The organism is Streptomyces abyssomicinicus (assembly GCF_008974245.1).
GTDB lineage: Bacteria > Actinomycetota > Actinomycetes > Streptomycetales > Streptomycetaceae > Streptomyces > Streptomyces abyssomicinicus.
The window spans coordinates 986,040-1,043,710 of sequence record NZ_BBZI01000005.1 but is presented as its reverse complement, the minus strand read 5'-3'; the positions used below and the strand labels follow the sequence as shown (position 1 = coordinate 1,043,710).

Annotated in this window: 40 protein-coding genes, 1 tRNA gene and 4 pseudogenes; 15 read left to right on the top strand and 30 right to left on the bottom strand. The window is 71.9% G+C overall.

What is annotated here, in order from left to right:
* Positions 1 to 319: 319 nt before the first annotated feature.
* Together GBN72_RS04240 and GBN72_RS04235 are read right to left on the bottom strand one after the other, a co-directional pair.
* On the bottom strand, positions 320 to 757 hold the full coding sequence (locus GBN72_RS04240) for a hypothetical protein (protein ID WP_218042017.1): 438 nt from the start codon (positions 755 to 757) through the stop codon (positions 320 to 322).
* A gap of 511 nt (positions 758 to 1,268) precedes the next feature.
* Positions 1,269 to 2,072, bottom strand: a pseudogene (locus GBN72_RS04235) (IS5 family transposase).
* A 100-nt stretch (positions 2,073 to 2,172) separates the two neighbouring features.
* On the opposite strand from GBN72_RS04235, the pseudogene GBN72_RS04230 reads away from it, so the two are divergent.
* Positions 2,173 to 2,603, top strand: a pseudogene (locus GBN72_RS04230) (transposase family protein); the annotation flags it as partial.
* Here GBN72_RS04230 and GBN72_RS04225 read toward each other — a convergent pair.
* Both GBN72_RS04225 and GBN72_RS04220 read right to left on the bottom strand, forming a co-directional pair.
* The gene (locus GBN72_RS04225) at positions 2,597 to 4,147 is read right to left on the bottom strand and encodes a CATRA conflict system CASPASE/TPR repeat-associated protein (RefSeq protein ID WP_151770243.1); all 1,551 of its coding nucleotides are present in this window, start codon (positions 4,145 to 4,147) and stop codon (positions 2,597 to 2,599) included. The pseudogene GBN72_RS04230 and the gene GBN72_RS04225 sit on opposite strands and share 7 nt — an antisense overlap.
* Entirely contained in the window at positions 4,137 to 4,466 is a 330-nt protein-coding gene (locus GBN72_RS04220; protein ID WP_246212240.1) for a CATRA system-associated protein, read from the bottom strand. The genes GBN72_RS04225 and GBN72_RS04220 overlap by 11 nt, the downstream gene beginning before the upstream one ends.
* 95 nt (positions 4,467 to 4,561) lie before the next feature.
* Here GBN72_RS04220 and GBN72_RS04215 point away from each other — a divergent pair, with 95 nt between their 5' ends.
* Together GBN72_RS04215 and GBN72_RS04210 are read left to right on the top strand one after the other, a co-directional pair.
* Complete coding sequence (locus GBN72_RS04215; protein WP_151770242.1) at positions 4,562 to 8,488, top strand: CHAT domain-containing tetratricopeptide repeat protein; 3,927 nt, start codon at positions 4,562 to 4,564, stop codon at positions 8,486 to 8,488.
* 260 nt (positions 8,489 to 8,748) lie between these two features.
* Positions 8,749 to 9,697: pseudogene (locus GBN72_RS04210) on the top strand (integrase core domain-containing protein).
* A gap of 168 nt (positions 9,698 to 9,865) precedes the next feature.
* On the opposite strand, the gene GBN72_RS04205 reads toward GBN72_RS04210, so the two are convergent.
* From GBN72_RS04205 to sucC, 5 genes are all read right to left on the bottom strand, one after another.
* Positions 9,866 to 9,950 (bottom strand) — tRNA-Leu (locus tag GBN72_RS04205).
* A gap of 208 nt (positions 9,951 to 10,158) precedes the next feature.
* Positions 10,159 to 11,373 (bottom strand): cellulose-binding domain-containing protein, encoded by a 1,215-nt coding sequence (locus GBN72_RS04200; protein WP_151770241.1) that lies wholly within the window; start codon positions 11,371 to 11,373, stop codon positions 10,159 to 10,161.
* 300 nt (positions 11,374 to 11,673) lie between these two features.
* On the bottom strand, positions 11,674 to 13,242 hold the full coding sequence (locus tag GBN72_RS04195) for an aldehyde dehydrogenase family protein (protein WP_151770240.1): 1,569 nt from the start codon (positions 13,240 to 13,242) through the stop codon (positions 11,674 to 11,676).
* A gap of 928 nt (positions 13,243 to 14,170) precedes the next feature.
* On the bottom strand, positions 14,171 to 15,049 hold the full coding sequence (sucD, locus tag GBN72_RS04190; RefSeq protein WP_151770239.1) for a succinate--CoA ligase subunit alpha: 879 nt from the start codon (positions 15,047 to 15,049) through the stop codon (positions 14,171 to 14,173).
* Between the two features lie 11 nt (positions 15,050 to 15,060).
* On the bottom strand, positions 15,061 to 16,191 hold the full coding sequence (sucC, locus tag GBN72_RS04185) for an ADP-forming succinate--CoA ligase subunit beta (protein WP_151770238.1): 1,131 nt from the start codon (positions 16,189 to 16,191) through the stop codon (positions 15,061 to 15,063).
* 160 nt (positions 16,192 to 16,351) lie between these two features.
* Between sucC and frc the strand changes: the two genes are divergently transcribed.
* From frc to GBN72_RS04170, 3 genes are all read left to right on the top strand, one after another.
* Positions 16,352 to 17,596 carry a formyl-CoA transferase gene (frc, locus tag GBN72_RS04180; protein WP_151770237.1) on the top strand — a complete coding sequence of 415 codons (1,245 nt, stop codon included), beginning with the start codon at positions 16,352 to 16,354 and terminating at the stop codon, positions 17,594 to 17,596.
* Positions 17,597 to 17,601: 5 nt separating this feature from the next.
* Positions 17,602 to 19,734 carry an acetate--CoA ligase family protein gene (locus GBN72_RS04175; RefSeq protein WP_151770236.1) on the top strand — a complete coding sequence of 711 codons (2,133 nt, stop codon included), beginning with the start codon at positions 17,602 to 17,604 and terminating at the stop codon, positions 19,732 to 19,734.
* Between the two features lie 179 nt (positions 19,735 to 19,913).
* Positions 19,914 to 21,275 (top strand): OFA family MFS transporter, encoded by a 1,362-nt coding sequence (locus tag GBN72_RS04170; protein WP_151770235.1) that lies wholly within the window; start codon positions 19,914 to 19,916, stop codon positions 21,273 to 21,275.
* A 1,144-nt stretch (positions 21,276 to 22,419) separates the two neighbouring features.
* On the opposite strand, the pseudogene GBN72_RS36160 reads toward GBN72_RS04170, so the two are convergent.
* Positions 22,420 to 23,436: pseudogene (locus GBN72_RS36160) on the bottom strand (LacI family DNA-binding transcriptional regulator); the annotation flags it as partial.
* Positions 23,437 to 23,657: 221 nt separating this feature from the next.
* Between GBN72_RS36160 and GBN72_RS04160 the strand changes: the two are divergent.
* The 5 genes from GBN72_RS04160 to GBN72_RS04140 all read left to right on the top strand — a co-directional run bounded on the left by GBN72_RS04160 (position 23,658) and on the right by GBN72_RS04140 (position 29,339).
* On the top strand, positions 23,658 to 25,385 hold the full coding sequence (locus GBN72_RS04160) for an ABC transporter substrate-binding protein (RefSeq protein WP_151770234.1): 1,728 nt from the start codon (positions 23,658 to 23,660) through the stop codon (positions 25,383 to 25,385).
* Between the two features lie 139 nt (positions 25,386 to 25,524).
* Entirely contained in the window at positions 25,525 to 26,517 is a 993-nt protein-coding gene (locus GBN72_RS04155) for an ABC transporter permease (protein ID WP_151770233.1), read from the top strand.
* Positions 26,517 to 27,506: an ABC transporter permease gene (locus GBN72_RS04150; protein ID WP_246212239.1), complete on the top strand. Its 990-nt coding sequence runs from the start codon at positions 26,517 to 26,519 to the stop codon at positions 27,504 to 27,506. The genes GBN72_RS04155 and GBN72_RS04150 overlap by 1 nt, the downstream gene beginning before the upstream one ends.
* 4 nt (positions 27,507 to 27,510) lie before the next feature.
* Positions 27,511 to 28,452, top strand: coding sequence for an ABC transporter ATP-binding protein (locus GBN72_RS04145; protein WP_151770232.1), 942 nt, complete (start codon positions 27,511 to 27,513; stop codon positions 28,450 to 28,452).
* Complete coding sequence (locus tag GBN72_RS04140) at positions 28,452 to 29,339, top strand: ATP-binding cassette domain-containing protein (RefSeq protein ID WP_151770231.1); 888 nt, start codon at positions 28,452 to 28,454, stop codon at positions 29,337 to 29,339. Before GBN72_RS04145 ends, GBN72_RS04140 begins: the two co-directional genes overlap by 1 nt.
* Before the next feature lie 62 nt (positions 29,340 to 29,401).
* On the opposite strand, the gene GBN72_RS04135 is transcribed toward GBN72_RS04140, so the two are convergent.
* The 15 genes from GBN72_RS04135 to GBN72_RS04065 form a co-directional block, all read right to left on the bottom strand.
* Positions 29,402 to 30,574, bottom strand: a complete 1,173-nt coding sequence (locus GBN72_RS04135) for a sugar phosphate isomerase/epimerase family protein (RefSeq protein ID WP_151770230.1) — start codon at positions 30,572 to 30,574, stop codon at positions 29,402 to 29,404.
* 210 nt (positions 30,575 to 30,784) lie between these two features.
* Positions 30,785 to 32,167 (bottom strand): alkaline phosphatase family protein, encoded by a 1,383-nt coding sequence (locus GBN72_RS04130; protein ID WP_151770229.1) that lies wholly within the window; start codon positions 32,165 to 32,167, stop codon positions 30,785 to 30,787.
* Complete coding sequence (gene eboE, locus GBN72_RS04125; protein ID WP_151770228.1) at positions 32,164 to 33,336, bottom strand: metabolite traffic protein EboE; 1,173 nt, start codon at positions 33,334 to 33,336, stop codon at positions 32,164 to 32,166. Before eboE ends, GBN72_RS04130 begins: the two co-directional genes overlap by 4 nt.
* A 2-nt stretch (positions 33,337 to 33,338) precedes the next feature.
* Positions 33,339 to 34,187 carry a TatD family hydrolase gene (locus GBN72_RS04120; protein WP_151770227.1) on the bottom strand — a complete coding sequence of 283 codons (849 nt, stop codon included), beginning with the start codon at positions 34,185 to 34,187 and terminating at the stop codon, positions 33,339 to 33,341.
* Positions 34,187 to 34,870, bottom strand: a complete 684-nt coding sequence (locus tag GBN72_RS04115) for an EboA domain-containing protein (RefSeq protein ID WP_170315349.1) — start codon at positions 34,868 to 34,870, stop codon at positions 34,187 to 34,189. Before GBN72_RS04115 ends, GBN72_RS04120 begins: the two co-directional genes overlap by 1 nt.
* On the bottom strand, positions 34,867 to 35,844 hold the full coding sequence (locus GBN72_RS04110; protein ID WP_151770226.1) for a sugar phosphate isomerase/epimerase family protein: 978 nt from the start codon (positions 35,842 to 35,844) through the stop codon (positions 34,867 to 34,869). The genes GBN72_RS04115 and GBN72_RS04110 overlap by 4 nt, the downstream gene beginning before the upstream one ends.
* On the bottom strand, positions 35,841 to 36,830 hold the full coding sequence (locus GBN72_RS04105; RefSeq protein ID WP_151770225.1) for an SCO3242 family prenyltransferase: 990 nt from the start codon (positions 36,828 to 36,830) through the stop codon (positions 35,841 to 35,843). Before GBN72_RS04105 ends, GBN72_RS04110 begins: the two co-directional genes overlap by 4 nt.
* Positions 36,827 to 37,933: an inositol-3-phosphate synthase gene (locus GBN72_RS04100; RefSeq protein ID WP_151770224.1), complete on the bottom strand. Its 1,107-nt coding sequence runs from the start codon at positions 37,931 to 37,933 to the stop codon at positions 36,827 to 36,829. The genes GBN72_RS04105 and GBN72_RS04100 overlap by 4 nt, the downstream gene beginning before the upstream one ends.
* Before the next feature lie 287 nt (positions 37,934 to 38,220).
* Positions 38,221 to 40,689, bottom strand: coding sequence for a PQQ-dependent sugar dehydrogenase (locus GBN72_RS04095; RefSeq protein ID WP_151770223.1), 2,469 nt, complete (start codon positions 40,687 to 40,689; stop codon positions 38,221 to 38,223).
* A 99-nt stretch (positions 40,690 to 40,788) separates the two neighbouring features.
* Entirely contained in the window at positions 40,789 to 41,790 is a 1,002-nt protein-coding gene (locus GBN72_RS04090; protein ID WP_151770222.1) for a sugar phosphate isomerase/epimerase family protein, read from the bottom strand.
* A gap of 138 nt (positions 41,791 to 41,928) precedes the next feature.
* Positions 41,929 to 43,122 carry a Gfo/Idh/MocA family protein gene (locus GBN72_RS04085; protein WP_151770221.1) on the bottom strand — a complete coding sequence of 398 codons (1,194 nt, stop codon included), beginning with the start codon at positions 43,120 to 43,122 and terminating at the stop codon, positions 41,929 to 41,931.
* A gap of 137 nt (positions 43,123 to 43,259) precedes the next feature.
* Positions 43,260 to 44,303, bottom strand: a complete 1,044-nt coding sequence (locus GBN72_RS04080) for a substrate-binding domain-containing protein (RefSeq protein ID WP_151770220.1) — start codon at positions 44,301 to 44,303, stop codon at positions 43,260 to 43,262.
* Positions 44,304 to 44,333: 30 nt separating this feature from the next.
* Positions 44,334 to 45,365 (bottom strand): ABC transporter permease, encoded by a 1,032-nt coding sequence (locus GBN72_RS04075; RefSeq protein WP_151770219.1) that lies wholly within the window; start codon positions 45,363 to 45,365, stop codon positions 44,334 to 44,336.
* The gene (locus GBN72_RS04070; protein ID WP_151770932.1) at positions 45,362 to 46,870 is read right to left on the bottom strand and encodes a sugar ABC transporter ATP-binding protein; all 1,509 of its coding nucleotides are present in this window, start codon (positions 46,868 to 46,870) and stop codon (positions 45,362 to 45,364) included. The genes GBN72_RS04075 and GBN72_RS04070 overlap by 4 nt, the downstream gene beginning before the upstream one ends.
* Before the next feature lie 294 nt (positions 46,871 to 47,164).
* On the bottom strand, positions 47,165 to 48,346 hold the full coding sequence (locus tag GBN72_RS04065) for an ROK family transcriptional regulator (protein WP_151770218.1): 1,182 nt from the start codon (positions 48,344 to 48,346) through the stop codon (positions 47,165 to 47,167).
* Between the two features lie 304 nt (positions 48,347 to 48,650).
* Between GBN72_RS04065 and GBN72_RS04060 the strand changes: the two genes are divergently transcribed.
* Positions 48,651 to 49,076, top strand: coding sequence for an OsmC family protein (locus tag GBN72_RS04060; protein WP_151770217.1), 426 nt, complete (start codon positions 48,651 to 48,653; stop codon positions 49,074 to 49,076).
* 56 nt (positions 49,077 to 49,132) lie between these two features.
* Here the strand turns inward: GBN72_RS04060 and GBN72_RS04055 are convergent, their stop codons facing one another.
* Entirely contained in the window at positions 49,133 to 49,999 is an 867-nt protein-coding gene (locus GBN72_RS04055; RefSeq protein WP_151770216.1) for a Sco1979 family transcriptional regulator, read from the bottom strand.
* Positions 50,000 to 50,193: 194 nt separating this feature from the next.
* Between GBN72_RS04055 and GBN72_RS04050 the strand changes: the two genes are divergently transcribed.
* Together GBN72_RS04050 and GBN72_RS04045 are read left to right on the top strand one after the other, a co-directional pair.
* Complete coding sequence (locus tag GBN72_RS04050; RefSeq protein WP_151770215.1) at positions 50,194 to 50,499, top strand: 4a-hydroxytetrahydrobiopterin dehydratase; 306 nt, start codon at positions 50,194 to 50,196, stop codon at positions 50,497 to 50,499.
* A 55-nt stretch (positions 50,500 to 50,554) separates the two neighbouring features.
* Entirely contained in the window at positions 50,555 to 50,923 is a 369-nt protein-coding gene (locus tag GBN72_RS04045; protein ID WP_151770214.1) for a hypothetical protein, read from the top strand.
* Between the two features lie 73 nt (positions 50,924 to 50,996).
* Here GBN72_RS04045 and GBN72_RS04040 read toward each other — a convergent pair whose 3' ends face one another.
* The 4 genes from GBN72_RS04040 to GBN72_RS04025 form a co-directional block, all read right to left on the bottom strand.
* Positions 50,997 to 51,740: a glycoside hydrolase family 75 protein gene (locus GBN72_RS04040; protein ID WP_151770213.1), complete on the bottom strand. Its 744-nt coding sequence runs from the start codon at positions 51,738 to 51,740 to the stop codon at positions 50,997 to 50,999.
* Positions 51,741 to 51,883: 143 nt separating this feature from the next.
* Positions 51,884 to 52,720 (bottom strand): aldo/keto reductase, encoded by an 837-nt coding sequence (locus tag GBN72_RS04035; protein WP_151770212.1) that lies wholly within the window; start codon positions 52,718 to 52,720, stop codon positions 51,884 to 51,886.
* Between the two features lie 126 nt (positions 52,721 to 52,846).
* Complete coding sequence (locus GBN72_RS04030) at positions 52,847 to 54,673, bottom strand: AMP-dependent synthetase/ligase (protein WP_151770211.1); 1,827 nt, start codon at positions 54,671 to 54,673, stop codon at positions 52,847 to 52,849.
* A gap of 325 nt (positions 54,674 to 54,998) precedes the next feature.
* Entirely contained in the window at positions 54,999 to 55,868 is an 870-nt protein-coding gene (locus GBN72_RS04025; RefSeq protein WP_151770210.1) for a LysR substrate-binding domain-containing protein, read from the bottom strand.
* Between the two features lie 179 nt (positions 55,869 to 56,047).
* On the opposite strand from GBN72_RS04025, the gene GBN72_RS04020 reads away from it, so the two are divergent.
* The gene (locus tag GBN72_RS04020; protein WP_151770209.1) at positions 56,048 to 57,070 is read left to right on the top strand and encodes a bile acid:sodium symporter family protein; all 1,023 of its coding nucleotides are present in this window, start codon (positions 56,048 to 56,050) and stop codon (positions 57,068 to 57,070) included.
* Positions 57,071 to 57,671: the final 601 nt, after the last annotated feature.

The following is a 57,671-nucleotide window of genomic DNA, read 5'->3' as shown; positions in this document are numbered from 1 at the left end:
GGTGTAATTCGGGCATGTTACTCCTTCCCCGAAGCCCGCATCCGACGCCGACAAGCCGTGGCCTGACTCATCAACGAGTACCGGCGAGCAACCTGACCGCTCACAGAAACCCCAGGTCACAGCCAGTGAAGCCGTTTCGAAGCACTACGGGCTCGAGGTCAAGGGACCAGCCCCCCCCCCGCAAGAAAAAGGCCGTCGAGCTGGGCAAGGCCCGCGCCTGCCGCTGCGACGGCCCCCGCACCTGGCTCGACTACCGCCGCACGACACTCTATCCAAGGGGAATTTTTGTTGCGAAGAACGTTGAATCGGGCGGCCCAAACTAGGAGCGCTTCCACAGAGTGGCAGTGAACTCAATCTGACTCGGAGGACCCGTATAAGAATCTTTTTCGCCACCAATAAATTCGGTGATCTCCGCACTGGCGACGTTCCCCTGATCCGTCAGGAAGCAGAATCGATCGTGTAGCTTAAGCGGCCACTCAGACATCTTCGCAGAGGTAAACCCCCCTAGGTTCGCACTTAGAGCGCATTCCTCCGGCGAGGTTGGGGCACTTTCAATTTGAGCCACATTACGCCCATCTCGAACCCTCAAGTACCCCCAAAGATCATTGAAATAACTCAAATCAGCAGCGATAGGCTGCCCCGTCTTCTCGGCCCCTTCAACCAGTTCATCAAACTGCTCTTCACCCACAATTCGCACAGCAGGCGCATCAAAATCAAGAGTGCCATACTTCGGGAACTCAGGAAGCCCAAGCTGCATTTCCTGTCCTTCGTAAATCAACTCGTACGTTACGGAGGAAGGAGACGCTGACGCTTGCACAGGAGCCGACGGCTGAGCATCTTCAGCGCCCGACGATCCACCATTGTTCGATGGGACCACAGAGGTTGGCGATGCTACCGATACAGGCTTCTCATCACTAGAGCCACCAATGGCCTTCTCGATAAAGGGAATACTCAATGGAACCAAGACAAGAGCAACCAGCCACCCTAGCCCGCTCTTGTGGGTACCGATCCACGAGCGGACGCGCCGCGACGACCCTCCTGTAGGTGACGGAGGAGTTCCAGTCCCAGGGCCCCCCGACATCGCACTCATTCCGCTCATCCTCCTACAGTCTCAGCCGAGTGGTTAACTCCCGGCGAACGCTACTGACAGAGCATCAGAAACTCAAACACCCACGTCACACACACGACTTGCGCTTGCCCCCGCAGGCGAGCGATGGTACGGACGGTCATCGCGGCGGCCAGTGAGGATTTCAGAGCTCGTAACACGATCATGTACGGGCCTTCTTGAAGCGTCTCCAGCAGATGAGGCCGCAGGTGAGGGAGATGAAGGCGTCGTGGTCGGTACGGCGTTCCCTGCGGACGGCGAGGCGTTTGAACTGGTGTAGGAGGGCGAAGGCCTGCTCGACGACGTAACGGAGCTGGCCAGGCCCTCGAAGTCCGGGGCGCCCCTGCGGGAGATCATCGGCAGGATCCGGCGCTTGCACAGTTCGCGGCGGTTGGGGTCGGAGTCGTAGCCCTTGTCGCCGAGCAGGGCATCAGGATGTCGTCGCGGTCGGGCCGGCTGGCCGGCGACAGGCGGGATGCCGTCGACCAGGGCGAGAGTCTGGGTGACGCCATTGACGTTGGCCACGGTGGCGTTGACCTTGAACGGGGTACCGCGTCCGTCGCAGATCAGATGGTGCTGGTTGCCCGCCTTCCGCCGGGCAACCAGCGACGGGCCGGTGTCGGCTCCCCCTTTTTTCGCGCGGACATGGGAACCGTCCACGCACGCCCTGGACCAGTCCAGCTGCCGGCCGCGTTCAGCTCGGCAAGCAGGATCCGGTGCAGTCGGTCGAAGACCCCGGCCTGCTGCCACCGCTCCAGCCGCCGCCAGCAGGTCTGACCCGAACCGAACCCCAGCTCCAACGGCAGCAGTTGCCAGGCGATGTCGTTGTGCAGCACGTACAAAATGCCCCGCAGATACAACCGGTCCAGCACAGGACGCGGGCCGGGAGCCTTCTCGGGCCAGGGCGGCAGCAGCGGCTCGATCAGCGCCACAGGTCATCGTCCACGATCCACGACCGGGTACTCACACCATCCCGAACGGCCGAATCATCGCACCGGTCACTGTGACCAGGGCCATTCAACAAGATCGTGTTACGAGCTCTGAAGGCCGTGCTCGTTCCCCGAGGGCACGCCTACGTCACCACCGTCGTCGACCACTTGTCCCGGCGAGCGCCCGGACTGCTACAAGTCCTGCGGGAACGGATCCCGATCACGTCCTGCTCGACGGCACGCTCGCCGAGTGCGACCGGGTCGGTGACAGCCGGGCCGACTTCTCCCAGAGGCACCGCCGCCACGGCGTGAACGTGCAGGTCATCGCCGATCCTGCGGACAAGCTGCTGTGGATTTCGACCGCACTGCCCGGACGCACCCACGACCTCACCGCGACCCAGCGGACGATCAACCGGGCCCTGTCAGCGGCACGAGCACTGGTCGAACGAAGCGTCGCGAGACTGAAGTCCTGGCGCATCTTCCGCAGAGCTCGCTGCCGCCCCAACCGCATGACCGTCATCGCCGCTGCCGTCCTCACCCTGAGCGTCAACGCTGAAGACGCTCAATGACCCGGTCTGCGTGTCAGCCAGAGGCCCGCGGCGACGAGGAGAACCGTGCCGGTCAGAACGCCGACCGTCGTGTGGCCGGTGATGCTGCCAGCGAGCCATCCAGCGGCCGCGCCAATGGCGGTGAGGGAGACGAGTTCCAGCGTGCCGCTCATGCGCCCCCCGGTGCCGGCGCGCCAGCGGCGGAGGACCATCAGAGGAAGGCCGAGGCCGAGGGAACCCAGTAGCGCAATCAGCGGGGCGTGCAGTCGGCCCGGCAGGGGCAGTTTGTACTCCAGGGCCTGGACGGCGGTGAGCGTCATCAGCAGGGCGCCGATCACTGTGGTCTGGATCAGGGTGAGGTACTGCTGGTGGCTCTGCAGGCGCTGGGCAGAGGACTCGGTGGCGACCCGAGCGGCCTCGGTGACCTGTTCCCTGGCAATCGCCAGGTAGGTCAGGTCGTCGTCGAGCACCTCGGGCAGTCGCGTGCGGAACTCCTCGTCCGAGTCCAGCGTTCTCGGCCGCCCATCCGCGTCCGTACCCAGCGCACGCATCTTGGCCGCCGCAATTTCGACGGTGCGGGCCATGGCGCGCAGGTCGGTGGTGGTCGCGCCCGCCAGCCGCTCCTCGGCGAGGACCGCCTGGGCCTGTGTGGCAATGCTCTCCCAGCGCGCCAGGTCACGTCGGCTGGTGTGCGGGCGGGTCGCCGTATCTGCCGTCAACCGCTGCCAGTCCCGGGTCAGTTCCTCACCGTGCTGTCGTAGACGGCGCAGCCGGTCGTTCAGGCGTGCGCCGTTTTCGGCGCGTACCCGGTACTGGTCACGTATGAGGGTGGCGTTGATGAGGTAACGGGTCAGCGGTACCAGGCCGTCATGGGCAGCTGACCAGGACCAGTCGTCCAGCTGGCCTTCCTGCTCGTCGGTGGATTCTGTGGTGAGGAGCAGCACGCGGTCGGTGTGGAAGCCTGCGCCCGGTTCGATGATTTCCCACAGGGCGATCCCGTTCTCCGTCTCCACGGGACGGGAGAGACGGGATGCTGGTGAGAGCTCCTGCCGGAGCGCCTCGCCGGCCAAGGCGAATTCGGCCGGCAGCGCGGCCGTACCGGGGCGGATGAGTGACCGGTGCACGCGGACCGTACCGAGCAACGACAGGTCGCCCGAGCCGTCCTGCCCGAGGGTTGCGGCAGCCCGTGACCGGGATCGATCCCATGACTGGCCGAGAGCGTGCAGCACCTGTGCGCTCTCTGCGGCGGTGCGGCCCGGGCCCTCGTCGGCCGCCAGCATGACGGTCAGTCCGATGGTGTCGTGCAGGCGGTACAGCATGGCCTGCCTCGTGCCGGCGGGGTCGGTGCGCTGCCGGAGGGAGAGGAATCCGGGACCTTCGGCCAGGTCGAGGGGGAGGGAGAGGTCTCCGCCGGGCTGCGGTGTGGCGTTCATGCCCGCCTGAGCGCAGCTCTCCCACAGCAGCGAGAGCAGCGGGCCGCCGTTTCCGCGGCCTCCGAGCCGCTGGACAGCGAAGAAGTAGTGCAGCTGCAGGGCCTCGCGTGCGAAGCGCGGATCACTGCTCATCGCTCTCCTGGGCTTGCTCCTCCTCCGGCTGCTCCCCGCTGCCCAGCTTGTCCTGGAGCAGTGCCCGCCGTTCGAGGAGCGTCTCCGGGGCGCTGGTCGTGCCGGGCAGCCTCCTCGGCGCACGCTGAACCGCCACCAGGTCCTCCAGCCGGTGGAGTTCGCGACGGACTCCGGCCCAGTCGCCCTCGTCCAGCAGGCGGGCCATCGTGGCCATCGCGGCCTCCGCCTGCTGCCACTGGGCCGGCGTGAGTCGGCTAGCTGCGACAGCCTCCAGAACCTCCTCAGCGTCATCGCGCAGAGCGGTCAAACCGGCTTGCATACGTTCCTCCTTGCTACGCTCCGAACTCCCGCACAGGCTAGGACATTCACCGAAGGCACAGCGGTCCGCAGGCAGGAACAGGGGGACACGGAACGATGAATCACGGGCGTGGTCTGAGTACATTCGAGCGCATTACGGGCATCCTGACGCGTGTCCCCAAGGGTTCGCTCGACGGGACCGACCTGGGTCGGCGGGCCTACGCGGCATGGCAGAAGTGGTTGGCGGACACCAGCGACAAATCCTCTCTCGAGAAGGCGACGAGCCTCTACGAGGAAGCGCTGCAGGGCATCTCCGAGTTGCATGCTCAATACCGCGATCTTGTGGATCAGGTGGCGGGCTGTCACCGGAACCTCTGGCTGATCGGAGGAGATCCGCACCACCTCCGGGTGGCGCTGGACCTGTGGAACAAGAATGTGGTGAGTACGCCGGCGCACGAGGTACACAGGTGGGCGGAAATCTGTTTGGCAATCATGCAGGTCCATGTTCTGCGGTTCGGCGCGACCAGCGACATGACCGACGCACGTCTGGCCGAGGAGTGCCACCGGTCGCTGTCCGCCGTGCTCGGCCATCAGCCATGGGCGCCTGGCCTGCGCGCCTCTGCATTCCTCACCGCAGCCCAACTTGCCGCCGTGCAGGGCGACAGGAACAGGTGCGACCAGTTGCTCAAGCAGGCCCGGCAGGCGTTCGGCGGCCCCCTCGTCCCCGCTTCGGAACCGGAGCTCGAGACCTGGTTCCGGTGCCTCGACCTCCGCAGCCGTTTCCTGCGCAAGCTCTACCAGAGCACATACGACGACGTGCGGTGTCAGGAGGCCCTGGCCCTGATTTCCTGCGGCATCAGTGCGTTCGGTGAACAGCCGGGGGATTCACAGGCCCTGATCATGCGCCGGGGCGACGTCCGGCTCACCCGCTACCGGCTCCTCGGACAGGAGAAGGATGCCGCGGGCGCACGCCAGGACCTGGAGACAGCGTTGCATCTCTGCCCCACCGAGCAGGTGAAGCAGCGCTCCGATCTGAAGCGTGCCCTGACCGTGCTGTCGGTGCTGATGTCCCGGGACACTCAGCTCGCCGTGGCAGACCAGGAGGCGGCACTCCGCCTTGCCGAAGAGAGCCTGGCCTCGACGCAAGCCGAAGCCGGTTCGGTGGACCACGCACTGCACGTACTGGTGCTGGCCGAGGCCCGCCAACAGTTCGCGCGGCACCCCGGTATCGCCTCGTTGCGGGAGACCGCCGACCTGTACGAGCAGGCCCTCTCCGCTCTGCACGGCACCGAGCACGCCTGGGAAGCCCACTCTGGGGTCTGCAGTCTCCGCAAGGCGCTCTACGAGGCGGAGGGGCATTTTGAGCATCTGACGGCCGCGATCAGCCACGCGGAACAGGCGTTGGCACTGTGCCCGGCGCGCGACGTGCAGCGAGAAGGTCCCGTCCTGCGTTCCGAGCTCGGTCACCTTCTCCTGCTGCGCTACGAAAGGGACGACTGCCGGGAGGACTACGAGCTGGCGCTGCAGCGCACCCGCGAGGGTGTCGAGCGCGTCGAGCTGGCGCGTTACCCGGGCGCGGCACCCCTGTGGGCGAACCGCGTCTCCAACCATGCCGTGGCACTCGCCGCGCCGGGACCCCACAGAGACGTGGCCGCCGCCGAGCGGCTCCTGCGCGACGCCCTCGACAGCGAGAGCCTTCCGCTGTACGACCAGGCCACTCTGCACCACAACCTCGGAACCGTGCAGCGGGAGGCAGGCGAGGCTCGGCAGGACGGCAGCCAGCTGCGCTCAGCCATCGCGCAACTGAGAATGGCCGTCGCCCTCGCACAGACGGACAGCCGCATTCGTCGGCTCGCCCAACGCAACCTGGCCCTGGCCCAGTACGCCTGCTGGCGGCTCGAGGGGCACTCCGAACTGCTCGACCAGGCAGTCGAGACCGTCGATGCCGCGCTCGAGGAAGCCTCGGAAACCGGTGAGACTTACGTCCGGACCCCTCAGTACCCGCTTCTGTTGGCCGACCTCGGTGCGTTTCTGGTGGCCCGGGGGGAGCACCATGCCGAGATGGAGGAAGGCGCTGCCCGAGGTCTCGCCAGCCGGGACCTGGAGCGAGCCGTCGTGGTGCTTGAAACGGCGCTGCGGTTCCTGCCCTCCAGTCATCGCCTCTGGGCGACCGCCCGAGCCCAGTACGGCCAGGCTCTGAAGTCACTCGGGCTGCTCGCCGGTGATCGGAACAGGGAACGAGAACTGACCGTGCAGCGGCAGGCCATGGACGCGCTGCACGAGGACGACCCGGTCTGGGCAGATCATGCACTGCTCCTGGCCCGCGACCTGGCCGACACCGAGCATCCGACGCCCGAGGAGGCCGACGAGGCCTGGGACCTTCTTCTGCGGGCCGCCCGGCATACCTTGAGCCCTCCTCTCAGCAGGTGGCACGCAGCCTTGAGCGCAGCTTCGCTCCGCGGCGGGCAAGGAGACTGGTCGGCAGCCCTGGACGCGTGTGTCGAGGCGATCGCCGTACTGCCGCAGCTTGCCTGGGGCGGCCTGGCCTTCGACGACAAGCTGCGCGTGCTCGGCAACACCTCGCAGTCCGTCTCCGACCTGGCGGCCATCGCCCTCAACGCCGGGGCTCCGGAGCAGGCTTTGGAATTCCTCGAACATGGTCGCGGCCAACTGCTTTCACAGGCCCTCGACCTTCGGTCCGACCTTCAGGCCGTCGACGTCCAAGACCCCGCGTTGGCAGCGCGGCTCGCCCTGATCCGAGACGATCACGACCCTCGCGCAGGCGACGGGGACGGAGCGGGAATGTTCCGCAGACGGCGCCAGCACGACTGGGACGACTTGGTCCAGCAGGTGCGCCGACTGCCCGGCCTGGACGGCTTCCTCAAGCCCATGCCCTGCCACGACCTCGTCGCCACCGCCGAGCACGGTCCCGTTGTGGTCCTCAACTCCAGCGAGCTGCGGTCCGACGCGCTGGTCCTCCGCGACGGCTCCCTCACGGTTGTACCACTGCGTCTGTTCCAGCACGACAAGGCTGTGCTACGTACGCGGAAGCTACTCCAGATGCTGCATCCGGCGGAGGACGAAACGGGCGAGCTCCACGAACTGCGGGAGTACCTGACGGACCTCATTGACTGGCTGTGGGTGACGGTGGCCGAGCCGGTGCTGAGTGCCCTGGACCCGGTGGGCGAGGCGGGTGGTGTGGCACATCCGCTTCCGCGCATCTGGTGGTGCCCCACCGGTGTGTTCAATCACCTGCCGGTGCACGCGGCGACGCAGGGCCCAGACGTGAGAGATCCGGATGGCCCGGCGCGGGATAGCCTCGCCAACCGGTTCGTTTCCAGTCACACACCGACGCTGCGCGCTCTCAAGGCGGCACGCGAGGCCGAGAAGCATCGAGTGTCGGCGACGACGTCCCCCGTCCTCCTCGTCGGGGTAAGCAGGGTGCCCTCCGACCCAGGGCTGGAACCGCTCACCAACGTCACCAAGGAGATCGACGCGGTATCCCAGCTCTTCCCACGGGCCCTCCCCCCACTGTGCGACGAGGAGGCCACCCGGGACGCCGTCATCCAACGGCTGCGGGCCGGCGGATGGTTTCACTTCGCCGGACACGGTGACCAGAAACCCGAGGAACCGGACGGGCTCCTCTATCTGTGGGACCACGAGACCAGCGGCTCCCTCCGCATCAAGGACATCGCCCACCTGCGCCTCGAACGCGCCGAACTCGCCTACCTGTCGGCCTGCAACACCCACCTGGCACCGAGGGCCCACACCGACGAACCCGTCAGCCTCGCAGGGGCCCTTCAGCTCGCCGGATTCCGGCACGTGGTCGCCGCCCAGTGGCCATTGCAGACCATCCGGGCCAAACGGATCGCCACCCTCTTCTACAGGGAGCTTCTCGAGCCGGTGGCCGGTGGGGGCGGCCGGGCAACCCCAGCCGCAGCCTCCAATGCGGCATACGCCCTGCACCGTGCGATGTGGGAACAGCGCCACGACCGTCCTGAGATGGTCGAGGTGTGGGCCGCGTACGTGCACCTCGGACCGTGACCTGGCACGCCTAAAGACTGGGGACTCTGCTGCGCAATTCGCTGCGGGGGTGAGGGCCGGTCCGCGGTGATCGTTTCTGAGGTCGCTTCTTCGCCGTGTGCGGCCGTGGAGGCGGTAGGGCATGTCGATGCGGCCGGTGGGGCTGCCGGAGATCCCGTAACAGACCGTGGCGGTGGCGCGGGCGGCTTTCCCTGTGGGGCTCGTAAAGTCATCGCCGCAGGTCAGGACGTAGAGCGTTCTCGGCTGGGAGCATGTCCGCCGTGATCCTCTCGATGCTGTACAAGGTGACCCGCGGGCTGCTGTCCGTCCCCGGTGTGCTGCTCCGCCGCAACACCGCCAGGGACGCAGAGTTGCTCGTGCTCCGCCACGAGAACGCGGTGCTGCGCCGTCAGATCGCCGGCGCAGTTCGCTACGAGTCCGCAGACCGGTTCTGGCTGGCTTCACTCTCCAGCCTGATACCCCGGCACCGCTGGCGCGACGTCTTCCCAGTCACGCCCGGGACCCTGCTGGCATGGCACCGCAGGTTCATCGCCGCGAAGTGGGACTACAGCGCCCGGCGCGCCCGCACGGGACGACCGCCGACCAAGGCAGCACTCAAGAAGCTGATCCTCCAGCTCGCTCGCGAGAACGCACAGTGGGGTCACCGGCGGATCCAGGGCGAGCTGGTCCGACTCGGGCACCCCATCGCCGCCTCCACAGTTTGGGAGATTCTCCACGCGGCCGGCATCGATCCAGCCCCGCGCCGTACCGGCCCGACCTGGAAAGAGTTCCTCACCAACCAGGCCCAGGGCATCATCGCCGCCGACTTCTTTCACCTCGACACCGCCCTCGGACGCAGGCTGTACGCAATGGCGTTCATCGAACATGCCACCCGACGCCTGCACATCACCGGAGTCACCGCCAACCCCACCCGCGACTGGGCGGTACAACAGGCCGCGGGCTCCTCGGATGAACGCCCACTGTGAACGGGTGATCGGCACCATGCGGCGCGAGGCCCTCGACCATGTCCTCATCATGAACGAGGCCCACGCCCGGCACGTCCTGGCCGCGTATGAGCAGCACTACAACGAGCACCGCCCCCACCGGGCCCGTAACCAAGTACCGCCAGACGCAGGCCAACAACCCGTCGCCGCGCACGAACCCGAAGGCAAACTCCTACGCACCCGAATCCTCGGCGGCGCCATCAACCAGTACCGATACGCGGCTTGACCTGCAGCGACGACTTTCCGAGCCCCACAGGCGCAGCGGCTACAGAGCGCCGAAGCCGAGGCCAAAGCGGCTCTCTACGAAGCCCTGGGCATCACTGTCCGCTACGAAAACGCGACGAGGACCGCGACCGTCAGGTCGAGGCCCTCGCATGCGTATCGTTGGAGTGTGTGTCCGAGGGGGGACTTGAACCCCCACGCCCGATAAAGGGCACTAGCACCTCAAGCTAGCGCGTCTGCCATTCCGCCACCCGGACTAGGTGTTTCGCCGCGTTCGGGGCGTTCCCCTCGGCGACGTGGATAACCATACCAAGGATCGGGGGTGGGTTTCACCTGCATATCCGCTGGTGGGCGGCATGCAGCGGGGAGCGCACGGAGAGTGATGGCGGAGGGAGGCTGGGGCCGGGCGGCGCAGGTCGGTGCCGCTGCGCCGCCCGGAGCTGTGAGGTGTCGTGCCGGCGCCTCTCAGCAGGGGATGTCGGAGCTGCTGACGGCCACGTCGTCGAACCACAGGGTGTCGTCGCCGACGCCGTAGCTCTCCCAGCCGAGCCGCAGGCCGGTGGGCCGCGGGGCGGTGGTGCGGGACAGCCACTGCTGGTCGATGTCACCCGTGGGGACGCCGTCGGCGTGCAGACCCGGGACCTGCTGGTCGTTGAGCCAGGTGTCGAGGTTGCCGTTCGAGGTGTCGATCTTGAACTTCAGGCACTGCCAGCTGCCGGTCGGCAGGGGCTTGCTCTGCGCGACGCCGTTCGGGCTCTGGGCGGGCAGGGTGGCGTCGTCGATCTCGCGGTTCCACTGCAGGGCGCTGTTCTGGCCGCCGATGCGCAGCGTCTTGCCGCCCTGGGAACTGTCGGGCATGGAGACGAAGGAGACGTGGGCGGCGGGCAGCGCGGTGGTGTGGCGGACCCACATCTTGATGTACATCTGCGGGCCGACCGTGGAGAGGTCCTTGGTGTAGGAGAGGAAGGCGTGGTTGCAGTAGCCGGCCTTGCCGTCGACCCGGATCGACTTGCTGCCGGCGTGCGCGACCGAGCTGTCGACGGCGACCGTGCCGGTGCCCTGGCAGTCGGGGGCCTCGAACTTCCAGTCCCCGGAGGGCGCGGTGCCGCTCTGGGTCTCGAAGCCGTCACAGAGCTTGGCGCCGCCGCATCCGCCGCCCGGCGGGGGTGTGGTGGGCGGGGGTGTGGTGGGCGGAGGCGTGGTGGGCGGCGGGGTCGTCGGCGTGCCCGGATCGGTCGGGGTCACGGCGCCGTTGCAGGCCACGCCGTTGAGCGTGAAGGCGGTCGGCGTGGGGTTGGCGGACTGGTAGCTGCCCTGGAGCCCGAACTCGGCGGAGGCGCCGGTGCCCAGGTTCGCGTTCCAGCCGGAGCCGGTGGCGGTCACGGTCCGGTCGTTCTGGGTGACGGTGGCGTTCCAGGAGGAGGTCACCTTCTGGTCACCGGCGTAGCTCCAGGCCAGGCGCCAGCCGGAGATGGCGTCGCCAAGGTTGGTGACCTTGATGGCGGCGGTATATCCGCCCGTCCACTGGTTCACGGTGTAGTCCACCCGGCAGCCCGCTGCGGCGGCGCTGCTGGCGGGCGCCGCTACGAGGGCGGACAGGAGGAGGCCGACGGCGGAGAAGGCCGCCAGGAACGCCGCCGTCCAGGGACGGTGGCGTAATCGTGGGAGAACGGTGCGCACGGGGACCTCCGGTGTAGGGGGTGGCAGAGCGGTGGGAGCGCTCCCACAACATCACAGCGACTCCCGCGGTGCCCTGTCAACGCATGCACCGAGCTTTTTGGACCGTCATTACACAGGGCGGGGCACGAGGCGGCGGATACGGGCTGAGGCGGGGCAGGTCCGGACGGTTCGGGAGAGGAGCGGAGGGCGGCCGGCCTCCCCAGCACCCCCGGGAGGCGGGAGAGGGGCGGGCGCGGCGGCGGCCGGCGTCCCCCGCGCCCCGGGAGACGCCGGGCGGTGGTCAGAGGTGCGGGGGGCCGGTCACGGCATCAGGTGGTGGTCGGGGAAGTTGCCCGGCAGGCGTTCACCCGCGGGGCCCTGGGTGACGGCGCGGACCAGGAGGTCGCCGCCGATGAAGGCTCCGCGCCAGGAGTGGCCGAAGCCGCCGAAGAGTTCGTCGCGGTCCCCACGGGACCGGGGGCGGTTGTGGCCGGTCTTGAACGCGCGGATCTGTGGGGCCAGGCGCTCGTGGACGGACGGGTCGTCGGTGGAGAGGGTGGCGACCAGGGCGCCGTTGGAGGCGTTCATGGCGGCGAGGAGTTCGGCCTCGGTGTCGACGAGGACGATGGTGTCGACGGGGCCGAAGGGTTCGGCGTGGTGGAGCGGGGAGGACGGGGGCGGGTTGAGGAGGGTGACCGGCTGGACGTAGGCGGAGGTGTCCTGACCGGGCAGGAAGCGGGCGGGGTCGTGGCTGCCGCGGTGGAGCGGGACGGCTCCGCGGTCGATGGCCTCGGCGACCTGGTCGTGGAGGTCCTTCGCCTTCGCGGCGTTGATGACGGGACCGAAGTCGAGGTCGGGGTAGGGGTCGTCGGGGCGCTCCACGGCCAGTGGGTGGCCGACGCGCAGGGACCGGACGGCGGGGAGGTAGGCGGCGAGGAACTCGTCGAAGAGGGTGCGCTGGACGACGAAGCGAGGGTAGGCGGTGCAGCGCTGCTTGCCGTAGTCGAAGAGGGTGGGGATCACGGCGGACAGGGTGTCCCAGTCGCTGTAGTTCCAGACGCCCCAGGTGTTGAGGCCCTCCTGTTCGAGGATGTGCCGTTTGCCGAGGTCGGCGACGGCGGTGGCGACGGCGGCCCCGGTGTCGCGGCCTCCCACGAAGGAGACGCAGCCGATCTCCGGGGCGCGGACCAGCGCGCGGGAGAGTTCGCCTCCGCTGCCGCTGACCAGGGTGACCGGGACTCCTTCGCGTGCGGCGAGCGCACAGGCCAAGGTGAGGCAGGCGACGCCGCCGTCGGTGGGCGTCTTGGCGATCACCGCGTTGCCGGCCAAGGCCTGCACCAGCATGGCGTGGACCAGGACGCTCATCGGGTAGTTCCAGCTGGCGATGTTGGAGACCGGGCCGTCCAGCGGTGCCCGGCCGTCGAGCATGCGGTCGATGTTCTCGGTGTACCAGCGCACGCCGTCGATGGCCCGGTCGACGTCCGCGGTGGCCAGCCGCCAGGGCTTGCCGATCTCCCGGACGAGGAGGAGGGAGAGCAGGTCGCGGTGGTGGGCGAGGGCGTCGAGGGTGGCCGCGACCCTCGCCCGGCGTTCGGGCAGCGGCACGTGGCGCCAGGCCCGGTGCCGGTCGGCCGCGGCGCGGACGGCGGCGTGCGCGGTGGCGGCGTCCAGGCGCGGGGCTCCGGCGACGGGTGTGCCGTCGACGGGGCTGGTCGCGGGCAGCGGGTGGCCGTCGGGGTGCCAGGCGTCGTTCCAGAGGTTGAGGACGCGGTCGTCACGGAAAGCCTCGGGGGCGGCGGTGAGGGCGCGCTGCCACGCGTCGGTCCAGGAGGTGTGGGCCTTGAGCGTCAAGGGCGACGGGTGCGTCGAGGACGTGGTGGGGAACGGCATGGGGTCTCCGGTTTTGGTCGAGGTGGCCCGACGGTGACGGCCCGGCGTGCGGTCCGGTGGGGCGGGCCGGGGTGTGTTGTGGGAGTGCTGCCGCGCGGCTGCCGGGGGACGTCGCGGAACTGTCCTGGCGCTGCCGCGCGGCGGCGCGGGGGCTGGGCCGGAACGCACCGCGGCCGCAGGACTGCCGCGGCACAGCCGCCGGGGGCGTGGGTCGCCGCCGCGGCCGCCGGGTGCCGCAGCGGATTCCGCAGCTCGGCCGCACCCGCCCCACGGCGGAGCGGCCGAGTGGCGACCGGGCGGTGACCGACCGGCAACCGGGCGGGCGCGCCACGCCGAGGACCGATGGGCTGGGAGGGAGCGCCCCGCCCAAGCCCGGCGGCCGAGGCTGGCACCACCCCGGGAGCCGGTCGCCCAGGCGGGCACCCGGCCGACAGCCGCTACCCCGGGCTGGTGCCCGCCAGGAGCCGGCGCCCACGACGGGCACCACGCCGCACCGCGCCACAAGCAACGGACAGACGAGCGCCACACCGACGCCCAACGGCCGAACGAGCGCCGCGCCCCACCCAAGCCCGGCAGCCGAGCCGAGGCTGGCACCACCCCGGGAGCCGGTCGCCCGGGCGGGCACCCGGCCGAGAGCCGCTACCCCGGGCAGGCACCCGGCCGAGAGCCGCTACCCCGGACGGGTGCGCGCCAGGAGCCGGCGCCCACGACGGGCACCACGCCGCACCGCGCCACAAGCAACGGACAGACGAGCGCCACACCGACGCCCAACGGCCGAGCGAGCGCCGTGCCGCGCCCAAGCCCGGCGGCCGGGGCGGGCACCACCCCGGGAGCCGGCGGCCCGGGCGGGCGCACCCTGGAGCCGGTGCCCCGGCGGGCACCACGCCACGGGGCAGCCCCCGGCACCCAGGCCTCAGCCCCCGCGAGGTCAGCCGCCCAGGAGGGTGGTGGCCAGGCGGGCGGTCTCGGTGGGGGTGGAGCCGACGCGGACGCCGACAGCCTCCAGCGCGGCCTTCTTGGCGGCGGCGGTGCCCGCCGAGCCGGAGACGATGGCGCCGGCGTGGCCCATGGTCCTGCCCTCCGGCGCGGTGAACCCGGCGATGTAGCCGACCACCGGCTTGCTGACGTGGTCCCGGATGTACGCGGCGGCGCGTTCCTCCGCGTCGCCGCCGATCTCGCCGATGAGGACGACGAGCCGGGTCTCGGGGTCGTCCTCGAAGGCCCCCAGGCAGTCGATTTGGGAGGTGCCGACGACCGGGTCGCCGCCGATGCCGATGCAGGTGGAGAAGCCGAAGTCGCGCAGCTCGTACATGAGTTGGTAGGTGAGGGTACCGGACTTGGAGACCAGGCCGATGGGGCCGGGCTTGGTGATGTCGGCGGGGATGATGCCGGCGTCGGACTGGCCGGGAGTGATCAGTCCCGGGCTGTTGGGGCCGATCACACGGGTGCCGTTGCGGTGCGCGTAGGCGGTGAGGGCGACGGTGTCGTGGACGGGGACGCCCTCGGTGATGACGACGGCGAGGCCGATGCCCGCGTCGGAGGCCTCGGTGACGGCGGCGCGGACGTGGGCGGGCGGCACGAAGACGACGCTGACGTCGGCGCCGGTGGCCTCGATGCCCTCGGCGACGGTGCCGAAGACCGGGACCTCGCGGTCCCCGAAGTCGACGGTCCGGCCGGCCTTGCGCGGGTTGACGCCGCCGACGACGTCGGTTCCGGCGGTCAGCATGCGGCGGGTGTGCTTCATGCCTTCGCCGCCCGTCATGCCCTGGACGAGGACCTTGCTCTCCTTGGTGAGGAAGACAGCCATCTCCGTGCTCCTTAAGCCGCGTTGGCGAGGTCGGCGGCGCGGCGGGCGGCGCCGTCCATGGTGGCGACCTGCTCGACGAGCGGGTGCGCGCGTTCGGCGAGGACGGCCCGGCCGCGGGCGGCGTTGTTGCCGTCGAGGCGGACCACCAGCGGCCGGGTGGGACGGACGTCCTCCAGCGCGCGGACGATGCCCTCGGCGACGGCGTCGCAGGCGGTGATGCCGCCGAAGACGTTGACGAAGACGGACTTCACGGCGGGATCGGAGAGGATCACACGGAGGCCGTCGGCCATCACCTGGGCGGAGGCGCCGCCTCCGATGTCGAGGAAGTTGGCGGGGCGGGCGCCGCAGCCGGCCACCACGTCCAGGGTGGACATGACGAGACCGGCGCCGTTGCCGATGATCCCGACCTCGCCGTCGAGCTTGACGTAGTTGAGGCCGCGTTCGGCTGCGAGCGCCTCCAGCCGGTCCTCCGCCCCGGTCTCATGGTCCGCCCGACGGGAATGGCGGAAGCGGGCGTTGTCGTCGAGGGTGACCTTGCCGTCGAGGGCCATGATCTGCCCCTGGGCGGTACGCACCAGCGGGTTGACCTCGACCAGCAGGGCGTCCTCGGCGACGAGGACCTTCCACAGGCGCACCAGCACGTCCACGGTCCGCATGGGCAGGTCCGCCGCCTCGGCGATCTTGGCGGCCACCGCCGCGGTCACGCCCTCCGCCGGGTCGACGGGGACCCGGGCGACGGCGTCCGGCCGGGTGGCGGCGACCTCCTCGATGTCCATGCCTCCCTCGGCGGAGGCGATGGCGAGGAACCGCCCGGCCGCCCGGTCGAGGACGTAGGAGACGTAGAACTCGTCCTCGATGTCGACGGGTTGGGCCAGCATCACGCTGCGGACGCGGTGGCCCTTGATGTCCGTGCCGAGGATCTGGCGGGCGGTGAGCTCGGCCGCGGCGGGGTCGGCGGCGAGTTTGACCCCGCCCGCCTTGCCTCGCCCGCCGGTCTTCACCTGGGCCTTGACCACGACCCGCCCGCCGAGTCGGCGGGCGATCTCGCGTGCCTCCTTGGAGGAGTCCGTCACCTCCGCGCGCGGCGTCAACACGCCGTAGTCGTCGAAGAGTTCCCTTGCCTGGTACTCGAACAGGTCCATTCCGGCTCCTGATTGAAAGTGCCGCACGCCCCCTGGACACCACCGACCGGATGCGGGATAACAAGCTTCATACAGTATTCGTCGACTGTATGCAATGTACGAAGCGGTAGCGCACGGCGCGGCACTCCGACCGGACGATGTACAAGTGAGGTGACCGACGGTGACCACCGTTGCGACAGGAAAGGCCCTCGACGGCATCCGGGTACTGGACATGACGCATGTCCAGTCCGGACCGTCCGCCACTCAACTGCTCGCCTGGATGGGTGCGGACGTCGTGAAGCTGGAGGCGCCGTCCGGCGACATCACGCGCAAGCAGCTGCGTGACCTCCCGGACGTGGACTCGCTCTACTTCACGATGCTCAACTGCAACAAGCGCAGCATCACGCTCAACACCAAGACGGAGCGCGGCAAGGAGCTCCTCACCGAGCTGATCCGTCGTTCGGACGTGATGGTGGAGAACTTCGGCCCGGGCGCCGTGGACCGCATGGGCTTCACCTGGGAGCGCATCCAGGAGATCAACCCGCGGATCGTGTACGCCTCCATCAAGGGCTTCGGTGAGGGCCCGTACACCGACTTCAAGGCCTACGAGGTGGTCGCCCAGGCGATGGGCGGTTCGATGTCCACCACCGGGTTCGAGGAGGGGCCGCCGACCGCGACCGGGGCCCAGATCGGCGACTCCGGCACCGGCGTGCACACCGTCGCCGGCATCCTGGCCGCGCTGTACCAGCGCGAGCACACCGGGCGCGGGCAGCGGGTGAACGTCGCCATGCAGCACGCCGTGCTGAACCTGTGCCGGGTGAAGCTGCGGGACCAGCAGCGGCTGGCGCACGGGCGGCTCGCCGAGTACCCCAACGAGGACTTCGGCGACGAGGTGCCGCGCTCCGGCAACGCCTCCGGCGGCGGGCAGCCCGGGTGGGCGGTCCGGTGCGCGCCGGGCGGCCCGAACGACTACGTGTACGTGATCGTCCAGCCGGTCGGCTGGAAGCCCGTCACCGAGCTGATCGGCCGGCCGGAACTGGCCGACGACCCCGGGTGGGCGACGCCGGAGGCCCGGCTGCCGAAGATCGGCAAGATGTTCCAGCTGATCGAGGAGTGGTCCTCGCAGCTGCCCAAGTGGCAGGTGCTGGAGCAGCTCAACCGGCACAACATCCCCTGCGGGCCGGTGCTCTCCACCAGGGAGATCATCGAGGACGAGTCGCTGGCGGCCAACGGGATGGTGGTGCGCGTCCCGCACAAGGAGCGCGGTGAGTTCGTCACCGTCGGCAGCCCCATCAAGCTCTCCGACTCTCCGGTCGAGGTGCAGAGCTCCCCGCTGCTCGGCGAGCACAACGAAGAGGTCTACGTCGGCGAACTCGGTCTCGGTGACGAGGAGTTGCGCCGTCTCAAGTCGAACGGAGTGATCTGAGGGTGATGGCCGACGACAGGCTGCAGCGGGTGCGTGAACTGCTGGACGCGGTGCGCGCCGAGGGCCGCACGGCGCTGACCGCGCCGGAGGGCAAGGTGGTCGCCGACGCGTACGGCATCGCCGTGCCGGGCGAGGCGCTCGCCCGGGACGTGGAGGAGGCGGTGTGCGCCGCGGCGCGCTTCGGCGGGCCCGTGGTGATGAAGATCGTCTCTCCGGACATCCTGCACAAGACCGACGCCGGCGGTGTGGTGGTGGGGGTCGAGGGTTCGTCCGCGGTGCGTGCGGCGTTCCTGCGGATCGTGGAGAACGCCAGGGCCTACGACCGCGAGGCCCGGATCGAGGGCGTGCAGGTGCAGGAGCTGCTGCCGTCCGGCCAGGAGGTGATCGTCGGGGCGGTGACCGACCCGACGTTCGGCAAGGTGGTGGCCTTCGGGCTCGGCGGTGTGCTGGTGGAGGTGCTCAAGGACGTCACCTTCCGGCTGGCGCCGGTGGACGCCGACGAGGCGCTGGGCATGCTGGACTCCATCCGGGCGGCCGAGGTGCTGCGCGGGGTGCGCGGCGCGCCGGCGGTCGACCGGTGGGCGGTGGCCGAACAGATCCGCCGGGTGTCCCAACTGGTCACGGACTTCCCGGAGATCGCCGAGGTGGACCTCAATCCGGTGATCGCCACACCGGACGGGGCGACGGCCGCGGACATCCGGGTGATCCTCGCCGGGTCCACGCCCCGCCCCCGCCGCACGTACGGCAGGGAAGAGATCCTGGCGTCGATGCGCCGGCTGATGCAGCCGTCCTCGGTGGCGGTCGTCGGGGCCTCCAACGAGCCGGGGAAGATCGGCAATTCGGTGATGCGGAACCTGGTCGACGGCGGCTTCTCCGGCGAGATCCATCCGGTGAACCCGAAGGCCGACGACATCCTGGGCCGCAAGGCGTACAAGAGCGTCACGGACGTCCCCGGCGAGGTCGACGTGGCGGTGTTCGCCATCCCGGCGCGGTTCGTCGGGGCGGCGCTGGAGGAGGTGGGCCGCAAGGGGATCCCCAACGCGGTGCTCATCCCCTCGGGCTTCGCGGAGACCGGGGAGCACGAGCTCCAGGAGGAGATCGTCGCCATCGCCGAACGTCACGGCGTCCGGCTGCTCGGGCCGAACATCTACGGCTACTACTCCACCTGGCAGGACCTGTGCGCCACGTTCTGCACCCCGTACGACGTCAAGGGCGGTGTGGCGCTGACCTCGCAGTCCGGCGGCATCGGGATGGCGATCCTGGGCTTCGCCCGAACCACCAGGACCGGGGTGTCCGCGATCGTCGGACTCGGCAACAAGTCCGACATCGACGAGGACGACCTGCTGACCTGGTTCGCGGAGGACCCGCACACACAGTGCATCGCGATGCACCTGGAGGACCTCAAGGACGGCCGGGCGTTCGTGGAGGCGGCCCGGGCGACGGTGCCGAAGAAGCCGGTGGTGGTCCTCAAGGCGGGCCGCACGGCGGCCGGGGCCAGGGCCGCCGGGTCGCACACGGGCGCGCTGGCCGGGGACGACGCGGTGTACGACGACATCCTGCGCCAGGCGGGGGTGATCCGGGCGCCCGGGCTGAACGACATGCTCGAGTACGCGCGGGCGCTGCCGGTGCTGCCGACACCCAAGGGCGACAACGTGGTGATCATCACCGGGGCGGGCGGCAGCGGCGTGCTGCTGTCGGACGCGGTGACCGACAACGGGCTGTCGCTGATGGAGATCCCGCCGGATCTCGACGAGGCGTTCCGGCGCTACATCCCGCCGTTCGGCGCGGCCGGCAACCCGGTCGACATCACCGGCGGCGAGCCGCCCTCCACGTACGAGGCGACGATCCGGCTGGGGCTGGAGGACGACCGGATCCACTCGCTGGTCCTCGGCTACTGGCACACCATCGTCACCCCGCCGATGGTGTTCGCGGAGCTGACCGCGCGGGTGGTGGCGGAGTACCGCGAACGCGGCGTCGAGAAGCCGGTGGTGGCGTCGCTGGCGGGTGACGTCGAGGTCGAGGAGGCGTGCCAGTACCTCTTCGAGCGCGGCGTGGTGGCCTACCCCTACACCACGGAGAAGCCGGTGGCCGTACTGGGCGCCAAGTACCGGTGGGCGCGGGCGGCGCGCCTGCTGTGACGGCGGCCGGCGCGGGCGGCATCCATGACGGCGCGACGGACGGGTGGTGGTCGATGAGGGCGTGAGGCGACGGGGCGGCCGACGGTGCGGTCGGCCGCTGCCGGGACCCGTGCGCACACGAAAGGAATTGGACAGGGGGCGCTGGCCAGGTCTTTCGAACGCGAGGGGTGCATTCCGACGTGACAGCCACCGACGATCTCGCAACACCACTTCCGTACAGGGAAGTCACGGACAGCAACGGCCGTGTGTACCGGCTGGGCGAGTCCGACATCGACATCATGGGCCGCAAGCGGATATGGATGGTCGTCCTGCCCTGGGTGGGCATGATGGGCATCTCCTCCGCCGAGTACGCGTTCGCGTCCGCGGAGGACACCCTCCACGCGGCGCACCACTGGGACAGCGGGGCCATCTACTGGATGATGACCGTCTGGGTGTTCTTCCAGGCGGCGGTGGCCTTCCCGGCGGGCAGGCTGCGGGAGAGCGGCCGGCTGCCGGCCCGCTCCGCGATGATGCTCGGCGCGCTCGGCACGCTGCTGGGGTACGTGTCCCTCGCCTACGCGCCGCACGTGATCCTCGCCTTCATCGGCTTCGGCATGTTCAGCGGTATGGGCGCGGGCATGGTGTACGCCACCTGCGTCAACATGGTGGGCAAGTGGTACCCGGAGCGCAGGGGCGGCAAGACCGGCTTCGTGAACGGCGGTTTCGCCTACGGTTCGGTGCCGTTCGTGTTCATCTTCACCGGGTTCATGGACATCGGGAACTTCCGGTGGGTGCTGATCGCGGTCGGCCTCTTCCTCTCCGCGGTCGTGGGCGTCGCGGGGTACTTCTTCAAGGACCCGCCGAAGAACTGGTGGCCCGCCGAGGTCGACCCGCTCAACCCGCCCGAGGACCCGCGTGCCCGCCGCTCGCTGGAGAAGAACCCGCCGGCCGTCAAGCAGTACAGCCCCCTGGAGGCGTGGAAGACCGGCCGGGTGGCGCTGATGTGGTTCTGTCTCGCCTGTACGTCGGGCGTGAACATCTTCGGCATCGCCTTCCAGGTCGACATCGGCCAGGAGGCGGGGTTCGCCGCGGGGATCGTGGCCACGGCCATGTCGCTGAAGGCGATCGTCAACGGCACCGGACGCGGTGTCATCGGCTGGCTCTCCGACCGCTACGGCCGCAAGCAGTGCCTGATCGCCGTCTGCGTCATCCTGGGGCTCGCCCAGTTCGGCATCATCTGGTCGGCGGACATCGGGAACCTGCCGCTGTTCCTGGTCTTCTCCGCCATCTCCGGATTCGGCGGCGGAGCCATCTTCCCGATGTTCGCCGCGTTGACCGCCGACTACTTCGGTGAGAACAACAACGCCACCAACTACGGCATGGTCTACAGCTCCAAGCTCGTCTCCGGTCTGGGCGCGGGCATGGGGTTCATGGTCGTCGACGCGTGGGGGCTCGACGGTGCCTTCACCCTGGCGGGCTGCATCTCGTTCTTCGCCTGCGTCGTGGCGTTGTTCCTCTCGCCGCCGGGGCGTGAACGGCGCGGTCTGATCAGTTTCCGGTGACTTCGGGAGCGGCCCGGCCGGTGCCGGCCGGTCCTCCCCCGCGTCGCCGCACGGAAGGGCCCTGCCGGGTGCGGCGGGGCCCTTCCGTGCGGTGACGCGGCTGCCGTCACCGCCCTTGGCCTCCGCCTGCCGTGGGGCGGCCCGCAGGGGCGGAACGTCGTCCCCGCCGCGCCGGGCGGGGTCGCCGAGGCGGGGCCGCGTCCTCGGGCTCCAGCGGGCGGACCGCTCGCCGCGGACGCACCGCCCGCGCCCACCCGTGCCGCCCTCGGCGGCACGATGGCCCGCAGCACGCGAACGGCTCCGCCGACGGTGCCCGTCCGCACGCGGCGCGGCCAGGGGCTGCCTCCCCGCACGCGAAGCGGCGATACGGCGCGTCGCGCGGAGACGGTCAGACGTCCGCCGGGCCGTGCGAGCGGCCACGTTCCGCCGCCGCGGCACGATCCGGCCCCCCGGCCGACGCGGAGGCACCGGCGGGCCCTGGCGTACACGCGGGAATCGGGGCAACGCCGGACACGGGCGCCTCAGCGGCCGTCGGGGCCACGGCAGACGCGGCGGTCTCGGCGGACGCGGGAGCCTCGGCGGGCGCCGGGGCAACGGCGGACGCAACGTCCCCGGCCGGCCCGGGTACCCCGGCAAGGGGCAGGGCACCCGCGGACACCGCCCCCACGGCGGAGCCCGGAGCCGCGGCTGAAGCGGCGGCCCCGGCGGACGCTGAGGCCCCGGCGGGCGCCGGGGCAGGGGCCGGGGCAACGTCCCCGGCCGGCCCGGGTGCCCCGGCAAGGGGCGGGGCACCCGCGGACACGGCCCCCACGGCGGAGCCCGGAGCCGCGACCGAAGCGGAGGCCCCGGCGGACACGGAGGCCCCGTGTGGCGCGGGTGCACCGGCGGACGCGGGAGCCTCGGCGGGCGCCGGGGCAACGGCGGACGCAACGTCCCCGGCCGGCCCGGGTGCCCCGGCAAGGGGCGGGGCACCCGCGGACACGGCCCCCACGGCGGAGCCCGGAGCCGCGACCGAAGCGGAGGCCCCGCCGGACACGGAGGCCCCATGTGGCGCGGGTGCACCGGCGGGCGTGGGCACCCCGGCGGGTGTCGGGGCAGCGGTGGACGCGGAGGCCCCGGTGTGCGCGGGCTGCGGGGTGGGGGTCGGGGCGACGGCGGTGCTGCCGCGGGGGAGCAGGCGGGCCGGTTCGTCCTCCAGGCCCTCCGCCCACCCCTCCTCCACCAGCGTGAGCAACGCCCGGACGGCGTGCCGCCCGTACGCGGGGATGTCCCGGTTCAGCGCGGTGATCCCCGGCCGCACCACCCGGGTCAGCTGGGAGTCGTCCCAGGCGACCAGCGACAGCTCTCCCGGGACCCGCAGCCCGAGTTCGTCGGCGACCGACAGCCCGGCCACCGCCATGATGTCGTTGTCGAACACGATCGCCGTGGGCCTGCCGGGTCCGATCAGCAGCGACCGCGCCGCCCGCGCGCCCTCCTCCCCCGAGTAGTCGGTGTGGACGATGGCGGGCTCCGCCATGCCCAGTTCCGCGCAGACCGCGCGGTGGGCGCGGTCGCGGCGCTCCGTGTGGTCGAGGGAGCGCAGCCCGGCGACCCGGGCGACCGAGCGGTGCCCCAGCGCGTGCAGGTAGCGCAGCGTCTGGGCCAGCGCCGCCGCGTCGTCGGACCACACCGCGGGCAGCCCGGCCGCGGCCTCCGGGTGGCCGATCGCCACCGCCGGCAGGCCCAGTTCCCGCACCAGCGCGATCCGCGGGTCGTCGGCGCGCAGATCGGTCAGCAACACGCCGTCGACGCGGCCCTCGCCCCACCAGCGCCGGTGGACCTCCATCTCCTGACCGGCGTCCGCGACGAACTGGAGCGTCAACGCCTTCCCCTGGACGGCCAGTTCGTCCTGCATGCCGCTGATCAGGCCCATGAAGAACGGTTCCGCGCCGAGCAGCTGGGCCGGCCGGGAGGAGACCAGCCCCACGGCGTCGGCCCGGGCCCGGGTCAGCGCCCGTGCGGCGCTGTTGGGCCGCCATCCGATCTCCCGGGCGATCCGCTTGATCTCGGCGCGGGTCCCGGGCGACACGCCGGGCCGGTCGTTGAGCGCGTACGAGACCGCGACCTTGGAGACACCCGCTCGACGCGCGATGTCCTCCATGGTGGGGCGCCGCCTGGACATGTGACCTCGCTTAACCGCTTCACTTAAGTGGAATCATCGTAGCGGCTCAGCCGCATGTCGAGGTCTGCCCTCTCGGAGCACTGGCGTAACAACTCCCTTATAACGAAGCCACGGGAGCGCTCCCGCAACCCCTTGACACGACCGCCCGGCAGGTTGAGACTTCCGCCACTTACCCGGTTCAGTTGGCTCCGCCCAAAGACGGGCGGGGAGGGAGTAGACCGATGCGCGTCCGAGCGCGGTTGTTCGCTCTGTTGGCCGTCGGCGGCATGGTCGTCACGGCGTGCACGGGCGGGGGGTCCTCGACGACCTCGAACGGCAAGGGCTCCGTGGGCGAGGGGGGCCTGCCGAGGAGCGAGACGCTGTACACCAGCGGCACCATGTGGGGTCCGCCCGCCAACTACAACCCCCTGCACAACTGGGACCACGCCACGGGGACCAAGGGACTGGCGTACGAGACGCTGTTCCACTTCGACCCGCAGGCCGGCGAGCTCAAGCCCTGGCTGGCCGAGGGCGGGGAGTGGACGGACGACAAGACCTACGAGGTGAAGCTCCGCTCCGGGATCACCTGGTCCGACGGCAAGCCGCTGACCGCGAAGGACGTCGTCTTCTCCTACGAGATAGGCAAGCTGGAGGCCTCCTCGTTCCACACGCTGTGGGACTGGCTCTCCAAGGCCGAGGCAGTCGACGAGCAGACCGTGCGCTTCACCTTCAAGGAGTCGCGTTACCAGGAGTGGGACTTCACCCTCTACGGGCAGCCCGTCGTGCCGGAGCACGTGTGGAGCGCGCTGTCCGACGAGGAGGTCCTCAACGGCGTCAACGACAAGCCGGTGGTCTCCGGCGCCTACAAGCTCAAGAGCCACGGCCAGGACCGGGTGGTCTGGGAGCGGCGCGACGACTGGTGGGGTGTGAAGGCACTCGGTCTGAAGCCCGCGCCGAAGTACATCGTCGACATCTCCAACCCCAGCAACGAGGTGGTCATCGGCCAGATCGGGCAGGGGCAGCTGGACCTCAGCAACAACTTCCTCCCGGGCGCCGCCTCGATGATCAAGACGGGCAAGGCCGTCTCGTACTACGAGGGACCGCCCTACATGCTGTCCGCCAACACCGCCTGGCTGGTGCCCAACACCACCCGCAAGCCGATGGACGACGCCGCCTTCCGCAAGGCGCTGGCGTACTCGGTGGACATCAACAAGATCGTCAAGGGTGTGTACGGCGACCTGGTGCGGCCCGCCGACCCGACCGGCCTGCTGCCGCAGTGGGACAAGTTCATCGACAAGGAGCTGACCGCGAAGAGCGGCTTCAGCTTCGACACCGCCAAGGCCAAGACCCTGCTGGAGGACGCGGGTTACAAGGACACCGACGGTGACGGCCTGGTGGAGAACAAGAACGGCAAGAAGCTGCAGCTGAAGCTGATGGTGCCGTCCGGCTGGACCGACTGGATGGAGGCCGCCAAGGTCATCTCGGAGAGCGCCAAGAGCGCGGGAATCGACGTGAGCACCGAGTTCCCCGACCAGAACGCGCTCAACGACCTGCGCTCCAAGGGTGAGTTCGACCTGGTGATCAACAACGAGCGGCAGCTGTCCAACACCCCGTGGACGTACTACGAGTACATGTTCCAGCTGCCGGTACGTGAGCAGCAGAACACCGTGAACTTCGGCCGCTACGAGAACGAGGAGGCCTGGAAGCTCGTCAACGAACTCGGCGGCGTCAAGACCGACGACGAGGCGGGCATGAAGGAGGCGACCTCCAGGATCCAGGAGATCCAGCTGGAGGAGATGCCGGTCATCCCGCTCTGGTACAACGGCCTGTGGTCCCAGTCGACGACCGGCACCTGGACCAACTGGCCCTCGGAGAAGGGCGACAACCACCACGCGCCGACGCTGTGGCGCAACTGGCTGGAGCTGGGTGGCTTCGAGGCGCTGACCGGACTCAAGCCCGCCAAGAAGTAGGCGAGCCCCGCGGCCGTGGCGGCCGCCGGACGCACCGCACCCGCCGGGACCCTCCGGCGGGTGCGGGGAGCCTCCGGCGGCCGCCCGGACGCCGCCCGGACGCCGCCCTCCCCCGCCACCCCAGATACTGGAGTCACCCTTGCGCCGCTATTTCGCCCGCAAGCTCCTCGTCTACGTCCTGACCTTCGTCTTCGCGGTCACGGTGAACTGGCTGATCCCGCGCTTCATGCCGGGCGACCCCGTCTCCGCGATGATCTCCCGGGCCAGGGTCTCGCAGCCCGAGGCCGTCGAGGCCATGCGGGCCTACTACAACGAACTGTTCGGCTTCGACCGGCCCGTGTGGGAGCAGTACCTGCACTTCTGGGGCTCCCTGCTCCAGGGCGACTTCGGCCTGTCGATCTGGGTCTTCCCCCAGCCGGTCAGTGAGATCATCCTGGGCGCGCTGCCCTACACGCTCGCGCTGATGATTCCCGCCATCCTGCTCAGCTGGTTCGTCGGGAACTGGCTCGGCGCGCTGGCCGCCCGCCGCAAGGTGCTGGACAACACGGTGCTGCCGGCCGGCTACCTGCTGACGGCCATGCCGTACATGTGGATCGCCGTCCTGCTGGCCTGGCTGTTCGGCGCGAAGGCCGGCTGGTTCCCCGTCTCGGGCGGGTACAGCCTGGACATCCAGCCGACCTGGACCTGGCACTTCTTCACCGACGCGCTGCACCACTGGGTGCTGCCGTTCCTCTCGCTGTTCCTGGTGGCGCTGGGCGGCTGGGCGATCGGCATGCGCAACATGATCATTTACGAGCTGGAGGCGGACCACTCCTCCTACCTGTCCGCCCTGGGCGCGCCGCAGCGGCTGATCCGCCGGTACGCCTTCCGCAACGCCGTCCTGCCGCAGATCACCGGCCTGGCACTGCAGTTGGGCGTCCTGGTGGCCGGCGCGCTGGTCACGGAGATCGTCTTCAACTATCCGGGCCTGGGCAGTCTGATCCTCGCGGCGATCCAGAACCGCGACTTCTTCCTGCTGCAGGGCACCTTCCTCTTCATCGTGATCGGCGTGCTGATCGCCAACTTCATCATCGACCTCGTCTACGTGGTCGTCGACCCCCGGACCCGCACCGGCATGGCGGGAGGCCAGTAATGAACGCGATGCCCCCACTCGGCGAACCGGCCTCCGAGCCGGCCGCGACCTCCGCGCCGGCCCAGGAGGCCGCCCGCGAAGCCGCCAAGGAAGCCCCCAAGGAGACGGCCGGGGAGACGGGACGGCCGGCCGCCCCGCTCAGTCCCGGCCGGGAGACGCTGCACTACGCGGTGCGCAACCCCAAGCTGCTCATCGGACTGGGCGTCGTGACCGTGCTCCTGCTGACCGGGCTGTTCGGCCCGTTCCTGATGGACGGCACGGACCCCAACGCCTACTCCGGATCGCAGGCGGTGCCGCCCTCCGGCGAGAACTGGTTCGGCACCACGACCTTCGGACAGGACGTCTTCGCCCAGTTCGTCCACGGCCTGCGCGCGACCTTCCTCGTCGGGGTGATCGGCGGCGGCATCGCGGCCGTGATCGCCATGCTGGTCGGCTTCTTCGCCGGCTACCGGGGCGGCGTCGTCGACGAGGTGCTGACCATGTTCACCAACATCGTGCTGGTGATCCCCTCGCTGGCGGTGCTGCTCATCGTCAACGCCTACCTGGGCGTGCGCAGCGTGCCGGTGCAGGGCCTGTTCATCGGGCTCACCTCGTGGCCGTGGGCGGCGCGGGCCATCCGCGCCCAGACGTTCAGTCTCCGCACGCGTGACTTCGTCGACCTGGCCCGGCTCAGCGGCAGCCGCACCTGGCGGATCATCTTCCGCGAGATCGCGCCCAACATGAGCTCCTACCTGTTCATGACGTTCATCCTGCTGTTCGGCGGCGCGATCCTCATCGCCTCCTCCCTCGACTTCATCGGCCTCGGCCCCACCGACGGCGTCTCGCTGGGTCTGATGCTCCAGAGCGCCCAGCAGTGGAGCGCGCTCCAGCTCGGCATGTGGTGGTGGTTCGTGCCGCCCGGGGTGGGCATCACCGCGGTCGTCGGCGCGCTGTACGTCGCCAACGTGGGTCTGGACGAGGTGTTCAACCCCAAGCTGAGGGAGTCGTAAGAGCATGACCCTGACCGTCGACGACCTCCGGGTCCACTACCGCACGCTGCGCGGCGACGTCCGCGCCCTGGACGGCGTCAGCTTCACCGTCTCCGACGGCGAGATCCTCGGCCTGGTCGGCGAGTCCGGCTGCGGCAAGACCACGCTCGGCAAGTCCCTGATCCGGATGGACGGCCGGATGCGCCACATCGGCGGCACCGTCACCCTCGACGGTGACGAGGTCCCGGTGGGCGACGACCGCGCCATGAACGCCTTCCGGTTCCACCGCATCTCGCTGGTGCCCCAGTACTCGATGAGCGCGCTCAACCCGACCCGCCGGATCGGCCGGATGATCCGCGAACTGCTCGCCTCGCGCGGGGTCTCGGTGGACACCGAGGAGCTGCACCGGCGTCTGGCGCTGGTGGGCCTCAAGCCCGAGGTGCTCGAGCGCTACCCGATCGAGCTGTCCGGCGGCATGAAGCAGCGCACGGTGATGGTCATCTCCACACTGCTCGACCCCTCGCTGCTGGTGGCCGACGAGGTGACCAGCGCGCTGGATGTCTCCAACCAGAAGGCGGTCGCCCACGCCCTGGTGGGCCTGCGCGACCAGGGCCTGGTCACCAGCATGGTGTTCATCACCCACGACCTGGCCCTGACCTCGCACATCGCCGACACCATCATGGTGATGTACGCGGGCAGGCTCGCGGAGAAGGCTCCGGCGGGCGTCCTGACCACGGCGCCGCGCCACCCGTACACCCGCCGGCTGCTCGCCGCGCTGCCCGAGGCGGGCGTGCGCCGGTCCCAGGGGCGCCTGTCGGGCATCGAGGGGAGCCCGCCGTCCCTGCTCTCCCCGCCCGCCGGCTGCCGGTTCCGCGACCGCTGCCCGCTGGCCGACGACCGCTGCGCCGAGCAGCCGCCGGTCGTCGAGGTCGCCCCCCGTCACCACGTAGCGTGCTGGAAGGCCTGATGCTGACACTCGACCGCGTCACCAAGACGTTCCGCACCGGTACCTTCTCCGGCAGCACGCTCACCGCCGTGGACCGGGTCTCCTTCTCCGTGGACCGTGGGGAGGTGGTCACGCTGCTCGGGGAGAGCGGGAGCGGCAAGTCCACCCTGGGCCGCATGATCCTCGGCCTGACCGCGGTGAACGAGGGCTCGCTCACCCTGAACGGCGAGCCGGTGCGCCCGGGGAAGGAGTACTACCGCCGGGTGCAGGGGATCTTCCAGGACCCGTTCAGCTGCTTCAACCCCGTCTTCAAGGCCGACCGGATCTTCGCCCTGGTCAAGGACGCCTACCATCCGCGGGTGTCCGCGGCCGACTGGCGGACCCGGGTGGAGGGGGCGGTGCGCGACGTGCGCCTCGATCCCGCGCAGGTGCTCGGGAAGTATCCGCACCAGCTCAGCGGCGGCCAGCTCCAGCGCCTGCTGATCGCCCGCGCGCTGCTGCTCGACGGGCTGGAGATCCTGGTGGCGGACGAGATCACCAGCATGCTGGACGCCTCGACCCGCATCGACGTGCTCAACCTCCTGGGCGACCTGCGCGAACGGGGTCTCGGGGTCCTCTACATCACCCACGACCTGTCGCTGGGCACCTACCTGGCGGAGAGCACGGTGGTCCTGCGCAACGGGCGGATCACCGAGCGCGGGGCGACGGAGAAGGTGTTCGGCAACCCGCTGCACCCGTACACCCGGCACCTGCTGGCCGCGGTGCCGCGTCTGGGGGTGGACTGGGCGGACGCCGAGCCCGTGGAGGAGTGCGTGTTCCACGCGGCGGGTGCGGAGGGCGACCTGTACGAGGCGGAGCCGGACCACTTCGTGGCGTGCGCGCGGCTCCCGGAGTGCGAGGGGCGCTGACGCCGCCGCCGTGCGCGCGGCCCGTGGCGGGGCTTCCCGCCACGGGCCGCGCCGCGTCGGGCCTACTTCGTCCGGCGCAGGGCCGCGATGTTGCGGTAGCCGATCCGCGCGTGCTCCAGGGACTGGGCGGGATCGGTGGCGCTGGGGGCGTTGTCCTGCTCGACCATCGGGTGGTGGGTGGTGCGGTGACCCACGCGGGAGAAGAAGGTCCGGTAGTCGATCACTCCGGTGCCGAACGGCACCATGCCGTAGCCGTTGCCGCTCGCCGTGTCGACGACTCCGTCCTTGGCGTGGAACAGCGGGTAGCGGCAGTCGTTGGCGACGACCAGCGCCGCCGGGTCGAAGACGTCCTGCCGGACCGAGCCGTCGTGGGCGGTGTAGGAGCGGAACTTGTACTGGGCGACGTGCGCCCAGAAGACGTCCATCTCCAGCCACACCAGGCGCGGGTCGGTGACCTTGAGGAAGTACTCCAGCTTGCGGACACCGGAGCTGCGGGTGGGGCGGCCCTGGGCGTCCTGCGGGCCGCCGTCGAGGAGGAAGCCGTAGGCGGCGTCGTGGTTGTGGGTGTACAGCTTGACGCCGAAACTCCGGGCGATCTCGCCGAGGGCGTTCCACTTGTCGGCGGCGAGGTCCCAGTCGGCCTTGACCGAGCTGTTGGTGGGGTCGCCGCCGGTGCCCATGTGGTCCATGCCGAGGGTGGCGGCGATCTCCAGGTGCCGCTTGAACTGGTCGGTGTCGGCGGTGGTGAGCGGCCAGGAGCCCGGGATGAAGCCGTGGTTGCCCTGGGCGCGCAGCCCGTACTCGTCCAGCCAGGACCGCAGCAGCCGGGCGCCCGCGAGGGACTCCAGGACCGCCCCGCCGGGTGCGTTGGCGTGCTGGCCGTAGCCGGCGAACTCGACCTGGCGGTAGCCGAATCGGGCGAGCTGTCCGAAGACGGCGCGGAAGCCGGAGGGCAGGCCGGTGGAGAGCGGGTCCCGGCCGATGGCGTCGCGGACCGTGTAGAGGATGATGCCGCGGCGGGCGGCGGGGACCAGGACGGGCCCTCTGCCTTTGGTGCGGCCGCCCGCCACCGGGCCGTCGGCGGCGTGCGCGGGCGCCGCGCCGAACACCGGGGCGGCGATCGCCCCGGCCGCGACGGCGGTGCAGGTGGACAGGAATCCGCGGCGGCCGATGCGCAGGGCGCGGCGCAGGCCCTCGTCGGGGCTGTCGGTGGTGTGTGCGGGGTGGTGGTCCACGGGTGCCTCTTCTCTCGGGAGTCCTCGGCGGTCTCGGTGAGCGGTGGTGGTCCGTAGCGGCCTGGGGCGATCCCTCCTGTCCGGGTGACGGGCGGTGGACGTCGGGCGGTGGACGTCGGGCGGCGGGCGGCGGGCTGTGGACGTCGGGCGGCGGGCGGCGGGCGGCGGGCTGTGGGCGGCGGGCTGTGGGCTGTGTGGGGAGCGGTCCGGTCAGGCGAGGCCCGCCAGGCCGAGCAGGAGGTTCTTCACCTCGGTGGCCTCGACGCGCTCGCCGAGCGCGTGCGGGGCGGAGCACAGGAGGAGCGGGCCGTCCTCGTCGCACCCGGGCAGCCGGCCGTGGCTGCCGCGGACGGGCGACGGGTCCAGCGGGACGACGGCCATGCGGTAGCGCATGCCGAGCTTCTTGCGGCCCAGGGCTCCGGCCGCCCGCACCTTCACGTACGGGTCGAGGGGGTCCATGAAGAGCTCGGCGGGGTCGTAGCCGGGCTTGCGGTGGATCTCGACGAGCTGGGCGAAGTCCGGGGCGCGGGCGTCGTCCAGCCAGTAGTAGTAGGTGAACCAGCTGTCCGGCTCGGCGACCAGGACCAGTTCCCCGGCGCGCGGATGGTCGAGGCCGTGGGCCTTCTTGCCCTCGTCGTCCAGGACCTCGGCGACGCCCGGCACCTCCGCCAGCAGGGTGCGGACCCTCTCCAGGTCCTCGCCGCGGCGCACGTAGACGTGTGCGGTCTGGTGGTCGGCGACGGCGAAGGCGCGGGAGGCCATCGGGTCGAGGTACTCCATGCCGTCCTGGGTGTGCACCTCCAGCAGCCCGGCGCGGCGCAGCACCCGGTTGACGTCGACGGGCCGGGAGACCGGCGTGATGCCGTACTCGGAGAGGACGACCACGGTGCGGCCCTCCGCGCGGGCGTCGTCGAGCAGCGGGGCCACTGCGGCGTCGAGGTCGGCGGCGGCCCGCAGGGAGCGTGGGTCGTCGGGGCCGTAGCGCTGGAGGTCGTAGTCGAGGTGGGGCAGGTAGCTCAGGGCGAGGTCGGGCCGGCGGGTGCGCAGGACGTGGCGGGTGGCGTCGATGATCCACCGGCTGGAGACCAGGTCGGCGCCGGGGCCCCAGAAGTGGAAGAGGGGGAAGGTGCCGAGTTCCGCGGTGAGTTCGTCGTGCAGGGCGGGGGGCCGGGTGTAGCAGTCGGGTTCCTTGCGGCCGTCGGCGTAGTAGACGGGGCGGGGGGTGACGGTGATGTCGGTGTCGGCGCCCATCGCGTACCACCAGCAGATGTTGGCGACGGTGTAGTCCGGGGCGACGCGGCGGGCGGCGTCCCAGAGTTTGTCCCCGGCGACCAGCCCGTTGTGCTGGCGCCACAGCAGGACGTCGCCGAGTTCGCGGAAGTACCAGCCGTTGCCGACGATGCCGTGCTCGCGAGGGAGCGCGCCGGTGAGGAAGGTGGACTGGGCGGCGCAGGTGACGGCGGGCAGGACGGTGCCGAGCGGGGCGCTGGAGCCCTGGTCGGCCAGGGCCCGGAGGTGCGGCATGTGGGCCAGCAGCCGGGGGGTGAGTCCGACGACGTCGAGGACCAGCAGGGGGGTCACCGGGCGGTTCACGGCAGCTCCTTGAGGCCGAGGTCGGTCAACAGGTCCCCGGCGAGGGTCAGTTCGGCGGCGATGCCGTCGGCGAGGCGGCCCCGGTCGCGGGGGCGCAGCTCGGGCGGGAGGGTCTGCCAGGTGTAGGTCTCGACCTCGAGGTGGTGGGTGCGCGGGCGGGGGCCGCCGGCCAGTTTCGCCAGCGCGGCCTTGAGCACCGGCAGGGTGGAGGTGAGCGGCGGCACCGGGTCGGCGTGCAGCGGGACGTGGAAGTGGGAGCGCCAGGGCACGGTGCGCGGCAGGGTGCCGGTGGTGAGGGCCTCGGGCAGGTCGTCGACGGCGCGCAGGGAACCGTCGGGGGTGCGGGCGCGGGTCTGGTGGAGGAAGCGGGGTTCGGCGAACGCGGCCAGCGCGTCGCGTTCGGCGGGGCGTCGGGGGTCGTGGGCGTGGAGGGCGGCGGACAGTTGTGCCTTGACCACGGGCACGCCGGCCGACTCCAGGGCGTCGAGTGCGGTGTCCGGGTCCTCGAAGGACGTGGCCAGGTGGCAGGTGTCCACGCAGACGCCGATGCGGGGGTGGGCGGTGTCGGTGACCGGGGCGATGGCGTCGGCGGTCGTCTCGATCACGCAGCCGGGTTCCGGTTCCAGTCCGATCCGGACCGACCGGCCGGTCAACTCGTGCAGGGCGTCGAGCCGTTCGCCGAGGGTGCGCAGGGCGGCCAGGGCGGCCGCGGCGCGTTCGCCGTCGTGGGCGGTGCGCCAGGCGAGCGGGAGGGTGGAGATGGTTCCCTCGGCGGCGTCGTCGGGGAGGAGCTGGGCGAGGATCCGGGCCAGGGAGGTGGTGTGCTCCAGGCGCTCGGGATCGGCCCAGTCGGGCTTGTAGACGCGGTACTTGACCTCTTCGGCGCCGAAGCCCTGGTAGGGGAAGCCGTTGAGGGTGACCACCTCCAGGCCGCGGCGGTCGAGTTCGCCACGCAGCCGGCGCAGGGCGGCGGGGTCGGCGGCCAGGACGCGGGCGGCGTCGTGGGCGAGCCAGAGCCCGATGCCCAGCCGGTCGCGTCCCAGCCGCCTGCGGACGGGCTCGCAGTGGTCGCGGAGCTGGGCGAGGACGCCGTCGAGGGTTTCGGCGGGGTGGACGTTGGTGCAGTAGGCGAGGTGGACGACGGAGCCGTCCGGATGCCGGAAGCGCATGGTCACTCGCCTCCGCGGAGGATCGAGTTGCCCTCGTGGGTGGCCGCTGCCTCGGCGGGCGTCAGGTCGAGGCGGCCGCTCAGCCCGTAGAAGGCGACGGGGTTGCGCCACAGCACCAGGTCGACGTCGTCCTCGCCGAAGCCGGCCGCGAGCATGGCGTCGGCCACCTTGCGGGTCTTCAGCGGGTCGCTCCTTCCCCAGTCCGCGGCGGAGTTGACCAGGACACGTTCGGGTCCGTGGGCCCGCAGCACGGCGACCATGCGGTCCTCGTCCATCTTGGTGTCGGGGTAGACGGAGAAGCCGAGCCAGGCGCCGCTGTCCTTGGCCTCCTTGACGGTGTTCTCGTTGAGGTGGTCGATCAGGACGCGGTCGACGGGCAGCGCGGACTCGCGGACCACGTCGAGGGTGCGCCGCAGCCCGGTGAGCTTGTCGCGGTGCGGGGTGTGGACCAGTGCGGGCAGGCCGTGGTCGGCGGCGAGTTCGAGCTGGGCGGCCAGTGCGTGGTCCTCGGCCGGGGTCATGGAGTCGTAGCCGATCTCGCCCACGGCGACCACGCCGTCCTTGACCAGGTAGCGGGGCAGTTCCTCCAGGACGGGCAGGCAGCGCGGGTCGTTGGCCTCCTTGGGGTTGAGGGCGATGGTGCAGTGGTGGGCGATGCCGTACTGGGCGGCGCGGAACGGCTCCCAGCCGAGCAGGGAGTCGAAGTAGTCGTAGAAGGTGGCCGGGGAGGTGCGGGGCTGGCCGAGCCAGAAGGCGGGCTCGACGACGGCGAGGACACCGGCGGCGCGCATCGCCTCGTAGTCGTCGGTGGTGCGCGAGGTCATGTGGATGTGGGGGTCGAAGATGCGCATCAGGACTCCTCCGACGGGGCCGGCTGGGATTCGGTGAGGGCCAGGACGCGGTACAGGTCCGGTGGCACGGTGCGGCCCGCGGCGCCCCGTTCGGCGGCGAAGTCGCCGAGCATGCGGGCGAGTTCGCCGTCGCCCCGGGCGCGTTCGGCGAGCCGGGCGACGCTGTCGACGGGGACGCCGGTGAACAGGCATTTGAGGACGGCGTGCCGCCAGTCGTGGGCGGGCAGGTGGCGGGCGCCGTAGGGGCCGAGGGCGGCGGCGACCAGCCGGGTGTCGTTGGTGCGCAGGGCGTCCTCGACCAGGTCCAGCGCCTGGTCGCCGTCGACCAGGTGCGGCAGGGCGCGGAGGACCGCGCGGCGTTCGGCCGCGGTGCCCTGGCGGTACAGCAGGGCCAGCGTGGCGGGGCCGGCTCCGGCGGCGTGGAGCAGGAGGACGCGGGCGTCGTCGGCGGCGTCGGGGCCGGTGCGGCGGCCGGCCTCGGCGAAGCTGAGCCGCCAGCCGGGTTCCCCGGCCCCGGCCGGCGCGGCACCGGCGAGGGCGGTGTCGAGCCAGTCGCGGGCCGGTGCGGGCAACCGGGAGGCGAGCCGGGCGCGGAGTTCGGCCGGCGGGAGGGGGGCGTGCGGGGTGGGAGGTGCCGGGTGGGAGGTGGGAGGTGCCGGGTGGGGGGTGGCCCGGTCGGTCACGGGGTGTTCCCTTCGGTGGCCGTGGCGGCGGACGTGGTGGTGACGGCGGCGGGGGCCGCGGTGGTGGCCCCGGCCGCCGCTCGGGCTGTTGCGTCGGCCGCCGCTCCGGCCGTCGCTCCGGCCGCTGCTTCGGCTCGGCGGAGGAAGGACAGGGAGTGTTCCGCGTAGCGGGGTCCGGCGTGGGAGTGGCGGGGCAGTTCGACCACGGTGAGGCCCCGGTAGCCGGTGGCGGCCAGTGCCGCCAGCACGGGCGGGAAGTCGATCTCGCCCTCGCCGAACGACAGGTGCTCGTGGACGCCCCGGCGCATGTCCTCGATCTGCACGTGCCGCAGCCAGGGCGCGGCCTCGCGCACGCAGTCGGCGGGCGGCCGGGGTTCCAGGCACTGGCAGTGGCCGATGTCCAGGGTGAGGCCCAGCGCAGGGGGGTCGCCCAGCAGGCGGCGGAGCCGGTGGAAGCCGGCCAGGTCGGCGAGGAGGTGTCCGGGCTCCGGCTCGATCGCCAGCGGGACGCCGGAGGCCTCGGCGGCGTCGAGGACGGGTGCGAGCGTCTCGGTGAGCCGCTTCCAGGCGCTCTCCTCGTCGGCACCGCGCGGCAGGACGCCGCTGAAGCAGTGGACGGCGTGGGCGCCCAGGTCGGCGGCGACGCGGACGGCACGCAGCAGCAGGTCGACGCGGCGGCCACGGTCGTCCGGGTCGGGGTCGAGGAGGGAGGGTCCGTGTTTGCGCCGGGGGTCGAGGACGTAGCGGGCCCCGGTCTCGACGGTCACCGACAGGCCCAGGCCGGCCAGCCGGGCGGCGAGCGCGGTGGTGCGGGCGGCGAGGCCGGGGGCGAGCGGGTCGAGGTGCATGTGGTCGAGGGTCAGCCCGACGCCGTCGTAGCCGAGGTCGGCGAGCAGGGCGAGGGCGTCGTCGAGGCGGAGGTCGGCGAGGCCGTTGGTGCCGTAGCCGAGGCGGAGTGGCGCACCGGTACTCATGTCAGGCTCACTTTCCGGCCGAGGCGGCGGGCGACGGGGGCGAGGGCGGCGGTGAGGAGGGCGCTCACGGGGGCGTCGGCTCTGGCCGCGAGGGCGGCCTGGAGGGGGACGAGGGCCCTGATCCCGCCGCCGACGGCACGCTGGGTCAGCTGGGGGGACGGGTTGAGCACGGCGTGCAGCAGCGGCCGGGCGGCGGTCGCCGCGTACGCGGCCGCGGCGAGCGGAGTGAGCGCGGCGAGCGGGGTGCGGGGGACGACGGCGCGGTCGCCTCGCGTCGCGGCGGGTCCGGCGGCGTCCGCCGGGCCGAGGGGCGGGCGCGCTCCCGGTGCGGCGCCCGCTGCCCGGCCGAGGCCGGGCCCGGGACCAGGACCGCGGGTACGGCCGCGGGTGAGGGCCGCGGTGACGACGGCGGTCGCCGCGAGGGCCGTCACGGCGGGCAGGACGGCGCCGCCCCGGGTCTCGTGGCGGGAGACCGTGGTCACCGCGCAGGTGTGGGCGCCCACGGCGAGGGCGGACGGCACCGCGCCCCGTACCCGGCCGGTGGAGGCGGCGGCGCCCAGCAGCAGGTCGAGGGCCCGGGCGGCGCCCATGGCGACCGGCCCGAACGGGGTGCGCTTGAGCCACAGGTCGTAGGCCCACACGGTGGCGGCCAGCGGCGCGGCCACGGCGGTGGCGCGGCGCCCGGCCAGGGCGGCGCAGCCGAGGCCGGCCGCGGTGAGCGCCCCCGCGGCGGCCAGCGCGGCCCCGGGTGCGACCCGGCCCGAGGGCAGCGGCCGGCCGGGACGTTCGCGCGCGTCCTCCTCGCGGTCCGCCCAGTCGTTGAGGGCCATCCCCGCCGAGTAGAGGCACAGGGAGGCCGCCACCGCGCCGAGGGTGCGCGCTCCGGGCCGCCCGCCGCCCGCCGCCGCTCCGGCCAGCGCGTCGCCGGGCACCGTGAACAGGGCGGGCAGGCGCAGCAGTTCGGCCCAGTCACCGGCGCTGCTCATCGGGTGTCCGCCAGCCGCCGCGCGAACTCCAGGAGACGGCCGTACTGTTCGCCGAGGGCCACGGGTCCCTCCCCCACCGGGTCCTTGAAGTAGAAGCCGAGTTCCCCCACCGGGCCGGACAGCCCGAGTTCCCCGGCCCGCGCCATGAGCCGGGCCAGGTCCAGCACGAGCGGCGCGGCCAGCGCGGAGTCGCAGCCCTGCCAGGTGGTCTGCAGGACCATCCGCGCGCCGAGGAAGCCCTCGAAGGCGATGTGGTCCCAGGCGGTCTTCCAGTCCCCCAGCGCGGGGACGTCGTCGATGTGCGTCTCGCCCTCCGGCAGGGATCCGAGCGCGTCGGCCAGCACCCGTGCCTTGCCGGCGTTCTTCGCCGCGGCGGCGGCCGGGTCGGCCAGTGCCGCCCCGTCGCCGCCGCCCAGCAGGTTGGTTCCCGACCAGGCCCGTACCTCGAGCGCGCGCTGCGCGAACATCGGCGCCAGCACCGCCCGCAGCAGGGTCTGCCCGGTCTTGCCGTCCCGTCCGGCGTAGGGCAGTGCGCTCTCCTCGGCCAGCGGCGCCAGCGCGGGGTGCTGTATCCCGGCGGAGGGGGTGAAGTTCACGTACGGGCAGCCGGCCCGTACCGCGGCCGCCGCGTACAGGGAGCTCACCGGCAGACCGGGGCCGCCGCCGGCGGGCTCGGTGGAGGCGACGTTGACCACCACCACCCGGGAGAGCCCGCGCCGCTGCGCGAAGTCCTCGATGTCGTCGGCCAGCCGACCGGCCTCGTCCTGTCCGCCTCCGCGTGTTCCCGGCCTGATCTCCCGGTCCGCGTCGGCCAGTTCGGCGCGCACCGCGTCGGGCAGCCCGTGCGGCAGCACCCCCGCTCCGGCGAGCGCCTCGGCCCGCTTGGGCAGCGGGCATTCGGCGGTGTCGTGACCGCCGAAGGTCAGTAAGGAGAGCGCCGGCAGTCCGCTGCGTGCGAACGGGGGCGTCTCGGTGAGCATTCCGGTGGCCGGGCGCAGACCGGCGGTCAGGGCCGCGCAGCCCGCGACGACGGTGGTGGCGACGGATCCCCGTGCCCCGATGAGCCAGACGCCCACCCGGGGCGGTGAGTCGAGAGCGGACATGAAGCTGCCTCCTCGGTACGCACGGTGTAGGGGGAAGGGAACGGGTCGGCGGTGACCCGCGGGTCGTGGACCGTGCGGAGAAACAAGGTGGTCGAACCGTGCCGGAGAAACAAGGTGGCCTCCGGGGGCCGCAGTGGCGCGGGTGACGTGTGGGAGGCGACGGGCGGAGGTCCGGCGTCCTCCGCCCGCCGCCGTCGAGCGCCTACGCGGCGGGCCGCGCGGGCAGTTCCTCGGCCCGGCGGTGCCGGGCCCGGGTCTGGTGGCTCATGCCGGTGCCTTCTCCCCGGTCAGCCGGTGGTGAAGGTGAAGTCGTCCACGTCGTAGAGCGCGCCGCCGCTCTCGCCCCGGAAGACCAGGTGGAGCGTGGTCGCGCCCGCCGGCGCACCGGAGATGCCGGCGGTCACGTCCTCGAACGTCTCCCAGCCGCCGGTGACCGGCACCGTGGCGGTGCCGAGCAGTGTCCCGGTGGGCGAGCCGGCGCGGAACTCCAGCGTGCCGCCGACGCCGCCGGAGGAGACCCGGGCGGTCACCGAGGTGACGTCGGAGAGGTCGTACGGGGTGAACGAGACCCAGTCGCCGTCGTGGATGTCGCCGACGGTGCGGCCGCCGTGGGCCGCCCCCTTGGACATCTTCGTGACCCCAGAGGAGTTCCCGTAGTGCTCGGCCTGGCGGTTCTCCGGCTGGAGCACGACCTGGTCGTGGACGGTCAGCGGGTCCTGGCCGCCGCCCCCGCCGTCGGTGTACTGCGCGTCGAGGACGCCGAACACGTTGGCGCTGGCGTCGTGGCCGCCGTCGGCGGTGGTCCGCAGGGTGCCGGTGCAGCCGTTGGCCGAGGTCAGCGGGTGGCCGTGGCTGTCGTGGCCGAGGACGAAGGTGACGGTGACCTTGGAGCAGTCGATCCGCCGGCCGTCCTCGCGGTCGGTCACCTTGACCCTGAACGGGATGGCGTCGCCGAAGGAGAACAGCCCGCCGTCGCCCGGCGTCACCAGTTCCACCTTGGGGGCGGTGTTGCCCACCACCACCCGGACGGTGGCCCTGGCGGTGCGCCCGGTCGGGTCGGTGACGGTCAGCCCGGCCGTGTAGGTGCCGTTCCTGCGGTACGTGTGCCGCGGGTTCGGCGCGGAGGAGGTGGTGCCGTCACCGAACTCCCACCGGTGGGTGAGTGCGTCGCCGTCGGGGTCGCCGGTGCCCGCGGAGGAGAAGGAGACCTTCAGCGGGGCCTTGCCGGAGGTGACCGAGGCGGTCGCCCCGGCGATCGGGGAGCGGCCGTCGGTGGCGTTCTCGATGCGGTACAGGGCTGAGTTCTCGTCCCCGGCGAACCACTGGAGTCCGTAGTCCAGGACGTACAGCGCGCCGTCCGGGCCGAACTCCATGTCGGTGATCTGGGTGCCGCTCCACGGGAGGTCGTCGATGCCCCGCACGGTGCCGTCCGCGTCGGCGGTCACCCGCTTGATCCACCGGCGGCCGAACTCGGCGAGGAAGACGTCGCCGTCGTACGCCTCGGGGAACTTGACCGGGGAGTCCAGCTCCGGGTCGTAGTGGTAGACCGGTGCGCTCATCGGCGACTCCGAGCCGGTGCCGAACTCCGGGACGCTTGCGCCGTCGTAGGGGATCCAGGCGGGCTGTGCCGGGGGCAGTGCGCCCAAGCCGGTGTTGTGCCGCGAGTCGTTGACCGGTGCCGCGCAGTCGAAGGCCGCACCGGACGTGGCGGTGGCGAAGTCGAAGTCCCGGTAGGCGTCGTTGTCGCCGGTGCAGTACGGCCAGCCGAAGTTGCCGGGCCCGGTGACCCGGGCGAACTCGACCTGGCCGGCCGGTCCGCGGGCGGGGTCGGCGGCGCCGGCGTCGGGGCCGTACTCGCCGACGTACAGAATGCCGGTCGCCCGGTCGACGTTGAACCGGTACGGGTTGCGGAAGCCCATGGCGTAGATCTCGGGCCGGGTGCCCTCGGTGCCTGGGGCGAAGAGGTTGCCCTCCGGGACCGTGTAGGACCCGTCCGCGTTCACCTTGATCCGCAGGATCTTGCCCCGCAGGTCGTCGGTGCTGCCGGAGGTGCGGCGGGCGTCGAAGGCCGGGTTGCGGTCCTCCCGGTCGTCCAGCGGGGAGTAGCCGTCCGACTGGAACGGGTTGGAGTCGTCGCCCGTCGACAGGTACAGGTTGCCCTGCGCGTCGAAGTCGATGTCTCCGCCGACGTGGCAGCAGATGCCGCGGGTGGTCTCCACCTCGAGGATCTCGGCCTCGCCGGCGAGGTCCAGGGTGCCGTCGGCCTTCAGCTGGAACCGGGAGAGCCGGTTGACGCCCTCGAACGGCTCGAAGTCGGCGGCCGTGCCCGTCTCCGGCGCGTCACCCTCGGGGGTGTCCAGACGGGGCGCGTAGTACAGGTAGACGAACCGGTTCTGCTCGAAGTCGGGGTCGACGGCGACGCCCTGCAGCCCCTCCTCGTCGTGGGTGTAGACGTCGAGGCGGCCGGAGAGTCTGGTGTTGCCGGCGTCGTCGGTCACGTAGAGCGCCCCGTCGCGGGAGGTGGTGAGCACCGACCGGTCGGGCAGCACCGCCAGCGACATCGGCTCGCCGATCATCTCCACCCCCTTGGCGAGGGTGACCTGCTGGAACTGCGCCTCGTCGGCGGCGGAGGCGGCCGACGCCGCCCCGGCCGGGCCGGTGGTCAGGGTGAGTGAGGTGCAGGCCAGCAGCGCGCCGCCGAGCAGCGCCACGGCCTTGCGGAATGTGTTCTGACGGTTCCTTCTGTTCGAGCGCACGGAGTTCCTCCGTCGGCTGGTGAACGTGTGGTGCGTGCGCCGGGGTGCGCCGGCAGCCCGGAGAGTCTGGGGCGGCCGGCTGGTGGCCGGCCGCGACGGCTAGTTGCCGCCGAAGGCGGCGTCGAAGGAGGCGGCCGGGGGGTCGAAGTCGAACGCCTTGAGCCTCCGCAGCGCCTCGGGCGCCCCCTGGAGGCGGTCCATCCCGGCGTCCTCCCACTCCACCGAGACGGGACCGGCGTAACCGATGGAGCGCAGCATCCGGAAGACGTCCTCCCACGGCACGTCGCCGTGGCCCGCGGAGACGAAGTCCCAGCCGCGCCGCGGGTCTCCCCAGGGCAGGTGCGAGCCGAGCCGGCCGTTGCGGCCGTCGAGGCGCTTCCGGGCCTCCTTGCAGTCCACGTGGTAGATCCGGTCGCGGAAGTCCCACAGGAAGCCGACCGGGTCGAGGTCCTGCCACACGAAGTGCGAGGGGTCGAAGTTGAGCCCGAACGCGCTCCGGTGGTCCACGGCCTCCAGGGCCTTGTGGGTGGTCCAGTAGTCGTAGGCGATCTCGCTGGGGTGGACCTCGTGGGCGAACCGCACGCCCTCGGCGTCGAACACGTCCAGGACGGGGTTCCAGCGGTCGGCGAAGTCCTGGTAGCCGCGTTCGATCATCGACTCCGGGGCGGGCGGGAACATGGCGACCAGGTGCCAGATCGCCGAGCCGGTGAACCCGACGACGGTGTCCACGCCGAAGGCGGCGGCGGCCCGCGCGGTGTCCGCGATCTCCGCGGCTGCCCGGCGGCGGACGCCTTCCGCGTCGCCGTCGCCCCAGATCCGGGCGGGGAGGATCGCCCGGTGGCGCTCGTCGATGATCGCGTCGCAGACCGCCTGCCCCACCAGGTGGTTGGAGACGGCCCAGCACTTCAGGCCGTACTTGTCGAGCAGTTGGCGACGGCCTTCCACGTAGGACGGGTCGGCGAGCGCCTTGTCGACCTCGAAGTGGTCGCCCCAGCAGGCGAGTTCGAGTCCGTCGTAACCGAAGTCGCGGGCCAGGCGGCAGACCTCCTCCAGCGGCAGATCGGCCCACTGTCCGGTGAAGAGGGTGAAGTTGCGGGGCACGGTAGGTCTCCTCGGTCGGTGCGCGGAACGGCGGTGCGCGTGGCGGGGTCGGGACGCGGGACGGTGCCGGTGCGGGTCCCCGGCCGGGGCCGGGGCGGTGCCCCTGCGGAACCTGCGGAAGGAGCAGGGGCGGCGGGCTCAGCCCACGGCGGTGTACGTGGAGCCCTTGGCGGCGCTCTCCTCGACGGCGGCGAGGACCCTCTGCACGCGCAGGCCGTCCGCGAAGGTGGGGGCGACCGGTTCGCCGGCGTGCACGGCGCGCACCAGGTCGCGGGCCTGGTGGACGAAGGAGTGCTCGTAGCCCAGGCCGTGCCCGGGCGGCCACCATGCCTCCAGGTAGGGGTGCTCCGGCTCGGTGACGAGGATCCGGCGGAACCCGGCGCGTGGCGCGGGTTCGCGGTGGTCGTGGTACTCCAGTTCGTTCAGCCGCTCCAGGTCGAAGGCGAGCGAACCCTGCGAGCCGTTGAGTTCGATCCGGAGCGCGTTCTTGCGGCCGGTCGCGAAACGGGTCGCCTCGAAGGTGGCGAGGGCCCCGCCGGTGAACCGGCCGGTGAAGAGGGCCGCGTCGTCGACGGTGACGGCGCCCCGGCCGGCCGACGCGCCGGCCGTGGCCAGGCCGCTCGACGCGGCGGCGGGCAGCGGGCGTTCACGCACGAAGGTCTCGGTCAGCGCGGACACCCCGGCCAGGGTGTCGCCCGTCAGGTACTGGGCCAGGTCGACGATGTGGGCTCCGAGGTCGCCGAGGGCCCCGGAGCCGGCGGCCTCCTTGCGCAGCCGCCAGGTCAGCGGGAACTCGGGGTCCACCAGCCAGTCCTGGAGGTAGGCGACCCGCACGTGGCGCAGCTCGCCGAGCCTGCCGGCGGCGGTCATCTCGCGGGCGAGTGAAGCGGCGGGCACGCGGCGGTAGTTGAAGCCGACCATGGCGACCTGGCCGCGGCGGGCGGCGGCCTCGGCCGCCGCCACCATGGCCTCGGCCTCGGCGACGCTGTTCGCGAGGGGCTTCTCGCACAGCACGTGCTTGCCTGCCTCCAGGGCGGCGATGGCGATCTCGGCGTGGCTGTCGCCGGGGGTGCAGATGTCGACGAGGTCGACGTCCTCACGGGTGATCAGGGCACGCCAGTCGGTCTCCGCGGCCTCCCAGCCGTGGCGGTCGGCGGCGGCGCGGACCGCGTGCGGGTCGCGGCCGCCGATCGCGGCGAGCCGGGGGCGCAGCGGCAGGTCGAAGACGCGGCCGACGGTGCGCCAGGCCTGGGAGTGGGCGGCGCCCATGAAGGCGTAGCCGACCATGCCGACCCCGAGTGCGGGGCGCGACGACGGATCGGACTGTGGCATGCGGTTCTCCTCCTCATCGACACGCGCGCGGTCGGGGCGGTCCCCTTCACGGGTCCCCGCCCCTCCGGCGCACCTCTTGCTTTCCTCACCGGGCCGGGGCCCGGCCCCCGCCGCCCGGCGGGCGGCGCCGGGGCGGGTCAGTCGAAGCCGATGGGCATGTACTGGTCGACGTTGGACTTGTCGACGACCGCCGAGTACGCGGTGACCTGCGAGGGGATCTCGAACTCGGCGAGCCCCGAGACGCCCTTGCCCTGGCCGAGCGCGCGGGCGAGGTCGATCGCGGAGGCGGCCATGGTCGGCGGGTACAGCACCGTCGCCTTGAGCACCCCGTCGTCCGCCTTGATCGCTTCGAACGCGGACAGCGCGCCCGCTCCGCCGACCATCAGGAAGTCGTCGCGGCCGGCCTGGTCGATGGCGCGCAGCGCGCCGACGCCCTGGTCGTCGTCGTGGTTCCACAGCGCGTGGAACTGCGACTGTGCCTGGAGCAGTTGGGCCATCTTGGCCTGGCCGCTCTCGACCGTGAACTCGGCCGCCTGCCGGGCCACCTTCTCGATGTTCGGGTAGTTCTTCAGCGCGTCGTCGAAGCCCTTGGTGCGCTGCCGTGTGAGCTCCAGGTTGTCCAGACCGGCGAGCTCGACGACCTTGGCGTCCTTGGTGTCCTTGAGCTTCTCGCCGATGTAGTGGCCGGCGTTGAGCCCCATGCCGTAGTTGTCGCCGCCGACCCAGCAGCGGAAGGCCTGCGGTGAGCTGAAGATGCGGTCGAGGTTGACCACCGGGATGCCCGCCCGCATCGCCTTGAGGCCGGTCTGGGTGAGCGCCGCGCCGTCGGCCGGCAGGATGACCAGCACGTCGACCTTCTTGTTGATCAGCGTCTCGATCTGGCCGATCTGGGTGGCGGTGTCGTTGGAGCCCTCGGTGATGTCCAGGGTGACGTCCGTGTACTTCTCGGCGCGGGCGCGGGCCTGCTCGTTGATGGCGTTGAGCCAGCCGTGGTCGGCCTGCGGCCCGGCGAAGCCGATGGTGACGGCCTTGCCCGGCTTGTCGTCGGCGGCGGGCTGCTGCGAGGAGCCCGCCTTCCCCTTGTCGTCCTTCTCGTTGCTGGTGCAGCCCGCGAGGAGGGCGCCGGCCGATACGGCGGCGGTCCCGAAGAGCAGTCCCCGGCGGCTCGTGAGGTCTGGCATGGCGGTGGACCCTTCTGTCGGCTCTGACGATCAGGCCAGTTCGTTCCTGACGGTGCGGCGCTGGACCAGGACGGCGGCGACGATGATCGCCCCCTTGGCGATCTGCTGGACGTCGCTCTGGAGGTTGTTCAGCGCGAAGATGTTGGTGATGGTGGTGAAGATCAGGACGCCGAGGACGGAGCCGACGATGGTGCCGCGGCCGCCGGTGAGGAGGGTGCCGCCGATGATCGCGGCGGCGATGGCGTCGAGTTCGTAGAGGTTGCCGTTGGTGTTCTGGCCCGAGCCGGAGAGCACGACCAGCATGAACGCGGCGATGCCGCAGCACAGTCCGGACAGCAGGTACAGGGCGAGGCGCTGGCGGCGGACGTCGATGCCGGCCAGCCGGGCGGCCTCCGCGTTGCCGCCGACGGCCACCGTGCGGCGGCCGAAGGTGGTGCGGTTGAGCAGGAGCCAGCCGACGACCGTGACCGCGGCGAAGACCAGCACGAGCGGCGGGACGCCGAGCACGTAGCTGTCGCGGCTGCCCAGGTCGAGGACCCCCTCCACGGTCACCCGCTGGGTGCGGCCCTCGGTGATGAGCAGGGCGAGCCCGCGGGCCGAGGCGAACATGGCGAGGGTGGCGATGAACGGCACCATCGCCCCGTAGGCGATCAGCGCCCCGTTCACCAGGCCGCAGCCGAGGCCGACCACCACCGAGGTGAACAGGATGCCGGCGAAGCCGAACTCCTGGGTGGCCACGGTGGTCGCCCACACCGACGCCAGGGCGACGATCGCGCCGACCGAGAGGTCGATCCCCCCGGCGGTGATCACGAAGGTCATGCCGACGGTGACCACGCCGATGACCGAGGCCTGGGTGAGAACCAGCCGCAGGTTGTCGAGGTCGAGGAACGCCTCCGGCCGGGTGACCCCGCCGGCCACGACCAGCGCGGCGAGCACCCCCAGCAGCGACAGCGTGCGGATGTCGAGCCGCGCGAGAGCGGCCGGTGGTGCGCTGCGGCGGCCCTCCGGGGGCGGCGCCGACTTCTCCGCCCCGGTGGCGGGCGGGGACACGGGGTGCGTCATGTCTGGCTCCCTTCGGCAGCCGCGTCGGTGGCATGCAGTACGAGATCGAGGACCCGGTGCTCGTCGAGTTCGCCCGCGGGTGCGGTGTGCACCACCCGGCCTTCCCGGAGCACCAGGACACGGTCGGCCAGGCCCAGCACCTCCGGGAGTTCGCTGGAGACCATCAGCACCGCGAGTCCTTCGTCGGCCAGGCGGCGGATCACCGCGTAGAGCTCGGCCCGGGCGCCGATGTCGACGCCCCGGGTGGGTTCGTCCAGCAGCAGGACGCGGCAGCCGCGCAGCAGCCAGCGGGCCAGCACGGCCTTCTGCTGGTTTCCGCCGGAGAGCGTGCGCACGGCGGCGTCCGGGTTGTCGGGGCGCAGCGACAGCTCGCGGGTCGCCTCGCGGGCAGCGGCGCGTTCGGCCCGGCGGTCCAGCCAGCCGCCCTTGGCGAACCGGCCGAGCGAGGAGACGGAGACGTTGCGGGTGACGCTCTCCAGCATCAGCAGCGCCTGTGCCTTGCGTTCCTCGGGTGCCAGTCCGATGCCGGCGCGGACCGCGGCGGGCACGCTGCCCGGCCGGAGCGGCCGGCCGTCGACCAGGACCCGGCCGGCGGTGGGGCGGCGCGCGCCGTACAGGGTCTCCAGGATCTCGGAGCGGCCGGAGCCGACCAGTCCGGCCAGTCCGACGATCTCGCCGGGCCGCAGGTCGAGGTCGAGCGGCCGGAACCTGCCCTCGAGCGCCAGGCCCCGGACGGTGAGCACGGGCGCGGCCTCGGGCGGGCCCGGCGGCCTGGGGGGAAAGGCGTGCTCGACGCTGCGGCCGGTCATCAGGGAGACGATCTCCCGGGTGGGCGTGGTCCGGGCGGGGAGCCCGCCGGCCACCGCGCGGCCGTCCTTGAGCACGGTGACCCGGTCGCCGATGCGGCGGATCTCCTCCAGGCGGTGCGAGATGTACACGACCGCGACGCCCTCGTCGGTGAGTCCGCCGACGATACGGAAGAGGTTGTCGACCTCGTCCGGGTCGAGGGCGGCGGACGGCTCGTCCATGACGATCAGCCGGACGTCGTGGGAGAGCGCGCGGGCCATGGAGACGATCTGCTGCTGGGCGGCGGAGAGCGCGTGGACCGGGCGGTCCGGGTCGATCTCCGGGTGCCCGAGGCGGCGCAGGAGTTCCGCGGATGCCTGGCGGGCGACGCGGGGGCGGACCACGAAGCCGGCCGCGGTGGGTTCGTGTCCGAGGTGGATGTTCTCGGCGACGGAGAGGTGTTCGACCAGGTCGAGTTCCTGGTAGATGGTGGCGATGCCCAGGCGGACCGCGTCGCTCGGGGAGCGGAGGGAGACCGTTTCCCCGCGCCAGGTGATGGCGCCGCCGTCGGGCTGGTGGGCGCCGGCCAGCACCTTGATGAGGGTGGACTTGCCCGCGCCGTTCTGCCCGAGCAGGCAGTGGACCTCGCCTGCCCGGACCTCCAGGTCCACCCCGTCCAGGGCGCGGACGCCCGGGAAGGACTTGGTGATCGCGGTCATGGTGAGCAGCGGTGCGGGGACTTCGGACGGCATGACGCATCTCCCGGCGGTGGGCAGGGCAGAACGGATCGCGCGCGGTCACGGTGGTGCGGCTCGTGCGGGGCGGTGACTCGGGGCCCCGGGGGGTCCGGTGGTGCCGGTCTTCCGGTGGTACCGGTGATCCGGTCCTACCGGTGGTGCCGGTGTTTCGGTCGTACGGGTGGTGCCGGTGTTTCGGTCGTACGGGTGGTGCCGGTGTTTCGGTCGTACGGGTGGTGCGGGTGCTCCGGTCGTACCGGCGGCTGCCGGGGTGTGTCAGGCGGGTGAGAACACGTGGTCGCTGATCAGGCGGGCCGCCCCGACGACTCCGGCGGCGGCGCCCAGTTCGTCCAGGACGATCGGCAGGTTGCCGGTCGCCAGGGGCAGTGACTGGCGGTAGACCTGGGTGCGGATGGCGGCGAGGAGGTTGTGGCCGAGGCCCGTCACCCCGCCGCCGATCACCACCAGGCCGGGGTTGAAGAAGCTGACGAGTCCCGCGATGACCTGTCCCGTGCGGGTCCCGCCGTCACGGATCAGGTCGAGGCAGGTGGCGTCGCCCGCCGCGGCGGCGGCGCCGACGTCGGCCGCGGTGAGCCGGCCGTTGTCGGCCAGCCGCGCGGCGAGCTGGGGGGAGCGGCCCTGCTGGGCGGCCTCCACCGCGTCCTGGGCGAGCGCGGCCCCGCTGAAGTGGGCCTCCAGGCAGCCGCGGTTGCCGCAGGCGCAGGGGCGGCCGTCGGGCACGGCCTGGATGTGGCCGATGTCGCCGGCGCTGCCGGTGACTCCGCGGTGCACCTTGCCCCCGACGACGATCCCGCAGCCGATACCGGTGCCGATCTTGACGCACAGGTAGTCGTCCACGGAGCGGGCGACGCCGGCGTGCATCTGGCCGAGGGCCATCAGGTTCACGTCGTTGTCGACCATGACCGGGCAGCCGAGTTCCTGGCTGAGCGCCTCGCGCACCGGGAACCCGTCCCAGCCCGGCATGATCGGCGGGGCCACCGGGACGCCCTCGGGGAAGCGGACCGGTCCGGGGACGCCGATGCCGGCGCCGTCGAAACCCTCCGCGAGCCCGGACGCCTTCAGCTTGGCGGCCATGTCGAGGACCTGCTCGAAGACGGGAACCGGGCCCTCGCGCACGTCCAGCGGCTGGGTGAGGTGGCCGAGGACCTCCAGTTCGGCGTTGGTGACGGCGACGTCGACCGAGGTCGCGCCGATGTCCACGCCGAGGAAGCGGAGGCTCGGGGCCAGGCGGATGTTGTGGGAGCGGCGGCCGCCGCGGGAGGCGGCGAGGCCGTCGGCGACGACCAGTCCCGTCTCCAGGAGCCGGTCCACCTCGACGGCGAGCCTCGACCTGGACAGGTCGACGCGGTCGCCGAGCTGGGCACGGGAGTTGGGGCCCTCGTCCCGCAACAGTCGCAGCAGGCGCGCCTGATGCGCGTTGGCGGGTCGTGCGGTCATGCGTCTCACGGTCCCCTCCCCTGCTCAACTGCCCCTGGGCGGCCTTGCTTTCGCGGAGAACGTAGCAGCGGCGGGGCGGGGTGGGAAGAAGTCGTGCACGAATCCGCGCCGACTTTCTCCTGCCGCAGGACAAAGCCGCCGCGCGTCCGGGAGGCCCGGCGGCACGCGGGAGCGCGCGGGGTGGACGGGCGTCCGAAGGGGGTGGCGAGGTGCGTGCCCAGCGGACGGGCGGGTGGGGTACCTCGGTACCATCGGAGCGATCCGTACTGGACGTACTGGACGTTCCGTCAGGAAGGAATCACACGTGGCCACCACGCGATCCGCCCACACCGTCTGGGAGGGCAACCTGCTCGAGGGCAGCGGCGTCGTCACCTTCGACTCGTCCGGCATCGGCTCCCAGCCGGTCTCCTGGCCGTCGCGCGCCGAGCAGGCGAACGGAAAGACCAGCCCGGAGGAGCTCATCGCCGCGGCCCACTCCTCCTGCTTCTCGATGGCGCTGTCGCACGCGCTGGCCGGCGCCGGCACCCCGCCGGAGCGGCTCACCACCTCCGCGGACGTCTCCTTCCAGCCCGGCGAGGGCATCACGGGCATCCACCTGACGGTGGAGGGCACCGTGCCGGGCATCGACAACGACGCGTTCGTCGCCGCCGCCGAGGGCGCCAAGAAGAACTGCCCGGTGAGCCAGGCGCTCACCGGCACCACCATCACCCTCTCGGCCAAGCTGGCCTGACACCCCGCGGGCGCGGCGGAGCCCCTCGGCTCCCCGCGCCCGTCGGCGTGGCACGGTCAGCCGTAGCGCTCCAGGTACTCGCGGAGCACTGCGCGCGTGCGTTCCGTGGAGGCCGCGCGGGCCGTCATGTGGTCGAGGGCCTCGAGGTGTGCGGCGACCTCGTCGCGGGAGTCGAGGTAGAGCGCCCCGGTGAGGTACTCGGTGAAGACCATGTCGGGCAGCTCCGGCTCCGCGAAGCGGAAGAGGGAGAACGGCGCGTACGCCCCGGGATGCGGACCGGAGTCGAACTCCGCGACCTGCAGGGTGATGTGGTCCTGCTCCGCCGCCTCCAGCAGCCGTTCGATCTGCTCCCGCATCACCCGGGCGTCGGGGCCGACGGGGCGGCGCAGCACCGTCTCCTCCATGATCACCCACAGCCTGGGCGGGGTCTCCCGCTCCAGCAGCCGCTGCCGGGTCATCCGCAGCGCGACGTGCCGCTCGACGGTCTCGTCGGCGCTCGGCCCGGGGGCGCCGGCCCGCAGGACCGCCCGCGCGTAGCCCTCGGTCTGCAGCAGCCCCGGCACGAAGTGCGGCTCGTAGGAACGCAGCATCCTCGCCGCGCCCTCCAGGCTGACGTACAGGGAGAACCAGTCCGGCAGCACGTCGTGGAACCGCTGCCACCAGCCCGGCCGGTTGGCGTCCTCGGCGAGTGCGACGAACTCGGCCGCCTCACGCCCGGGGACCCCGTACGCGGAGAGCAGCATCTGCACGTACGGGATCTTGAGGGAGACCTCCGCCGTCTCCATCCGCCGTACGGTGGCCGGCGCGACGTGCAGGATCCGCGCGGCCTCCTCCCGCTTGAGCCCGGCCCTCTCGCGGAGTTCCTGGAGCCGCTTCCCGAGCACCACCTGACCGACGGTGGGCGCGGTGCGTCGCTCGCTCACGCCGTCCTCCCCAGAGCTCCACGCTTTCGTTGCGTGGGCAGTCTGCCACGGTGGGCACCGATCTCCCATCCTCGAGGTGATTTCGTGGCCAAGGCTTTCGGAAAGTTTCGGTGTGCGGCCCCGCGTGCCACCCGCGGCCGGCGGGCCTGTGGCACGCTGGCCGCGACGGATCACCGGTTGAGGAGGAGCGGGCCATGGCTGTCCAGCCGCTGACGGAGCAGGAGATCGAGGAGCGGCTGCCGGCGCTGCCCGGCTGGCGGGTCGAGGAGGACCGGCTCACCCGCTCCTACCGCCTGCCCTCGCACGCGGTCGCCGCCGCCCTGGTCGCGGACGTCGCCCGGGTCCAGGACGAGCTGGACCACCATTCGGACCTGACCCTCGGCTACAACACCGTGGCCCTGTCGGTGAACACGCACAGCGTGGGCGGCCGGATCACCGAGCTGGACTTCGCGCTGGCGCGCAGGGTGGAGGAGTCGGCCGGGCTCCACGGGGCGTCCTGACGCCTCGGGGCGGCCGTCCGGACGAGCTGGTTGGTCGGCCACGTCCCGCCGGTCGATGTCACACGGAGATGCCGGCGGTGCGACGCTGCCGCAGGACGCCACCGACGTCCGGTACCACACCCACGACGGCGAGGCAGTCGTCTCCTTCGTCGGTGACCGGATGCCGGACCACCTCGTGCGGGCCGGACTGATCCCCGACAGGCATGCGCTCTTCACCGAGCGGGACGTCGTCAAGTACGCGATGCCACCCGGGACGACCGAACTGCCGCAAGGGCTGTGCGGGGAAGGCCTGCGGGCACCGGCCTGGTCCGGCACGACGCCGGACGGAATGGTCCTCGTCGGGCGCGCGCCTTCCGGTGCCGAGGAACTGCGGAGGCCGGCGCGGGTGCAGGTGACGTTCCGCTGCACCGACCCGGCGCCCTGAGCGGACGGCGCGGGCCCCTGCACGGCAGGCGCCGGGACACACCTGACCCGCGGAAACCCCCGTCGGACGGACCTCAGGGGTTGACGAAGGAGCGGAGCAGCCGTTCGCCCTGCTCCACCGCCGCCTGCCGGCTGCCCAGGGGCCGGGGCGGGGCGTCCTTGAAGACCAGGTAGGTGACGCCGGACCGCGCCCCGCCGCCGACCGGGTGGGGGTCGAGGCCGAGCGCCTCGGCCGCGGCATAGGAGGCCTCGCCGATGATGTCCGCGGGGCCGACGTCGCCGATCACGGCGTAGGCGATCCGGTCCCCGTGGAGCAGGACCACCGGGTCCCCGGCGCCCACCCCCTCGGCGGCGTGGTCCCACTTCTCGCCGGGCGCCGGCACCACGACGTACGGCAGCCGGTCGGCGCGCAGCGGTATGCCGTCGGCCTGGTGGAAGGCCGTCTCGGGCCGGAAGTACGGGTCGGTCTCCTCGTTGCACCACCGGGTGCGCAGGCCGTCGCAGTCGATGTCGAGGTCCGCCGTCCAGTGGACGACGTCGCCCTGCCCGCACACCGGCACGGTGGGCCGGCGGCCCTCGTCGGTGGCGTACGCGCCGCGGGAGACGGGCCGGCAGGACCTCAGTCGCTCCCGCACGGTCCACGCGGTGACCGGCACGTCGACGACCCTGACGTCCTCGGCGGGCGGGCCGGGGCGGGCGGGGGCCGCCACGGAGGAGTTCGGGTCGAAGGCGGCGCCGGCGATGCCCGCGGGAATCAGCGCGACGCTCAGGAAGGCCGTGCCGAGGACCGCCGCACGGTTCTGTTTGCTGGTACTCACTGCTGCGGAACCCTCTTTCTCCGGGCCGTCGGGGCCGCGCGGGTCCGTCGGGGGAAGCAGTCGGGCAGTGCAATGGGGGAAGCGGTCGGGCGAAGCAGCCGGTGCGGGCCCGGGGCCGGCGGGCGGCCCCGGGCGGCGCGGCGTCAGCCGAAGTCGGCGGTCGCGGGGTCGGGGCCGAGGCGCCGGCCCTCGTCGAGGGCGCGGATCGCGGCCAGGTCCTCGTCGTCCAGGGAGAAGTCGAAGACCTCGATGTTCTCCTTGATCCGGGAGGGGGTGACCGACTTCGGGATCACGATGTTGCCGGTCTGAAGGTGCCAGCGCAGCACCACCTGGGCGGGCGTCCGCCCGTGCTTCTGCGCGATGGCGGCGATCGCCGGGACCTCCAGGAGCCCCTTGCCCGAGCCGAGCGGCGACCACGCCTCGGTGGCGATGCCCTGCTCGGCGTGGAACTCGCGGGCCTCGGTCTGCTGGAGGTGGGGGTGGAGCTCGATCTGGTTGACGGCGGGGATCACCGAGGTGGCGTCCAGCAGCGTCCGCAGGTGCTCCGGGAGGAAGTTGGACACGCCGATGGCCCGGACCACGCCGTCGGAGAGCAGCTTCTCGAACGCCTTGTACGTCTCGACGAAGGCGCCGCGCTGGGGCCGGGGCCAGTGGATGAGGTACAGGTCGACGTAGTCCAGGCCGAGCTTGCCCAGCGAGGTGTCGAAGGCGCGCAGGGTGGAGTCGTAGCCCTGGTCGCTGTTCCAGAGCTTGGTGGTGACGAAGATGTCCTCGCGCGGGAGGCCGGAGGCGGCGACGGCCTTGCCGGTGCCCTCCTCGTTGCCGTAGATGGCCGCCGTGTCGATGCTGCGGTAACCGGCCTCGAGGGCGGTCGCCACCGCGCGCTCCGCTTCGTCGTCCGGGACCTGCCAGACACCGAAGCCCAGCTGGGGCATCTCCACGCCGTTGTTGAGGACGATCGGGGGGACCTTGCTGCTCACGCGCTCTCGATCCTTCGTTGGTCGGACATTGGCTCCCATCCTCAACCATCGGCGCCCAGGACGCATTCCGGGAACGGCACACGGATCGGCGGCCCCCTGCGCGGGGGGTTGCCGCCCTTCGCACCGTCAGCTCCGGTAAAGGGCCTCGACCTCCGCCTGGTACGCCTTCTCGATGGCCTTGCGCTTGAGTTTCAGAGAGGGCGTCAGCAGCCCTTGCTCCTCGGTGAACGGCTGCGCCAGGATCCGGAAGGTGCGGATCGACTCGGCCTGCGAGACCAGGCTGTTGGCGGCCTGGACGGCGCGCCGCACCTCCATCTCCAGAGCAGGGTCGCGAACCAGTTCGGAGGCGGTGGGGGTCGGCTTGCCGCGCATCTGGAGCCAGTGCTCGACGGCCTCCTGGTCGAGGGTCATCAGCGCCGCGATGTACGGGCGGTCGTCACCCACGACCAGGCACTGGGCGACCAGCGGGTGGTCGCGGACCCGGTCCTCCAGCATCACCGGGGAGACCGTCTTGCCGCCCGAGGTCACCAGGACCTCCTTCTTGCGGCCGGTGATGTGCAGATAGCCGTCCTCGTCGAGCCGCCCTATGTCGCCGGTCGCCAGCCAGCCGCCGCGCAGCACCTCCTCGGTGGCCCGGGGGTCGTTGAGGTAGCCGTGGAAGACGCCGTCGCCGGCCAGCCAGATCTCGCCGTCCTCCGCGATGTGCACGGTGACGCCGGGGATCGGCGGCCCGACGCTGCCGTACCGGACGCGGCCGGGCGGGTTGGCGGTGGCCGCGGCGGTGGTCTCGGTCAGGCCGTACCCCTGGAAGACGCGCACGCCGGCGCCGGCGTAGAAGAGACCCAGCCGGCGGTCCATCGCCGAGCCGCCCGACATGGCGTGCCTGACCCGTCCGCCGAGCGCCTGACGCACCTTGTGGTACACCAGCTTGTCGAAGAGCTGATGCTGCATCCGCAGGGCGGCCGAGGGGCCGGGGCCGGTGCCCCACTCCCGTTCCTCCACGGCCTCCGCGTACCGCACGGCGACCTCGACGGCCCGGTCGAAGGCGGCGGCCTTGCCGAACCGCTCCGCCTTGCGGCGTGCGGCGTGGAAGACCTTCTCGAAGATGTAGGGCACCGCCAGCACGAAGGAGGGCTGGAAGGAGGCGAAGTCGGCCATCAGGACGGCGGCGTTGAGTTCGGGCTGATGGCCCATCCGCACGCCGTGCCGGATGCTGGCGACCTCCACCATCCGGCCGAAGACGTGGGCCAGCGGGAGGAAGAGGAGCGTGGACGCCTCGTCACCGGGCTTGGAGTGGAAGACCGGTTCCCAGCGGCCGACCATGGTGTCGGACTCGAACATGAAGTTGCCGTGGGTGAGGACGCAGCCCTTGGGGCGGCCGGTGGTGCCCGAGGTGTAGATCACCGTCGCCACGGTCTCCGGGGTGACGGCGTTGCGGTGCCGGTGGGCCACCTCGTCCTCGAGGTGGGCGCCGGCCGCGGAGATCTCCTCCACGGCGCCGGCGTCCATCTGCCACAGGCGGCGCAGCCGGGGCGCCCGGTCGATGACGGTGGCCACAGTCATCGCGTGGTCCTCGTGCTCGACGACGGCGGCGGTGACCTCGGCGTCTGCGAACATCCAGGCGACCTGCTCGGCCGAGGAGGTCGGGTAGACGGGCACCACCTGGGCGCCCACGGTCCACAGCGCGAAGTCGAACAGCGTCCACTCGTAACGGGTTCGCGCCATGACGGCCACCCGGTCCCCGAACCGGACGCCCTCCGCGAGCAGTCCCTTGGCGAGGGCGAGCACCTGGTCGCGGAACTCGGCCGCGGTGACGTCCTGCCACTGTCCCGCGCGGTCCTTGCGGGCGAGCACCACCCGGTCGGGTTCGGCGCGGGCACGCTGGAAGACGCTGTCGGCCAGGCCGCCGACCGGCGGTGGTCCCGCCAGCGGCGGGTTGTAGTACTCACGCAAGGCCGATCCCCGCTTCCGTGCCCTGGTCCCGCGCCGGTGACGCGCTGTGATCCGTTCCCCCCAGCGCGTGAAACTACCTCACCTAGCGGTGCGCCGGGAGGGGGTCGGGGAGCCGGGGTCGATCGAAACCCGCAGGAGAGGTGGGGGCGAATGGGGCGAACGGTGCCATCGCGGCCGCCTTCACCTACGGTGAGGTAACTTCTGTGCGCAGCCCTCCACGGAACCCTTTCCGGCCGGGCACCGCGTCGCGCGTGTCGTGTACGCGTGACGCACGTCGCCACCACGGGTCACGCACGCCGCTGCGGGTCACGAATGCCGCTGCGGGTCACGGATGCCCCCGGCCCAGGCGTTCGCCCCCGGCGAGGACGGCGGCGGCCAGCGCCTGGGCCGCGCTGCCTGCCCGGCCCGGCCGGCGCCCGTGCAGCAGGACGAAGTCCACCCGCCCCAGCTCGGGCAGCCCGGCCCGGTCCGGTGCCCGCACCAGGCCGGGCGGGATCAGTCCGCGCGAGTGCGGCATCACGCCCAGTCCGGCGCGGGCGGCGGCGACCAGTCCGTTGAGACTGCCGCTGGTGCAGGCGATCCGCCAGGCCCTCCCCTGCTTCTCCAGGGCCTCCAGGGCCAGGGCCCGGGTGATGCCCGGCGGCGGGTAGACGATCAGGGGCACCGGCCGGTCCGGATCCAGCCGCAGCCGCTCCGCGCCGATCCACACCAGCCGGTCCCTGCGCACCAGCTGCCCGGGCGGGTCGTGGGGCCGCCGCTTGGCCAGCACCAGGTCCAGCTTCCCGGCCGCCAGCCGCTCGTGGAGCGTGCCGGAGAGCTCGACGGTCAGCTCCAGGTCGACCTCGGGGTGTTCGTAGCGGAAGCCCTCCAGGATCTCCGGCAGCCGGGTCAGCACGAAGTCCTCCGACGCCCCGAAGCGGAGCCGGCCGCGGGGGCGCTCGCCGGAGAAGAAGGACGTCGCCTGTTCGTGGACCTCCAGGATGCGGCGGGCGAACCCCAGCATCGCCTCACCGTCCTCGGTGAGCTCCACCGAATGGGTGTCCCGGGAGAACAGGGGCCGGCCGGTGGCGTCCTCCAGCCTGCGCACGTGCTGACTGACCGTCGACTGCCGCACCCCGAGGCGGCGCGCGGCCCCCGTGAAGCTCAGCGTCTGCGCCACGGCGAGGAAGGTCCGCAGATGGGAGGGGTCGTACATACGCAGAACCCTAGCCGGGCGGATGTCCGCCGGTCATCACGAACGGCGATCGCAGTCAAAGCGGTGTGCGGGATTCCCGATCACGGGGGAAGGGGGGACGATGGGGAGGGCACCCCCCTGTGCCGCGCTCGCGCCACGCGACGCGTCCCACCCCCTGAGCACTGGAGCGCTGGAGCACCGTGAAACGCCTGCAGTGGCCGAGCTGGATGCCGGTCGACCCCTACATCGTGCTGTTGCTGGCGACGATGGGCATCGCGGCGCTGCTCCCTGCGCGCGGGGCGGTGGCCGACGGGGTCTCCGGCCTGGCGACGGCCGCGGTCGCGTTCCTCTTCTTCCTCTACGGGGCGCGGCTGTCCACCCGCGAGGCGCTGGACGGCCTGCGCCACTGGCGGCTCCACCTGACCATCCTGGGCTGCACGTTCGTGCTCTTCCCGCTGCTCGGGCTGGCGGGGCAGGCGCTGGTCCCGTTCCTCCTCGACGACGCCCTCTACCGGGGCCTGCTCTTCCTCACCCTGGTGCCGTCGACCATCCAGTCGTCGATCGCCTTCACCTCCATCGCCCGGGGGAACGTGCCGGCCGCGATCTGCGCCGGCTCGTTCTCCTCGCTGGCGGGCATCGTCCTCACGCCGTTGCTGGCGGCCCTGCTGCTCGGCGGGCAGTTCGGCGACGGGCAGGGCTTCTCCGGGGACTCGGTGCTGAGGATCGTGCTCCAGCTGCTGGTGCCCTTCCTCGCCGGGCAGCTGCTGCGGCGCTGGGTCGGCGGGTTCGTCCGCAAACACGGCAGGCTGCTGTCGCTGGTGGACCGGGGGGCGATCCTGCTGGTCGTCTACTCCGCCTTCAGCCAGGGCATGGTGCGCGGCGTGTGGGGCCAGGTGAGCGCGGTCCGGATGGTGGAACTGATCGCGGTGGAGGCGGTGCTGCTCGCGGTGGTGCTGGCGGCCACCTGGTACGGCGCGAAGGCGCTCGGCTTCGGGCGCGGGGACCGGGTGGCGATCCAGTTCGCCGGCTCGACGAAGTCGCTGGCGGCGGGGCTGCCGATGGCGAGCGTGCTGTTCGGGGCGGAGGCGGCGCTGGCGGTACTGCCGCTGATGCTCTTCCACCAGATGCAGCTGATGGTCAGCGCGGTGATCGCCCGCCGCCGCGAACGCGACCCCCTCCCCGCCGAGGAGCCCCGCCCCTACGCCACCACCGGCCGCCACTGACCCCGGCCGGCCTCCGCGGCCGGTCCGCCCTCGGCGGCCGGCGGGCACGGGCCGGCCGGCGCGAGTGCCCGCACGGCGGGTCCCGCAGCAGACTTGCCGCCGCGGCCCGGCGGCTCGCGGCCGCGGCACGCGCGGGAGGCGGAAACAGCAGTGCCCGACGTCCAACAGGCCGTGAGCCGGCGCCCAGAGGGCCGCGAGCCCTGGAGGCCGGAGGCTGCGGCCCCGGAGGGCCGAAGGGCCGCGGGCCCTGGAGGCCGGAGGGCCGACGCCTGAAAGGCCGGAAGTCGGAGGGCCGCTGGCCCGGAGGTCGGGGAGGCCGCGCGCCGAAGACCCAGAGGCCAGGGAGCCCGCGGGCCGGAGGCCCGGTGGCCAGGGAGGGCGGGGGCCGGAGGCCGGGTGGCCCGAGAAGCCCCGGGGCCGGAGGCCGGAACGCCGTAACGCCGGAACGCCGGAGAGCCGAAGACCGGAAGGCCGAAGACCGGAGGCCCGGTAGCCAGGGAGGCCGCAGGCCGGAGGACCGGTGGGCCGAGAAGCCCAGGGGCCGCAGGCCGAAAGACCGCAGGCCGCAGGACCGGCAGCCAGGGACGCCGCAAGCCTGAAG

What these genes read in the sequence shown, in the direction of transcription:
- GBN72_RS04065 (WP_151770218.1), bottom strand. Translation starts at nt 48,346, where the DNA reads ATGACCGCACGACCCGCCAACGCGCATCAGGCGCGCCTGCTGCGACTG.
- GBN72_RS04080 (WP_151770220.1), bottom strand. Translation starts at nt 44,303, where the DNA reads ATGCCAGACCTCACGAGCCGCCGGGGACTGCTCTTCGGGACCGCCGCC.
- GBN72_RS04025 (WP_151770210.1), bottom strand. Translation starts at nt 55,868, where the DNA reads ATGTACGACCCCTCCCATCTGCGGACCTTCCTCGCCGTGGCGCAGACG.
- GBN72_RS04145 (WP_151770232.1), top strand. Translation starts at nt 27,511, where the DNA reads ATGACCCTGACCGTCGACGACCTCCGGGTCCACTACCGCACGCTGCGC.
- GBN72_RS04085 (WP_151770221.1), bottom strand. Translation starts at nt 43,122, where the DNA reads ATGCCACAGTCCGATCCGTCGTCGCGCCCCGCACTCGGGGTCGGCATG.
- GBN72_RS04215 (WP_151770242.1), top strand. Translation starts at nt 4,562, where the DNA reads ATGAATCACGGGCGTGGTCTGAGTACATTCGAGCGCATTACGGGCATC.
- GBN72_RS04160 (WP_151770234.1), top strand. Translation starts at nt 23,658, where the DNA reads ATGCGCGTCCGAGCGCGGTTGTTCGCTCTGTTGGCCGTCGGCGGCATG.
- GBN72_RS04220 (WP_246212240.1), bottom strand. Translation starts at nt 4,466, where the DNA reads ATGCAAGCCGGTTTGACCGCTCTGCGCGATGACGCTGAGGAGGTTCTG.
- GBN72_RS04175 (WP_151770236.1), top strand. Translation starts at nt 17,602, where the DNA reads ATGGCCGACGACAGGCTGCAGCGGGTGCGTGAACTGCTGGACGCGGTG.
- GBN72_RS04120 (WP_151770227.1), bottom strand. Translation starts at nt 34,187, where the DNA reads ATGCGCATCTTCGACCCCCACATCCACATGACCTCGCGCACCACCGAC.
- eboE (WP_151770228.1), bottom strand. Translation starts at nt 33,336, where the DNA reads ATGCGCTTCCGGCATCCGGACGGCTCCGTCGTCCACCTCGCCTACTGC.
- GBN72_RS04225 (WP_151770243.1), bottom strand. Translation starts at nt 4,147, where the DNA reads ATGAGCAGTGATCCGCGCTTCGCACGCGAGGCCCTGCAGCTGCACTAC.
- GBN72_RS04240 (WP_218042017.1), bottom strand. Translation starts at nt 757, where the DNA reads ATGCAGCTTGGGCTTCCTGAGTTCCCGAAGTATGGCACTCTTGATTTT.
- GBN72_RS04105 (WP_151770225.1), bottom strand. Translation starts at nt 36,830, where the DNA reads ATGAGCAGCGCCGGTGACTGGGCCGAACTGCTGCGCCTGCCCGCCCTG.
- GBN72_RS04140 (WP_151770231.1), top strand. Translation starts at nt 28,452, where the DNA reads ATGCTGACACTCGACCGCGTCACCAAGACGTTCCGCACCGGTACCTTC.
- GBN72_RS04045 (WP_151770214.1), top strand. Translation starts at nt 50,555, where the DNA reads ATGTCACACGGAGATGCCGGCGGTGCGACGCTGCCGCAGGACGCCACC.
- sucD (WP_151770239.1), bottom strand. Translation starts at nt 15,049, where the DNA reads ATGGCTGTCTTCCTCACCAAGGAGAGCAAGGTCCTCGTCCAGGGCATG.
- GBN72_RS04100 (WP_151770224.1), bottom strand. Translation starts at nt 37,933, where the DNA reads ATGTCCGCTCTCGACTCACCGCCCCGGGTGGGCGTCTGGCTCATCGGG.
- GBN72_RS04075 (WP_151770219.1), bottom strand. Translation starts at nt 45,365, where the DNA reads ATGACGCACCCCGTGTCCCCGCCCGCCACCGGGGCGGAGAAGTCGGCG.
- GBN72_RS04110 (WP_151770226.1), bottom strand. Translation starts at nt 35,844, where the DNA reads ATGAGTACCGGTGCGCCACTCCGCCTCGGCTACGGCACCAACGGCCTC.
- GBN72_RS04150 (WP_246212239.1), top strand. Translation starts at nt 26,517, where the DNA reads ATGAACGCGATGCCCCCACTCGGCGAACCGGCCTCCGAGCCGGCCGCG.
- sucC (WP_151770238.1), bottom strand. Translation starts at nt 16,191, where the DNA reads ATGGACCTGTTCGAGTACCAGGCAAGGGAACTCTTCGACGACTACGGC.
- GBN72_RS04050 (WP_151770215.1), top strand. Translation starts at nt 50,194, where the DNA reads ATGGCTGTCCAGCCGCTGACGGAGCAGGAGATCGAGGAGCGGCTGCCG.
- GBN72_RS04195 (WP_151770240.1), bottom strand. Translation starts at nt 13,242, where the DNA reads ATGCCGTTCCCCACCACGTCCTCGACGCACCCGTCGCCCTTGACGCTC.
- GBN72_RS04070 (WP_151770932.1), bottom strand. Translation starts at nt 46,870, where the DNA reads ATGACCGCGATCACCAAGTCCTTCCCGGGCGTCCGCGCCCTGGACGGG.